The sequence below is a fragment of the Catellatospora chokoriensis genome (assembly GCF_011297315.1).
Lineage (GTDB): Bacteria > Actinomycetota > Actinomycetes > Mycobacteriales > Micromonosporaceae > Catellatospora > Catellatospora citrea.
In genome coordinates this window covers 56,502-114,172 of sequence record NZ_JAAOTI010000010.1, presented here as the reverse complement: position 1 = coordinate 114,172, position 57,671 = coordinate 56,502, and the positions used below count along the sequence as shown (strand labels likewise).

The window sequence follows — 57,671 nt, the reverse complement described above, 5'->3', positions numbered from 1 at the left end:
GGTCGCCGTCCAGCGCGATCAGGGTCGCGGTGAAGGTGCGCGGGCCGGTCTCGCTCGCCTTCTCGACGGCGAGGGTGGCGGTGATGTCCCAGTAGTCGGCGGCGCGGAACGCCATGCGCTGCTTCTCGCGCTCGACGACGATGCGCGTGGCGACCGACTGCACCCGGCCCGCGGACAGGCCGCGCTGCACCTTCTTCCACAGCACGGCGGAGACGTCGTAGCCGTAGAGCCGGTCCAGGATGCGCCGGGTCTCCTGCGCGTCGACCAGGTCGCGGTCGATGTCGCGCGGGTTGGCCACGGCGGCCTGGATGGCCGGCTTGGTGATCTCGTGGAAGACCATGCGCTTGACGGGGACCTTGGGCTTGAGGGTCTCCACCAGGTGCCAGGCGATCGCCTCGCCCTCGCGGTCCTCATCTGTGGCCAGCAGGACTTCGTCGGCGTCCTTCATCAGCGCCTTCAGGCGCGTGACGTGCTTCGCCCGGTCCGGGTTGACGATATATACCGGGGCGAAGCCGTTGTCGACGTCGACGCCGAGGTAGGCCCACGGTTCCTTCTTGTACTTCTCCGGCATCTGCTTCGCGCCGGCTGGCAGGTCGCGGATGTGCCCGAGGCTCGCCTCGACGACGTAACCCGGGCCGAGGTACCCCGAGATCGTCTTCGCCTTCGCCGGAGACTCGACGATGACGAGACGGTTCCTGGAAGCTGTCGGCACGTTTCTTCTCCGCAGTGGTCCGGGTGGCTGGCGCCGCCAGAATGATGGCGGCCGGTCTGAGGTGGCTCGGGTCTGAGGTGGCTCGTTCTGAGGTTACGCAGCGGTCGGTGCGGTGGGCGTCGCGGGAGCGACACGGTCCGCGGATGTCCAAGGTAACGCTCAGTGTGCGCCGAGGGTTGCGCACCCCATCGACGTACGGGCACATTCCTGTGACCGCAGACACCATACTCCCCGCCACAATACGGACAAGGGGGATTCCCGGGTGCAACCGTCCCGACCGGTGTGAGCCGGGCTCAGCGCCCGCTCGCGCGCGTCTCCAGCTCCGCCCGCATCGCGGGGAACTCCGGCCACTCCCCGGCCAGGTCGACACCGAGGTCGGGGAAGAGTTTCGCCAGGTCATCGCTGTACTGCGCGCCATCGCGCGGCATGAACAACTCGGGCTGCCCGGCTAATGTGATCTTGACTGGCACCATCGACATGCCGAGCATCCCGTCCGGCCCGGGCGCGCCGCAGACGGTCTTCGCCCAGATCGTGGTGAGCTGCCCGACATTGCTCGCCCCCTCGGGCGCCGCACCGAACGAGCGCACGCTGCACGTCACGGCGACGCCGTCCGGCGCCGTGCGGTCCTTGAAGTCGATCTCCATGAGCTGCCGGACCAGCCGATCGGCGTCGACCGTCAGCGTCTCGCCCGGCCGCAGCGGCATCGCGTCGTCCCCGTCGCCGCAACCGGCCGCCGACGTCGCCAGCAGTGCGGCAGCGAGCAGGAACAGCAGCGGTCGCTTCAACTCAGGCCCATTCGTGTCGGGCGGCGTGCCAACCCAGCTGCATGCGGGTCTCCACGCCGGCCAGGTCCATCAGGTGGCGCAGCCGGCGCTGCAGGGTGCGCAGCGACAGGTCGAGCTGCGTGGCCACGGCCTGGTCGGTGAGGCCGGACAGCAGCAGCGACAGGATCCGGCGGTCCAGCTCGGTGGGCTCGTCGGCGTCCAGCTCGACGTACGGTAACCCGCCCGAGCCGAAACCGGACAGCTCCAGCGGGTAGGCGCGCTGCCACACCGTCTCGAACAGCGCCTCCAGCGCGGCCAGCAGGCCGCTGCGATGCAGCAGCACCGCGCCCGGTTCGCTGCCCGGCGGGCTCGCGAGCGGGGCCGTGACCGGCACCAGGGCGAGGTCGCCGTCGGCGAGGATGAGCTTCATCGGCAGCTGGTCGGCCACCCGCAGCTGCACGCCGCGCTGCAGCGAGTCGACCACCTCGTCGACGATGCCGGGCTCGGCCAGCACCGACCGCTCCAGGACCACCCGGAAGCGCACCCCGCGCGCGGCCGCGGCGTCCTCCTGGGCGTTGGAGCCCGGCGGCACCGCGATGTAGGGCGAGGTCACGAAGTTGCGGATCTCGTGGCGGGCCGCCTGCTGCACCTGCTGGAACCGGTGCCGGATGGCGTCCACGCCGGAGACCACCTCGATCAGCTCGCTGATGCTGCGCCCGGCGACCGCCGCCCGGTGCTCCTCGGCGAGGCTGATCAGCGCCTGCTCGGCGATGCGCAGGCCGTCGCGGCGCTCGGTGATCAGTGCGCCCAGCGCCATCGCCGGCGGGGCGGCCGCGAACGCCTCGCCGCCGGAGCGGATCGCCAGACCCCACTCCACCAGTCGGGAGAGGACTCGCTCCACCTCGGCCTCGGGGCGCTCCAGCAGGTCGGCCAGCAGCATGGCGGTGGCGCTCGGCCGGGCGAGCAGCGCGCGGTAGACGAACTCCTCGTCGGGTTCGAGTCCCAGCGCACCGAGCATCGGCGACCTGCCCCTCTCCATCAGCAGCGGCGGGGAGAGTATGCGCCATACCGGCAGATCTTGAATAGCCCCTGTTCGCGGGCCAGGTGACGGGAAGGGCCCCGGGGAGTCGCCTCCCCGGGGCCCGACACTGTGCGTCATCGCAGGCCGTAGGCCCGGATGATGTCGTGCTTCACGCTGAACCCGGCGTCGGTCGCCGCGCTGCCGCGGATCGACAGGAAGCCGCCGGCCTTGCCGCTCGCCTTGAACGAACCCGACCAGTAGCCGTCGGCGCCCTTGGCCAGGCTGACCTTCTGCCAGGTCTTGCCGTCGTCGGAGGAGACGTCCAGGGTCACCTTGGTGACCTTGCCGGGCACGGTGCCCAGGTCCATCGACACCGGGTGCAGGCGGATCTGCTGCCGGTCGCCGGCCTTCACGTCACCGTGCAGGTCGGTCTCCAGCAGGTAGTCCATGTTCAGCACCGAGAACGGCTGGAACCAGTCCGAGTCGACGGTGTCGGACATGAACGTCCACTCGCTGTGCGTCCGGGTGGACAGCCGGAACTGGTCGGCGGGCCGCTCCGCGTCGAGCACGGCGCGGTAGGGCAGGTTGCCTGCCGGCACTTCCTTCCACTGCATGTCCGCGCTGAACGCGTTGTCGTGGATCAGCGTGTCGCCCTGGAACACCTGCAGGTGGGTCGGGGACTCGCCCCACGGCAGGTAGCCGCCCAGCCGCATGGTGTCACTCTGCGAGCTCCACGGCTGCACGTTCCAGGTCATGTAGTTCTGCGCGCGCGAGTTGTACACGCCGAACGAGTCGCTGAACCCGGGCCGGGTCGCCGGGGCGAACCAGTCCGTCCGGGTGGTGCTGCCCTTGGCGTACGTGTTGACGCCGGACACCATCTCCCACGGCAGCGGGCTGGCGAGGTACTGCGCGTGCGACTCGACCCAGACCTGGTCCGGGGTGACCCACTCGGTGCGGGTGCCGGGGTGCCACTCACGCTCGTGGAAGCCGAGTGACGGGCTCAGCGTCAGGTCGTAGCGGTAGCCCGAGGCGTCGGCCGGCGCGCCGGCGTTGTACCACCGGGCGTCGATCTTGGCGAGGTCCCGCTGGCTCGGCTGGTAGACCAGCGGCTTGTTCGGCACCTGGCCGCGGTAGTCGCGGGACAGGTCGTAGACGAAGCCGGTGTACTCCACGCGCGTGGCGGTGAAGGTGAACACGCCCAGCTTCGCCATGCCGATCAGCAGCTTGCCCAGGTCCCGGTGCACGGAGGTGACCGGAACGGTGGACTCGCCGACGTACTCCAGCAGGGTGCCGGGGCCGTCGTTGACGATGACGACGGCCTTGGCCCCGTCCGCGATCGCGTTGGCGACGCGCTCGGCCGCGGAGACCTCGTCGCTGCGCTCCACCACGGCGATCTTGCCCTTGGCGTTGACCTTCTTGAAGTCGGCCACGGAGCCCTTGCCGCCGTAGACGGCGTCGAGGCGGTCCGTGCCGGTGTCGAGTTTCGAACCGCCCTGCACGAACGTCGGGATGTCCAGCAGCCCGCCGAGCGCGCTCAGGCTGAACATCGGCTCGCCCTTGCGCCAGCGCGTGGTCAGCACGAACTCGCCCTTGGTCATCGGCTCGGTCGGCGAGACGTAGAGGTCGTCGTACATCGGCGGGACCTGGAACGCGCTGCGGACGTCGTACCACGAGTCCATGCCGGTGAAGTGGACGTTGAAGTCCACCTTGCGCTGCCGGTCCTCGGTGCGCTGCGGCGCGTCGGTCTGCAGCAGGCGCGCCTTGCTGGCGTCCAGCACCACCTCGGCGGGGCCCTGGCCGAGCACGGTCTCCGGGTCGACCAGCGTCGCGACGCCGGTGCGGTCCGGAGACTCACCGGGGACGTCCAGATACGACGAGGTGGTGTACGTGCCGGCGGGCAGCCGCAGCGTGGCGGAGCCCTCGACGTACAGCGAGTACGGCCACTGGTCCCCGGCCATGGCGAGGCCCACGTAGCCGGCGGCCGGCTTGCCGTCGCGTCCGATCAGCATGACGGTGAGGTCGTAACGCTCGTCCTCCTTGATCAGCGCGACCGAGGTGCGGGTCACCGGCCGGCCGGTGGTCGCGTCGGTGCCGATCACGTAGCCGACGTGCCGCTGGCCCGCGGCGGCGGCCTGCGGGTCACCGGTCACCGGGACGGTCGCCTTCGCGCCCGCCGGGATGGTCACCGAGGTGGCGCCCAGGGTGAACGGGCCGCCCGTGTTGGTCAGCGCCAGGTTCAGCGTGACGTCGGCGGAGCCGGTGTTGGTGAAGGTCAGGTCCTTCGTGACCGCGACGTCGCTCGCGTCGTGCGGCCAGGTGTAGTTGCCGAAGAACAGCGAGCCGGTGCCGCGCACGCCGGTCTGCACCGCGGCGGCCACGTCGAGCCGGCCGGTGCCGACCTCGTACGGCGAGTAGTAGTCGGCCAGGCCCTTCGCGCTGCTCATCAGGTGTTCCTTGAGCATCGCGCCGGTCCAGTCGGGGTGCTGCTGGGCCAGGATCGCCGCCGCGCCCGCGACGTGCGGGGTGGCCATCGAGGTGCCGCTGATGGTGCGGTAGAGGCCCTCGCCGCCGTCGGTCATCTGCTGCGAGCGGGCCGCGGTGATGTCCACCCCGGGTGCCGCGATGTCCGGCTTCATGCCGCCGGAGTACGCCAGCGGGCCGGTGCTGGAGAAGTACGCCAGCTGGTCCTGCTTGTCGGTGGCGGCCACGGTCAGCGCCGAGGCGGCCGCACCCGGGGTGGAGATGCTCTCCGGGCCAGCGTTGCCGGCAGCGATGACGAACAGTGCGCCGTACTGCGCGGACAGCGCGTCGACCGCCTGCGACATCGGGTCGCTGCCGTCCGTCGGGTAGGTGTCGCCGAGGCTCATGCTGACGACGTCGGCGCCCTGCTGGACGGCCCACTCCATGCCCGCGATGATCCAGGAGTCCTGGCCGTAGCCCTCCACGCCGCCGAGCACCTTGCCGACGATCATGTCGGCGTCGGGGGCGACGCCCTTCAGCTCACCGCCGGAGGCGGCGCCGGTGCCGACGATCGTCGAGACGACGTGGGTGCCGTGGCCGTTGACGTCGTCGGTGGCCGACTCGCCGGGCACGAAGCTGGCCGTGCCGTCGATGACCCCGGCCAGGTCGGGGTGGCCGGCGTCGACGCCGGTGTCGAGCACGGCGACCTTCGACCCCTTGCCCGTGTAGCCGGCGGCCCAGGCCTCGGGCGCGCCGATCAGCGGCACGCTCTCCTTCAGGTTGACCTCGACGCGGCCGTCGAGCCACAGCTTGGCCACACCCTCGCCCAGCGTGGTGCTGCCCTGAGCCGTCGTGCCGGGCTGCGCCGTCGTGCTGCCCTGTGGCGCGACGGTGGTCCAGAACGAGCGGGTCTGCTTCTTGTCCGCGGTCAGCGCCGCACCGCGGATGCCCTTGAGCTTGCGGGTCAGCTTGCTGCCGCGGGGCGCCTTCGGCTCGACGGCAGCCCGGGCCTGCGCCGCGGTGTACGTCGCGATCAGCGGCACGCCCGACGACTTCGCGTCGTCGTAGCCCATCTCGATCAGGTCGGTGACGTTGAACAGCCGCCGGTCGAGTTTGTTCGCGGCGAGCAGCGACGCCGCCTCGTCCGGGATGACGTACAGGTCACCCTTGATCTTCTGCATTTTCACGCCGCCGACGGCGTTGTCCGGCCGGTCCACGTCGGCGATCTGGTTGCCGTCGGCCATCGTGGTGACCGTGACGACGTCGCCGGTGACCAGGGTGACCTTGTGGGTCGCCGAGGGCTTGGCGGGAACGGAGGGCTTGCCCGGTGCGGCCTGCGCGGGCACCTGCAGCACGGTGATACCCGCTGCCAGCAGCGGCACCGCGGTGGCCGCCGAGAGCAGCCGCCATCGCCTGCGCCAGAAGGCGGAAGACTGTGAGGGGGAGAACATGACAACGGTCTACCGGCCCGCCGTCACGGAGTGAATAGATGGCGATGGCGGGGTTACGCCATGGCGAAGGTCCGCCAACCGCCAGGTCGGAGCAGCTGTGTTCGACAGCGTGTCCGGGCCACCTGGACAAATTGGGCATCTTCTCGTTGCGCTAGCCTCTGACCTGCGAGGCGGCATCGGCCTGTGGTCCTGGGCCACGGTCCGGCCGTACGCTGGAACGATCTAGTTGCGCGGCGGAGGAGTGGCGAGGTGGAGTTCCGGCTGCTCGGGCCCGTCTCGGCCCACGCCGCAGGCGAGGCCGTGCCGCTCGGCGGCACGAAACCGAAGGCGCTGCTGGCGACCCTGCTGCTGGAACACGGCCGCGTCGTCTCGGCCAACCGGCTGGTGGACGTCCTGTGGGGCGAGGACCCGCCGGACACGGCCCGCGCGCTGATCCAGACCTATGTCTCCACGCTGCGCCGCACGTTCGCCCGGTACGGCGCCGGTGACCTCATCGCCACCGTCGCGCCCGGCTACGTCATCCGGATCGACCCGCAGCTGCTCGACGTCGAGGTGTTCACCCGCCTGCTGGCGTCGGGACGGGCGGCGGCGGCCGCGGGCGACCAGTCCGCCGCGGCGGACCTGCTGCGCCAGGCGGACGCCCTCTGGCAGGGCCCCGCGCTGTCCGGCCTGGACGCGACCGAGCTCGCCGTGCAGGCGTCCCGCCTGGACGAGCTGCGGGCCGCGGCCGTCGAGGAGCGCATCGCCGCCGAGATCGCGGCCGGCCAGTGGGGCGACCTGGTCGCCGAGCTGACCGTCCGGGTGGGACGCCAGCCGACCAACGAGCGGCTGCGCGGGCAGCTGATGACGGTGCTGTACCGGCTGGGCCGCCAGGCCGAGGCGCTGGCCTGCTATCGCGAGGGCCGCGACGTGCTCATCGGCGAGCTGGGCGTGGAGCCCGGCCCCGAGCTCAACGCGCTGCACCACGCGATCCTGCGCGGCGAGACCGAGCAGCTGGCCGTCGCCTCGCACTCGCCGGAGCTGGCCGGACCGGGCACGGTGCACCCGGTGCCGGCCCAGTTGCCGCCGGTGCCGGCCGACTTCACCGGCCGCGCCGCCGAGATCGAGTCGCTGGCGCAGGCCCTGCTGCCCGCGGGCGGACCCCCGGCCGTGCAGGTCGTCGCCGGCCCGGGCGGCACCGGCAAGTCCACGCTGGCCACCGCGGTCGCGCACCGGTCGGCCGAGCACTTCCCGGACGGCCAGCTCTACGCGGAACTGCGCGGCATGAGCGACGCCCCGGCCGAGCCGGGCGAGGTGCTGTCCCGGTTCCTGCGCGCGCTCGGCGTCGAGCAGGCCCAGCTGCCCGAGGGCCTCGGCGAGCGGGCCGACCTCTACCGCACGCTGCTCGCGCAGCGCCGCATGCTGGTCGTGCTCGACGACGCCGCGTCCGAGCAGCAGGTGCGGCCGCTGCTGCCGGGCGGGGCCGGCAACGCCGTCGTGATCACCAGCCGCGACCGTCTGGCCGGGCTGTCCGGCACCACGCTGACCGACCTGCGCGTGCTGGAGCCCGACGAGGCGCTGCTGCTGCTGCGACGGCTCGCCGGGGAATCCCGGGTCGACGAGGACGTCGACGCGGCCCGGCGGATCGTCGAGTACTGCGGCAACCTGCCGCTGGCGCTGCGCATCGTCAGCGCGCGGCTGGCCGGGCGGCGGGCGTTGCCGCTCAAGCCGCTGGCCGACCGGCTCGCCGACGAGAGCCGCCGGCTCAACCACCTGTCCGCCGGCGACGTCGGCGTGCGCAGCAGCATCGAGCTGAGCTACCGGGCGCTGGACCCCGACGGGCGCACCACGCTGCGCCGGCTGGGCTGGTTCGGCGTGCCCGACTTCTCGCCCTGGGTGGTGTCCTGGCTGGTCGAGACGTCGCCGGCCGCGGCCGAAGAACTCGTCGAGCAGCTGGTCGACGCGCAGCTGGTGGAGTTCGTCGGGGTGGACCGGATGGGCGGGCTGCGCTACCGCCTGCACGACCTGATCCGGCTGTACGCCCGCGAGTGCGCCGCGCTGGAGGAGCCCGCCGAGGATCTCGCCGCCGCGGTGGCCCGGGCGCTGCGCGGCTGGCTGGCCCTGATCCACCGCGCCGCGGTCGACTCGCCGCCGGCCGAGATCCGGTGGCGGCGGCCGTTCAGCCCGCACGACGTGTCGGAGGAGCTGACCGCGCTGGTCATCGCCGACCCCTGGGACTGGTTCGAGGCCGAACAGTCCGCGCTGGCCTCGGGGGTGGAGCGGGCGCTCGCGCTCGGCCTGTACGACCTGGTCTTCGAGTTCGCCTCGGCGCGCAACGCGTCGGCGTTCATGGGCGCCAACCGGTTCGCGGCGCGCACCCGGGTGATCGAGGCGGCGCTGACCGCGGCCCGCCGCGCGGGCAAGCCGCACGACGAGGCGGTGATCCTCACCGAGCTCGGACAGCTGCGTTACGACCAGGACCACTACACCGAGGCGCGGCGGCAGTTCCGGGCCGCGCTGAGCCTGTTCCGCGAGCTGAACGACGTCCCCGGCCAGGCCACCGCGCTCGCCGGGCTGGGCATCGCCTGCCGCGAGCCGGGCCGCTTCGCCGAGGGCGTGCACTTCCTCGACCAGGCCGCGGCGCTGCTGCACGACGCCCGCGACGACATCGGCATCGGCTACTCCCGGCGCATCGCCGGCTCGGTCCGGCTGGAGCTGGGCGACTACACCGGGGCGCTGACCGACCTGACCGAGTCGCTGGCCGCGTACCGGCGGGCCGGCAGCCGGCTCGGCGAAGGGCACACCCTGCGCACGCTGGGTCTCTACCACCGGGCCCGGGACGAGTGGGCCGCCGCCGAGCGGCGCTGCGCCGAGTCCGCCGAGATCTTCCACGAACTCGGCGACGAGCTGATGGAGGCGTACGCGGTGCGCGCGCTGGCCAAGGCGCGCATGCGCCTCGGGCACCACGGCGAGGCGCTGCCCCGGCTCGAGTGGGCGCTGTCGGTCAGCCACACCATGGGCGACCGCTGGGGCCAGGGTGCGACGCTGCGCGTGCTGGGCCAGCTCCATCTCGCCGCGCACCGGCTCGACCTCGCCGAGGCCTGCTTCGACGCCGCGCGCGACATCTGGCAGTCCATGGACGTGCCGGTCTGGCAGGCCCGCCTGGACCTGGACCGGTCCCGGCTGCTGGCGGCCCGCGGCGACACGGCCGGCGCGCACTCGGCACGGGCGAGTGCCCGTCGGGTGTTCCACGACCACGGCGCCCGCGAGATCCGCGAACTCGACGGCGACCGCTGACCCGGCCGGGCACGACGGCCGTCTATTACAGAAAAGTTCCAGCGCCACCTGCGAGTGTCACTCCCGTCGGAGGTACGGGTGGCTCGGCACGGGGCGAGCCACCCGTCCCGGCGTTCTTTCGCGACCGGGCAGGTGGGGGACCCGTCGGGCGCGCACCGGGGACGGGCCTGCGCGGGGAGGGATGTCATGGCGGAGATGGTGCTCCTGTCGGACACGGCGGTCGTGGAGACGCCGGTGGCCGAGTGCGACGAGTGCCTGGTCGATCTGCGCGGCGTCGGCGCGCTGCGGATCGATCCACGCCTGGCCGACGGCGACGGTGCCTTCGCCCACGTGCGCCTGAGCGTGGTGGACCGGCTGGTCACCGCCCAGACGCTGCTGCCCGCGGGGATGCGGCTGCTGATCGTCGAGTGCTACCGCCCGCTCACGCTGCAGCAGGAGTACTTCGAATCGCACAAGCAGCGGCTGCGCGGCATCCAGCCCGGCCACGACGAGGCCTGGTACCACCGCCGGGCCAGCCGGTACATCTCCCCGCCCGAGGTCGCCCCGCACGTCGCGGGCGCCGCGGTGGACCTGACGCTGTGCACCACCGACGGCAGCGAGCTGTGGATGGGCACCCAGGTCAACGACACCGACAGCGAGGCCTGCCACACCGACTCGGAGAACGTCTCCGCCGAGGCCGCCCGCAACCGGCGCTACCTGTGCGACGCGCTGACCTCGGTCGGCATGGTGAACTACCCGACCGAGTGGTGGCACTGGTCCTACGGCGACCGGTACTGGGCGCACGTCACCGGCGCGCCGACGGCCCGCTACGGCCCGGTGAAGTCGCTGCCCGTCCCGACCGGAGCCGTGCCGGCCTGATCCGGTTCGACCTGGCCGGTGTCCAGCTGGCCCGGGGCCACCGCGGCCGGGCGCATGCGCGGCCCCCGCACCGTGCGCACCGGACGTGGTTCGGCCTGCTCCGAGCTGCCCGCCTCGGCTCCGCTGTCCTCGCCGGCCGACTGGTCGCCCGGCCACGCGCCCAGCGGGGCCATGGCCGGGCGCTCACCGACCAACTCACCGAGGCGGGCCACCCGGCGCCGCCCGGCGATCCGCAGCACCGGCCCCCGGCCCAGCTCGGCCATGCAGGCCAGGGCGGTGAAGGCGCGCAGGGCCGGGGCCGCGCAGTGCTCGTCGTTGCCGCCCAGCCGCAGCACCGCGCCGTCGCCCTCCGGATCGACCGAGCCCGCTGCCGCGAACCACAGCCGCAGCCGTGCGCCGTCCAGCGCGAACCCGGCGGGCGGGCGCTTGCCGGAACCCCGCAGCCACGCCTCGGCCAGCGGCGCCAGCATCCCGGTGTAGGCGGTGCGCACCCCGAAGTGGCCGTCGATCGCGGCCGGCTCCCAGCTGGTCTCCAGCCCGCGCGCGGTGAACTCGGCCGCCAGCGCGTGCACCCGCCAGGCCGCGTCGACCACCACCGACACCCGGGCCGTGCCGCCCATCCGGGTCACCTGGCCCGGCCCGATGAGCAGACCCGCGAGGTCGTACGCCGAGGGGCGGGCAGACTCGGCGGAGAACATGGCGAGCTGGCGGTTCAGAGACACTCCGGCACCTCGCCGAAAGCCTGTTGCAGCTCGGTGGAGCGCAGCTCGCTGGTGTCCAGCGCGCTGGCGTCGTACTCCTGCTGCAGGGTCGTCATGACCGTGCTGACACTCGTGTAGAAGGCGGCGGCGTCGTCGGTGGACAGCCCGCGCAGCGCCTCGCCGGCGCGGCCGTAGGCGTCACGCACCTTCGCCAGTGACGCGGTCACCCCGTCGGCGATGGCGTCCCCGCCGTCCACCTCGGGCACCCCGGCGTCGGCGATGCGGCCGCGGGCCTTCTCGCTGGCGTCCCTGGCCCCCTCCAGCATGCGGACCAGGTTCTCCTTGGCCTGCTGGGGCGTGGTCGAGGTGGGCGTCTGCTGCTGCGCCCGCGTCGTCAACGTGGCGATCTCCTCCCGCCACGGGTTGAGCGCCCCGCACACCGAAGCAGCCCACACCCTCGGCGGTGGCCCGTCGGCCACGCACCCACCCGACACCGCCACCACCACAACCAGCAGCGGCAAGAAACCAGCGCGGGGCCTACGCATGATGTGCAGCCTAGCGCCGCCTACCGCAGCCGCGGCGATCTTGCGTGGATCTAGCTCGCGACACGGGCAAACGGGGCAGCACAGCGGCCGTTCGCGCAAGGTCGCCGCCGCGTGGCGGGTCGCGGGCCGGGCAAAAGGGAGCGGCGCCCTCCCCGGGTGGGGAGGGCGCCGCGGCGGTGCAATGCGTCAGGCGTTGACCTTCTCGCGCTGCGTGGGCGCAGCGTCAGCTTTTCCCTGGTCGTCGCCGCCGACGGTGATCGGCTTCCGCTTGCTGATGACCACGGCCACCACGATGACCGCGGTCGCGCCGAGGGCGATCAGGTTGCGCGCGGTCGCGTTCTCGGTGCTGCCGTACCAGAGCGCCACCACGGCGGGGGCGATCAGCAGCGACACCAGGTTCATGACCTTGAGCAGCGGGTTGATGGCCGGACCGGCGGTGTCCTTGAACGGGTCGCCGACCGTGTCACCGATGATGGTCGCCTCGTGCGACGACGAGCCCTTGCCGCCGTGCGCACCGTCCTCGACCATCTTCTTCGCGTTGTCCCAGGCACCACCGGAGTTGGCCAGGAACACCGCCATCAGGGTGCCCGCGCCGATGGCGCCGGCCAGGTACGCCGCCAGCGCGCCCGCGCCGAGGCCGAAGCCGACGGCGATCGGGGCGAGGACCGCGAGCAGGCCCGGGGTCATCAGCTCACGCTGGGCGTCGCGGGTGCAGATGTCGACGACCTTGCCGTACTCGGGCCGCTGCGTGCCGTCCATGATGCCCGGCAGCTCGCGGAACTGGCGGCGCACCTCGTGCACCACCGCGCCGGCCGAACGCGACACCGCGTTGATGGCCAGACCCGAGAACAGGAAGACGACCGACACACCGATCAGCAGGCCGACCAGGTTGGCCGGGTTCGCCACGTTGAGCATCGAGTTGACGAAGCCCTCCGCGGTCTCGCCCGCCTCGGCCAGCGAGACGCCCAGGGTGTCGGTGTACGACCCGAACAGCGCGGTCGCGGCCAGCACGGCCGTCGCGATCGCGATGCCCTTGGTGATCGCCTTGGTGGTGTTGCCGACCGCGTCGAGCTCGGTCAGGGTGCGCGCACCCTGCTCGTCGATGTCGCCGGACATCTCCGCGATGCCCTGCGCGTTGTCCGAGATCGGGCCGAAGGTGTCCATGGCCACGATGACGCCGACGGTGGTCAGCAGGCCGCAGCCGGCCAGCGCGATGGCGAACAGCGACACGACCAGCGTGCCGCCGCCCAGCAGGAACGCGCCGTACACCGCGCCGCCGATGAGCAGCGCCGAGTAGACGGCCGACTCCAGGCCGACGCTGATGCCCGCGAGCACCACGGTGGCCGGGCCGGTCTCCGACGACTTGCCGATGTCCTGCACCGGGCGGCGCCCGGTCTCGGTGAAGTAGCCGGTCAGCGCCTGGATGGCGGCGGCCAGCACGATACCGATGACGACCGCGCCGATGGCCACGATCTGCGGGTTGCCGCTGATCTCGGGCTTGCCGAGCTCGGCGAAGGTCTTCGGGAGGTAGTACAGCGAGGCGCCGGCCACGACGACCGCGGACAGCGCGGCCGAGATGTAGAAGGCACGGTTGATCGCCTGCAGGCCGTTCTTGTCGGACTTGCGCAGGCGGGTCAGGAACACGCCGACGATCGCGATCAGCACGCCGATGGTGGAGACGATCAGCGGGAAGATCAGGCCTTCCTCGCCGAACGCGGCCCGGCCCAGGATCAGGGCCGCGACCAGGGTCACCGCGTACGACTCGAACAGGTCGGCGGCCATGCCGGCGCAGTCGCCGACGTTGTCGCCCACGTTGTCGGCGATGGTCGCCGCGTTGCGCGGGTCGTCCTCGGGGATGCCCTGCTCGACCTTGCCGACCAGGTCCGCGCCGACGTCGGCGGCCTTGGTGAAGATGCCGCCGCCGACCCGCATGAACATCGCGAGCAGCGCGGCGCCGAAGCCGAAGCCCTCCAGCACGGTCGCGGCGTCGGCGCGGTAGATGAAGACCACCAGCGCCGCGCCGAACAGGCCCAGGCCGACGGTCATGAAGCCGACCACACCACCGGTGCGGAAGGCGATCGCCATGGCGGCCTCGCGGCCACCCTCGGCCTCACGGGCCGCCGCGGCCACGCGCAGGTTGGCGCGGGTCGCCATGGCCATGCCGGCCCCGCCGATGAAGGCGCTGAACAGCGCGCCCACCACGAAGAACGCGGAACGGCCGATCTTCAGCGCGGTGTCGTTGTCACCGTCGCCGTGGACCGGCAGCAGGAAGAGCAGGATGACCGCGAGCACCACGAAGATGCCGAGCGTCTTGAACTGGCGGAACAGGTATGCCGAGGCGCCCTCTTGGACGGCCCCCGCAATCTCCTGCATCTTTTCGGTGCCCTTACCGGTTGCAAGCACGGACTTGACCAGCACGGCGGCAAAACCCAGCGCCACCAGTGCGACCACAGCCGCGACGACCACGTACGAAACGTTTTCGCCGGTAAGGGTCAGCTCGCCGCCAGGAGCGGCGAGAGTGGACCCGGACATCTTTGTCCTCCCAAAGATCACGATCTACTTGTGAGGCAGCCGCGCCGTCGGCCACGAGTGACGTCGGTTACGGCCTGGAAACAACCCGTGAACTGTAAACCGGACACGTGGCCGGGGTCACACCCGCCACCTGCCGTGTCGCGGTGATCTTCGTTGCTGCGCCGTCGCCGGGTTGTGCGGTACGCTCAGCGACTCTATGCCCGCAGTCGGGTTAATCAGCGCCCAAGACGCGAGGCGCGCCGGACCGGCCAGACCATCTGCACCTCGGTGCCCGGGCCGCCCTCCAGCGGGCGGACCTGCAGATCCTTCACGATCGCCTGCAACAGGCTGGCGCTCACGTCGACGGTGAGCTGCTCCTCGTCGGTGATCTGCTCCTCGTCGCCGGCGTGGTCCCACACCTGCACGACATACCGGTCGCCGTCGGTGAACGCGACCGCGACCACGTCGCGCAGACCCACCCGCTGGTGCCGGGCGACCGCCCGCGCGCACGCCTCGCCGATCGCCAGGCGCACCTCGTCCAGCTGGTCGTCGGGCACCCCGGCACGGCGGGCGACGGCCACGCCGACGAGCCGCGCCGTTCGCACGTGCGCGGGTTCAGGGGTGAATTCGAGCCGGACGGTCGCCATGTCCGCGCTGGTCAACTCGCGGTGGCCGCGTCGACGGACGGGTACAGCGGTAGCACCTGGTCCAGCGCGGTGATGCGGAAGATCTTCAGCAGCGACTCCCGCGAACACACCACACCGAAGGTGGCGCCCGCGGCGCGTGCCCGGCGCAGCCCGCCGACCAGCACACCGAGGCCGGTCGAGTCCATGAAGTCGACCCGGGCGAGATCGACCACCACCGCGGTCACCCCGCCGTCCAGCAGCTCGGTGATGCGTTCACGCAGCTTCGGAGCGGTGTAGACGTCCACCTCGCCGCCGACTTCGAGCACGGTGTGCGCGGCGACGACACGCGTTGCCAGCGACAGCTCCATCGGCACCTCCTCTACGACGTCCGGTCACTGCCCGGAATCTCTCCGTGCGGCCGATCCCCATGCATCTAACCACTGGTCTGGTTTCCGGGCTACGCGCCCTTTGCCCTTAACGCGCACTCACGCGGACCGCGGACGACGACCGGACGGCGTGCGGTTTCGGGCAAGATACCGCCCCGACCGGCGCCTCGGCGGGCCATTCGGAGAAACCGCAGGTGGCTTCCTCATGCCGAGGTCACCGCCCGGTGCACCCGCGGGCGGGCGCCGGCGGCTGGCCGCGGCGTGTCCCGCGGTGGCAGAGTGCTGGGGTGGACCTGCTGCCGTACTGGCTCAAACGTGACCAGGTCACGCACGTCGAGCTGCTGCCCGCGCGGGCCGGGCGCGCCGCCGCGTGGCCCGACTGGGTCCCCGCCGAGCTGCTCGGGGCGCTGCACGCGGGCGGCATCACCGCCCCGTGGGAGCACCAGGTCGAGGCCGCCGAGCTGGCCTGGGGCGGCACGGACGTGGTCGTCTCCACCGGCACCGGCTCCGGCAAGTCGCTGGCCTACCAGCTGCCCGCGCTGTCCGCGGTGCTCACCCGCCCCCGGGCCCGGGTCCTCTACCTCGCGCCGACCAAGGCGCTCGCCGCCGACCAGCACCGCGCGCTGACCGGCCTGAACCTGCCCGGCCTGCGCGCCGCGGTCTGCGACGGCGACACCCCGCGCGAGGAGCGCGACTGGATCCGCCAGCACGCCAACGTCATCCTCACCAACCCCGACCTGCTGCACCACAGCCTCCTGCCGGGCCATCAGCGCTGGTCCGGTGTGCTGCGCAACCTGCGCTACGTGATCGTCGACGAGAGCCACAGCTACCGCGGCGTGTTCGGGGCCCACGTCGCCCACATCCTGCGCCGCCTGCGCCGCCTCACCGAACGGCCCGGCAGCGGGCCGGTGTTCCTGCTGGCGTCGGCGACCTCCGGCGACCCGGCGGGCAGCGCCGGCAGGCTCATCGGCCGGCCCGTGCGGGCCGTCACCGAGGACGCCGCACCGCGCGGCTCGATGACCTTCGCCCTGTGGGAGCCGCCGGAGCTGCCCGGCGCGGACGGCAACGGCGACGCCGCCCCCGTCCGCCGCTCCGCGCTGCGCGAGACCGCCGACCTGCTCGCCGACGCGGTCGTGCAGGGCGTACGCACCCTCGCCTTCGTGCCCTCCCGCCGCGGTGCCGAGGTGGTGGCCGGGCACGCGCGCGCCGCGCTGGAGGAGGCGCAGCCCGGCCTCGGCCGCCAAGTCGCCGCCTACCGGGCCGGCTACCTGCGCGAGGAACGGCGCACCCTGGAACAGCAGCTCACCGACGGCACCCTGACCGGCCTGGCCACGACCAACGCCCTGGAGCTGGGCATCGACGTCACCGGCCTGGACGCGGTGCTGCTGGCCGGCTACCCCGGCACCCGTGCCGCGGTCTGGCAGCGGGCGGGCCGCGCGGGCCGGGCCGGGCGCGACGGGCTGTGCGTGCTCGTCGCCCGTGACGACCCGCTCGACACCTACCTGGTGCACCACCCCCAGGCGCTGTTCGGCAAAGCCGTCGAGGCCACCGTGTTCGACCCCGCCAACCCGTACGTGCTCGCCCCACACCTGTGCACCGCCGCCGCCGAGCAGCCGCTCACCGAGGCCGACCTGCCACTGTTCGGCGCGGACCTCGCCCTGCTCGACGAACTCGTCGCCGCGGGCGCCCTGCGCCGCCGCCCCACCGGCTGGTACTGGACCCACCCGCAGCGCCCCGAGATCGACCTGCGCGGCACCGGCGGCCCACCCATCGCCGTCATCGAGGCCGCCACCGGACGCCTCATCGGCACCGCCGACGCCGGGGCCGCCCACCACCACCTGCACCCGGGCGCCGTCTACACCCACCAGGGCCGCACCTACGTGGTCCAGTCGCTGGACCTCGCCGACGGGGTGGCGCTGGTCGAAGCCGACAACCCGCCAGACTCCACGCACGCCCGCGACACCATCGACCTCACCGTGCTGGAGGTCCGCTCCCGGGTGGACGCCGGGCCGGTCCGGCTGTTCCTCGGCGAGGTCGAGGTGACCAGCCAGGTCGTGTCGTTCCAGCGCCGCCGCATGGACAGCGGCGAGGTGCTCGGCACCTGGCCCCTCGACCTGCCCACCCGCACCCTGCGCACGGTCGCGGTCTGGGCCACCATCGAGGAGTCCGCCGTCGCCGGGATCGAGGACCTGCCCGGCTCCCTGCACGCCGCCGAGCACGCCGCGATCGGGCTGCTGCCGCTGGTCGCGAGCTGCGACCGGTGGGACATCGGCGGCCTGTCCACCGCCCGGCACGCCGACACCGACGCGCCGACCATCTTCGTGTACGACGGCCACCCCGGCGGTGCCGGTTTCGCCGAACGCGCCTACGGCATGGCGGCCGAGTGGCTCGGCGCCACCCGCACCGCGGTCGCCGAATGCGCCTGCGAACGCGGCTGCCCCAGCTGCGTCCAGTCCCCCAAGTGCGGCAACGGCAACAACCCCCTGGACAAACCCGGCGCGGTGACCGTCCTCGACATCATCCTCACCCACCTCCCACCCCCGGCTCTCGCTCCCGCGGCATGATCGCTGTTTCGTGTCAGAAGCTGCGGTCCGGCCAGAGGTATCGACACGAGATAGCGATCATGCCGCAGAGCGACAGGCCAGGATCTTGACGCGGGAGTGACGGGCATGGGGGTCAAGGGTGGCGGGCGGTCAGGTGGTGGCGGACTGTTTCGATCTGGTGGAGGACTTCGGGGAGGTCTTCCGTGAGGTCGCGCCAGGTGAAGCGGAGCACCGTCCAACCGGCGCGGACCAGGCGGTTCTGCCGCGTCCGGTCCCGTTGGAAGCGGTCATCGGCGCTGTGCCAGGCGCGGCCGTCCACTTCCACGGCCAGCCGGATCTCCGCGAACCCGAAGTCCACCTCCCCGATCAGCCCCATCTCGTCGTACACCGCCAGGTTCGCCCGCCAGCCGCTGATCCGCCGCCTCCACAGTCCCTGCACCAGCAACCGCTCCGCCACCGACCGTGCCCCGTACGCATGCCGTGACACTGCCCGGACCAACGTCCGCGCACCGTGCCGTCCGACCATCGCCTGAACCTGCGCGACGAAACCCTCGAAGGTGATCAGCCTGCGCTGCAGCGCCCGGTCCAGCACCAGATCGGCCTGATCCGGGCTCAACTCGCGGACACAGTCGACGACGGTGCGCACCGGCGTGGTCAGCAGCACCCCGTCGATCAGATTCAGGTCCTCGGGATTCAACCGCTCCCGGCGGACCACAACACCCGCGAGCCGCACCTGCCGACCCGGTGGCACCGTGAGCCTGGTCCGCGCCTCCGGCACGTCCAAGCCATACCGCCGCGCTGCGGACGGCCCGCTCAGCACGGCGTCAGGCACCACCAGCAGCGGTGCCCGATCCCGCAGCAGCGGCGTGACCGTCCGCCCGGCGCGGGCCAGCACCGGGCCGAGCACCACCTGCCAGTCCCCGCGGCGCAGCCGACGCCGGATCCGGTGGTCGGAGAACCCGCACCCCCGCGCCTCACTCCTGGTGAAGATCCCTCCGCGGGTCGCCGCCAGCGCGTCGAGTCGGAGGTGATCGTCGTTTCCGGTCATGATCTGTGGTCACACCTCACTTCCTGACACCAGACAGCGATCTCCGCCCGAGCCGGGCCCACCGGCCACTCCGGACCGGTCACGGCGACTCCCGGATCGGGCCGGCGACGGCGGTGGCTTCGGCGGCGCCGGCGGCGGTCACGACCTGGACGGAGAGGGTGAGGTCGAGGCCGTCGAGGCGGCAGGCGGCGACGGTCGCGGCGTTGGCGGCGGCGATCACCGCGGCCCGGCCGCAGGCGGCAGCCACCCCGTCGATCGCGTAGGCCGCTCCCGCGAGCGCGCCCAGGTCGGCGGCGGTCTGCGCCTGCTCGCGGGCGATCAACTGCGCGCCGTCGGCGGCCACCACGGTGCCCGCGGCCACGAAGACCAGTCCGACGCCGAGCGCGTACAGCGAGCTCACGGCGCACCCGGTTCCCGGGCGGCGGTCGCGGAGCAGGTCAGCTCGGTCACCCGGATCGAGCGCCGCACCGTCGCGGTGACGGTGTCCCCGGTGACGTTCACGCTGGCCCCGCCCGATGCGCCACCACCACGGGCGGCGGTGAGCGCGGCATCGCGGGCGGCGGCGACGCACCCCAGCTTCACGGTCACCGCGGCGACCGCGCCGATGCCGGTGACCAGCAGCAGCACCACGGCGGGTAGCGCGACCGCCAGCTCGGCGGTCGCGCTACCCCGATCCCTTCGGCTCACCCGAGGGCCCGTTGGATCACACCGGCCAGCGCCGCCTGCACGCTGTCGCTGGTCAGCACCTTGAGCAGCAGTCCCGCGAACGCGACCGCCGCCAGCGTGCCGACCGCGTACTCGGCGGTGTTCATGCCTGCGTCCGGCGCCCCGGCCGGACGCACCGCCGCAGCGGTCTCCGTGCGGGCCATGCGGTGGCCCGGCTCCGCGTCGACCGGGTCCACGACTTCGGCGAGGATCGCGGCGGCGTCGGCGTCGACGTCGCGCAGCAGGGCCGGCGCGGGGACCGGCGGGCGGATGGCGGTGCGCGCCGCGGCGGCCGCGAGTGGGCCCTCCGCTCGCAGGGACCTCTGTCGGGGCATGACGATCTCCTTTCAGGGTTGGTCAGAGCACCTCGCCGAGCACGGCGAGGACCACCGGCACCAGGCCGGCGAGCACGAAGGCGGGCAGGAAGCACAGCCCGAGCGGGAGGACGATCAGGACACCGGCGCGCTGCGCACCGGCCTGGCGGCGTACGGCGGTGTCGGCGCGCAGGTCGTCGGCGCACCGGTGCAGCGCTCCGGCCAGCGCGGAACCGTTCGCGGAGCTGCGTTCCACCGCCGCCACCAGACGGCCCGCGGGTGGCAGGTCGGCCAGGTGCGACCAGGCTTCGGCGGCAGTCGCGCCCAGGCGCAGCGAACGCCCGATCCGCTGCAGCCGGCTGCCCAGTGGCCCGGCCAGCGCCGCGGCCACACTCAGCACGGCGTGGTCGAGCGGGGCTCCGGCCCGCAGCGCGGTGCCGATCAGGTCGACGGCCCACGCCAGGTCGGCGAGCGCCTGCTCCCGTTCGAGGCGAACCGCCGCGGGTTCCATCCGGCGCAGCACCCGCACGGTCGCCGCCGCGACGGCCACGCCCAGCAGGGCACCGGTCACCGACGGCAGCAGCACCCCCACCGCACCGCCCGCGGCCACGCCGAACAGCCATGGCGTACGCCCGCTCGGCCGCGGCGCGGTCCGGCGCAGCGGCAACCGGCGCAACCGCCGCCGGGCCGCGAACCGCCCGCCGACCCGGTCCGCGCCGGAACGGGCACCCGGCCGCTGCAACCGCCGGGTCCACGCGAGCCCCGCCGCCTGGAGCACGGCGGCTCCGCAGGCACAGGCCACTCCGGTCGGCGTGTGCAGCAGGATCCGCAGCGCGTCGACGCCGATCAGGTGGCCGAGTCCGATGCCACCGACCGGCAGCGCAGCGAGCAGCACCGCGGTCAGTTGCGCGCCGGCCGCCTGCGCGTGTGCCGCCGCGTCGGCCCGGTCCGCGACGCGGCACTGCGCCTCCAACCGTTCCAGCAGGTCGGCCAGGGGTGCCCCGGTGCTCGCGACGAGCCGCTGCGCCGCGTGCACCGACCGATCCAGCTCGTCGTCGGGCAGCAGCAGCACCGTGCCCACGCCACCGGCGCGCAGTTCGGCGGCGCAGGCGGCAAGCAGGTCGAGGGCCCGTTCCCGGTGCCCCCGGTCGTGTCGCGCGGTGCGCTGCTCACGCCACATCCGCAGGCCGAGCAGGGTGTATCCGGCCGCGATCAGCCCGCCCACCGGGGAGTCGAGCAGCAGCCACGCACCTCCGCCGGTGACCACCGCAACGACCCGGGTGAGACGCGGCGACCAGGCGTCGACGGTCGGCGGGCCGGGTCGGCGCCGGCCGGCCGCGCGCCCGCCGGGGCGCGACGCTGCGCTCGGCCCAGCCCCACCGGGCCGTCCACCGGTGGCTCGCACGAGACGACGCCGGGCGGCGGACGCGAGCGCCGCGCCCACGATGCCGCGCAGGCCGGTGGCGCCGGCGGCCGTCCTCATCGCGCCTCCAGCCAGGTCGGCGGGGTGACGTCGCGGGCGCGCAACAGGGCCACGAGCTCGTGTGCCGCGGGCCGCACACCGCCGTCCCGCCGCCACACCGGGCGCGTTGCCACCAGGTGTTCAGGCCCCTCCGCGGTGAGCAGGCAGACCTCGTCGAGCACCCGGCCCGACGGCGTACGCCGCAGGTGCAGCAGCACCCGGATCGCCGCGGCGACCTGCGCGTGCAGCGCGGGACGGGGCAGCCCGCCGAGCAGGCCGAGCGCCTCCAGCCGCGCCGGCACGTCCGCCGGGGCGTTGGCGTGCAACGTTCCGGCGCTGCCCTCGTGCCCGGTGTTGAGCGCCGCCAGCAGATCCACCACTTCCGCGCCGCGGCACTCGCCCACCACCAGGCGGTCCGGGCGCATCCGCAGCGCCTGCCGGACCAGCTCGGAGAGCCCGACCACACCCGCGCCCTCCACATTGGAGGTACGGGCCTGCAGCGCCACCACGTGCGGGTGCGCGGGACGCAGCTCGGCCGAGTCCTCCACCAGCACGATGCGTTCCCGGCCCGGCACCGCGGCGAGCATCGCGCCGAGCAGGGTGGTCTTGCCCGATCCGGTGCCGCCGGAGACGAGGAAGGTCAGCCGGGCCGCGACGATCGCCGACAGCAGTGCGACGACCTCCGGCGTGGCGAGCTCGGCCAGCGCCATCGGCCGCTGCCGGAACGTGCGCAGCGACAGGTACGGCCCCGCTGTCGCCACCGGTGGCAGCACCGCGTGCAGGCGGGTGCCGTCGGCCAGCCGCGCGTCCACGAACGGCTGACCGTCGTCGAGCCGCCGGCCGCACGCGCCAGCGAGGCGTTGCGCCAGCCGCCGCACCGCCTCCGCCGACGGCATCGTGAACGGTTCCCGGACCAGCCCGGATCCCCGGTCGGTCCACACCTGCACCCCGTTGACCAGGACGTCGGTAACCTCGGGCAGGGCCAGCAGCGAGCCCAGCGGCCCGGCCCCCACCAGCTCCCCAGGCACGCTCACGCCTTCTCCTCGCCGCGCTCGTCGGCGGCATGAGGGCACCTCGTCATCCGGTTCGCCTCGCTCATGCCATGACCTCGCTGACGAGGCGGCCACACAGGGTGGCCAGCGGGCCGCGGGGCGCGCTGCCGGGCGCTCGGCCGCGTTCGAGTGCGGCGGCCAGGCGCGGCTCCGGGGCGAGTGTTCCGGCCAGTGGCAGGCCCAGCGCACGGGCCAGCTCCTCGGGGCTCAGCCGGCCCGGCGCCGGGCCGCGGACCACCAGGGACAGTTCCCGCCGGTACGCCGAGACGACGTCGACCACCCGTGCGGCCGCCGCAGCCGCACGCAGCTCGGCAGGCACCACGAGCAGCACCCGGTCGGCCGCCTGCAGCACCACGGCTGCCGCGTCGTCGAGGCGGCGGGGCAGGTCGACGACGACGAGATCGCGGCCGCGGCGTCCGGCGTCGAGGGCGGCGGCCATCGCGTCGGGCGGCAGCTCCGGTGAGCTCGGGCTTTCCTCGTCGGGCACGTCGCGAGCACAGGACAGCACCACCAGGTCGCCGCGGCTCGGCAGCGCGTCGACGAACGCCGCCGGGTCGACGGGGCCGCTGGCCCGGGCGAGTTGCGGCCAGCGCAGCCCGCGCAGCTCCTCCCAGCCGAGCAGCAGGTCCGCGCCACCGCCGAGCGGGTCCGCGTCGACGAGCAGGGTGCGCAGCCGGGTCCGGCAGGCGGTGACGGCGAGGCCTGCGGCGAGCACGCTGGCACCGGCTCCGCCGCGGCCGCCGAGCACCGCCAGCACCCGCCCGGTTCCCCGGACCGGCGCGCGACCGATCCCGGCGAGGCGTTCGACCAGCCAGGACTCGGCTGCGGGCAGCAGCGCGACGTGCTCGGCCCCGAGTGGTTGGGCGTATTCCCAGGGCCGTGTGTCAGCGCTGTCGCGGCAGACCACGACGACGCCTGCCCGGTGCGGCAGTCTGGCCCGCAGGCAGCCGGGCACCAGGTCGCCGCCGATCAGCACGAGCGGCGCGGCCCCGTAGCGGGAGCGTGCCGCGGGCAGGTCGTGGGCGACCTCGACCTCGGCGCCCGCGGCGGATCCCAGGCGCAGCATGTCGTCGAGCAGGTCGGCGTCGGCGGTCACCAGCAGGACTCGGACGGACGCGGGTGGGGCGGCGGGCGAGCGGCTCATGCCGGGCACTGTGCGCCGCGACCGGGCCGATCCGACAGCGCCTGCGAGCCGCGCCTGTGGATGGACAGGCGCTTGTGGACAGTGCGCCGATCACCGCATGGATCTGCTATGGCAACAAGCCGCTGCCCGTTGGGAAGGGCACCTTCCTCTACGGAAACCGATCAGAAGGTGCCCTTCCTTCGCTCTGGGCGGGTGCGCTCAGATGACGACGACCCCCGTCCGGGGAGACGGGGGTCGTCTTGGGGTCCGGCTCTCAGGGGGGATGGTGAGCCGGAGCCCGCTCAGCGGCTGCGGGGGGGGTGGCACCCGCTGAGGGCTGTTGGCGAAAGCATGCCTGACTTGACGGCACGCCGTCGAGAGGGATCGGGGCCGACACGCCACGACACGCCGTAGACCAACCCAAGATCCTACGCTACGCAATCACTGATTCGTCGCTCAGTTACCGCCCATTGCACACCTTCACCCGCGCCGGGGTGCGCGCGTGTGCCGGTATCCGACCCACGGGCGGACGCCGCCGGGACGGCGGCCCGGCTACACTTTGCGACCGTGGGCCGCAGCGCCGCGTTTTTCGACCTGGACAAGACCGTCATCGCGACTTCGAGCGCGCTGGCATTCGGCAGACCGTTCTATCGTGACGGCCTGATTACTAAGCGTGACGTCGTTAAGACGGCGTTCGCCCAGTTCATGTTCAAGCGGGGCGGGGCCGACGACCAGGCCATGGTGCGCACCCGTGACTACATGGCGGAGCTGGTCAAGGGCTGGCGGGTGGATCAGGTCCGCCAGATCGTCAACGAGACCCTGCACGAGCTGATCGACCCGTTCATCTACGCCGAGGCGGCGACCCTCATCGAGGAGCACCAGGCGGCCGGGCGCGACATCGTGTTGGTGTCGGCGTCGGGCGAGGAGATGGTGCAGCCCATCGGCGCGCAACTCGGCGTCACCGACGTCATCGCCACCCGGATGAAGGTCGCCGAAGGCCAGTACACCGGTGAGATCGAGTTCTACGCCGCGGGCCCGGCCAAGGTCGAGGCGGTGCGCAAACTCGCCGCCGAGCGTGGATACGACCTGGCCGAGTGCTACGCCTACTCGGACTCCATCTCGGACATCCCGCTGCTGGCCGCCGTGGGGCACCCCAGCGCCGTCAACCCCGACAAGGCGTTGCGCCGCGAGGCCAACGAGCGGCGCTGGCCGGTCCTGGAGTTCCGGCACCCGATCCCACTGGGCCGCCGCCTGCGCAACCGCCCGGCCGTGCCGGTCGCGGCGGCGCTCGGCATCGGGGTGGGCGTCGCCATCGGCATCGCGTGGTACGGGCGCCGCAAGCGTGCGCGTGCTGCGGCTTCTGCCCTCTGACGGGTGATTCCGCCGCCACAACAGCCCCACCTGTCACACATTCCGCCCGAAGCCTGGCCATCACCCTCAAACGGGCGTAGAAAAGTGGTTACGAAAGCATTCTGCAGCTGGAAGTAGCTGGCAGAAGCCGGCTTTCGGGCACGGCCTCCGGGCACCCACGCGCGATCTAGCCGTCGTGAAGGCAAAGTTCCGGTGTGACCCTCGGGTCCACCGTGGGCGGTTGTCCGCAGGTGCACGCCTGGTAACCCGGCGGGACGTGCGCGATGGCACCGCGAACGTGCGGTGCCATCCATATTTTCAGCCCACCGAGGCCAGCACGGCGTCTCCGACGACCGCGACCTCGGCACAGCCCTGCTCGACCGCCGTGGCGTAGTGGCGCAGCCAGGAACGCAGGCCGTCCGGGGTGCCGGTCGCGAACGCGCCGGCGGCGCCGATGTACTCGGGTTCCCGGGCCAGTTGAGCCACTTCCACCGCGATCAGCCCGCGCGGGTCGAAGCCGCTGGCGACCAGGGTGAGCCGGGCGGCGGCCCGGGCCACGATCCCGTTCACACCGGGAAAGGGCTGTGCCGCCAGCAGTTCGCCGTGCACCACCGCCGCGCGGATCAGCGGGTTGCCCGCCTCGGCCGACACGATCTCCAGCAGGGTGTCCAGCCGGGCCGCGCTGTCCGGAGCGGGCCGGCCGAGCGTGTCGGCGGGCAGCACCCCGGTGCCGGCCAGCAGGTGCAGTTTCGCCAGCACCTGGCGGGGGGCCTGATGCCACTGCCGGTGCAGGCCGGGCAGCGCCTCGGCGACCCGCAGCGCCCCCTGCAGCACCGCGTCCAGCACGGTGCCCCCGCGCACGTCGCTCAGCTCGTACCGGTGGCCCTCCAGCGCCGCGCTGGCCACCGCACAGCGCAGGCTGATCTCCGCGGCGACCGCGCCGCCCTGGCGCCGCAGGGCGCGGTGCTTGTAGGCACCGTCCACCGCAGCGCGTGCGCCACTCACCGCAGATTCGACGTCGGCCAGTTTCAACAGCGGTGCCAGCGGATCCATAGTCACAGCCAGAGCGTAACGAAGCCGGCTGAGGCAGCCGGAGGAAAATAGTTAGGGGCCCTTACTGTAAAGCCGGGTCACCGGCCCGTAACATCACCCGGAGACCCAGGTCACATGGCATGACCATCACCCCTAGGGAGGCGCTGTAGTGAGCGAGACCCTCGAAAACCTGCTGCACGAGTCGCGCCGGTTCCCACCCCCGGCGGAGCTCGCCGCGCAGGCGAACGTCACCGCCGAGGCTTACGCGCAGGCCGAAGCCGACCGGCTGGCGTTCTGGGAGACCCAGGCCAAGCGGCTGGACTGGGCCCGGCCGTGGGACGAGGTACTGGACTGGTCCAACCCGCCGTTCGCGAAGTGGTTCGTCGGCGGGCAGCTCAACATCGCGTACAACTGCCTGGACCGGCACCTGGCCAACGGGCTGGGCGACCGGGTCGCCATCCACTGGGAGGGCGAGCCGGGCGACACCCGCACCATCACGTACGCCGACCTGCACGCCGAGGTGTGCCGGGCGGCCAACGCGCTGACCGACCTCGGGGTCGACGCCGGTGACCGGGTCGCGATCTACCTGCCGATGATCCCCGAGGCGGCCGTCGCGATGCTGGCCTGCGCCCGCATCGGCGCGACCCACTCGGTGGTGTTCGGCGGCTTCAGCAAGGACGCGCTGGGCGGCCGGATCCAGGACGCCAGTGCCAAGGTCGTCATCACCGCCGACGGCGGTTACCGCCGGGGCGCGCCGAGCGCGCTCAAGCCGACCGTCGACGAGTCCGTGGCCGAGTGTCCGACCGTCGAGAAGGTCCTCGTGGTGCGCCGCACCGGGCAGGACGTCGCCTGGGACGACAGCCGTGACGTGTGGTGGCACGACGTGGTCGGCAACGCCAGCTCCGAGCACGAGGCGCAGCCGTTCGACGCCGAGCACCCGCTCTTCATCCTCTACACCTCCGGCACGACGGCGAAGCCCAAGGGCATCCTGCACACGACCGGCGGCTACCTGACCCAGGCCTCGTACACCCACCACGCGGTGTTCGACCTGAAGCCGGAGACCGACGTCTACTGGTGCACCGCCGACATCGGCTGGGTCACCGGGCACAGCTACATCGTGTACGGCCCGCTCTCCAACGGCGCGACCCAGGTCATGTACGAGGGCACCCCGGACACCCCGCACCGCGGCCGGTTCTGGGAGCTGATCGAGAAGTACCGCGTCACGATCCTCTACACCGCGCCCACCGCGATTCGGACGTTCGCCAAGTGGGGCGACGACATCCCGGCCCAGTTCGACCTCAGCTCGCTGCGGATCCTCGGCTCGGTCGGCGAGCCGATCAACCCCGAGGCCTGGATGTGGTACCGCGAGCACATCGGCGGCAACCGGTGCCCCGTCGTGGACACCTGGTGGCAGACCGAGACCGGCGCGATCATGATCTCCCCGCTGCCGGGCGTGACCGACTGCAAGCCGGGTTCGGCGATGGGCCCGCTGCCGGGCATCAAGGCCGAGGTCGTCGCGGACGACGGCTCGATCGTGGGCAACGGCGGCGGCGGTTACCTGGCACTGACCGGCCCGTGGCCGTCCATGCTGCGCACCATCTGGGGCGACGACAAGCGCTTCCTGGAGACGTACTGGTCGCGCTTCGCCGAGCAGGGCTTCTACTTCGCCGGCGACGGCGCGAAGCGCGACGAGGACGGGGCGATCTGGCTGCTCGGCCGGGTCGACGACGTGATGCTGGTGTCCGGCCACAACATCTCCACCACCGAGGTCGAGTCGGCGTTGGTCGCCCACCCGGCGGTGGCGGAGGCGGCGGTCGTCGGGGCCACCGACCCGACCACCGGCCAGGCCATCGTCGCGTTCGTCATCCTCAAGGGCGGGGCGGAGGTCGGCGTGGCGGAACTGCGCGAGCACGTCTCCAAGACGCTCGGCCCGATCTGCAAGCCGCGCCAGATCATGCTGGTGACCGAGCTGCCGAAGACCCGGTCCGGCAAGATCATGCGGCGGTTGCTGCGCGACGTGGCGGAGAACCGCTCACTCGGCGACGTCACCACCCTGCAGGACTCCGCGGTGATGAACCTGATCGCCGCCGGGATGACGTCCGGTAAGTCCGACGAGGACTGATCCGCCGGCCAGAGGGGCGGTTCCGGCTGTGGCTGGGGCCGCCCTTCCCGTGCGCGCCGAAGGGGCGTCCACCGGCCGATGGCCGGTGGACGCCCCTGTCGCTGCCGCCAGGCACGCGGTCCCCCGTACCCCGCCGGGCGATGAACCGCCCTGCGTGCACGCACGTACGCTGCGACACCGGTCGCGGCCCGGTGGAGTCACCCACCCGCCCCGACCCTGTCCTGGCCGACCCCTGTCCGGAGGTCGTGCCATTGAACTTAGGCGGCACACCGCAGCCGCCCAAGGTCTCTGTCCACCGTTGCAGAGACATGCAATCGGCCCGCGAAACCGCCTCGCTTCGGCCCACCTGAGCGCGTCGTCCCTGGCGAGGAATACGCCGAGAACTCCGGGGCCGGGGACCGGCTCCCCTTGCACAAAGGTGCAATCTGCCGCAACTGAGGTTGTTCGGCACGGGGGAGCTAACTAGGTTCCTCATGTCCGGCAGGGGCACCCATGCCGGAGCAGCCGTCACGGAGGCGACCCGTGCGCCGCTCGCGACCCATGGCCTCGGTGTGCCCGCTGCCGCGGGATCCCGCGGCGACCGCGGGGTTCGGGGCGCCCCTGACGACGCTGTTGTTCGCCGACGACTGGGCCGTGATTGGACATGAAGAATGGACCTGACACCACGAGAGCGCATGATCGTGGTGCTGCTGACGAAGGGCTACACCGATGCCGCCATCGCGGCGGAGCTCGACCTCAGCGTGCGCACGATCGCCTATACCCTGTCCTCACTCCTGGAGAGGTACGGTGTGAGCACGCGCTTCCAGCTGGGCCTGAGGCTGGGGGCCGAAGCGGCGAAGGACACGGAGCTCGAGGAGCCGGGCGAGGACAAGCCCGAGGACGAGTCCCGGTGAGCATGCTGCCGGCTCATGCCCTGGCCGCCGCTGTGCTCCGGCCGTGACCTCGTGGGCGCCGGTTCACCGACACCGCAATCATGATCGTAATTGCTGGTTGCAGAAACGTGCAATCGGACGGACGGGGCCTGTTCCGCCTTGATCCCACTGTCTAGGTTTCTCTTGTCCGGCCGGGACGTCCCGCGCCGACATGGCTGACACGGGGAGGCCGTCATGCTCCACGCACAGGTCGTGCCCTCACTGATGAAATGGGGAGTCTCACCGCACGCGGACCTCGTCTACCGGACCCTCATCGCCTTCGGGCCGTGGTCCGTGGACAGCATCAGCCGCTCGCTCGAGATGCGAGCACGGCAGGTTCGCAGTGCGCTCGACGAGCTGACCGCGCTCGGCGCGGCCGTGCCGGACCGAGCTCTGTCCGAGATCGGCCGCGACGAACGGGTGTGGTCCAGCCGGGCGCCCGCGCACGTGGTGTCTCTGCTGCGGGATCGGCACCGCCACCATGCGCAGGCCCGGCACCGGCTGGAACGGCGGCAGTCGCGGATGGCGTCTCCCGACCTCGTCACCGACCCGCTGCGCATCGTCGCCAGCGGGGCCCGTCCCGTTTCTTCGGGACCCCAGGTCCGGGCGCGGATTGCCGAGCTCAACGATGCGGGACGGCACGAAGTGCTGTCCATGAATCCGGAGTCGGCATACAGCGCGACGGCGGTCAAGGCGGCCGCGCCGACCGATCGCAAGATCGCCGCTAGCGGGATCACGACGCTCAATCTCGGCGTGCCGGCATCCGAGGACGACGAGTCGGGCTGGCACGGCGAGGAGATGCGCTGCTACGGCATGCAGTACCGGGAACTTCCCGAGCTCCCGGGCAGGCTCGTCGTCGTCGACCGCACCACTGCTCTCGTCCGGAAGAAGCGCTTCGAGCCCGCGCACGGCATGTGGGAGGTCACCGCGCCGGAACTGGTCGCCGAGCTCACGGCCCTTTTCCTGCAGGACTGGGCTCTCGCAACGGATCCGGGCCGCGACTGGACGCCGCCGGCGAGCCTGACTCCCCGTGAGAGCACGGTCGTGGCCCTGCTGGCCTGGGGTTTCACCGACGCCGCGATCGCGTCGAAGCTTGACATCAGCGTGCGCACCATCGCCTACACCCTGTCCTCGCTCATGGACAGGTACGACGTGACCAACCGGTTCCAGCTGGGCCTCAGGCTGGGCGCCGAGGCGGCACAGCAGGCGGCCGGCGAGACCCCGACGCGGCACGGACCCGAAGGGCAGCAGAACCGGTGAAGGGATGCGGAGCCGCGGCCGGAGCAGTCATCACGATGCCCGCGCCGACCTCCGCGCCCGCCGTCGGCCGGCCGAGCGGGCCTGGCTGCACAGGCTGCGGCTGACCCGTCCGAGCCCGCGCCCCGCTCCGCCGCTGCCAGTGTTCCTCGCACCTGCGGGTGTGCACCCTCATCGTCGAGACCACCCGGCCCTCCACCCGTCTGTGAGTTCAACCATGCACCCGAGGAGGAATGTGACATGAGAACGCTGATCCGCACCGCTGCCATGGCCGCCGTCGCTGTCGTCCTGGCCACCTGGTCGTCCCCGGTCGCCACCGCGGACGATCAACCGCCGAAGACGAGGCCCTCGTACTACGTGTGGCTGCGCGACTGTTTCACGGCCGCTCCCAGCACCGGAACGATCGACACGGTCCGCGTGCTGCAGAGCGCCACCGGCAGCGAGATCGAGCTGACCGGCACGATCACGCCCTGTCTGCGTCCCGAGCCCACGCACGCTTACGGCGTGGCGACCTACAGCCCCACGGAGGCGGTCGGCGACGCGTCGCCATACCAGCTCAACACCCAGGCCGCCCAGGCGTACCAGAAGAGCGTCCCGGTCAAGCCCGGCGTCCACGCGGCGTGCCTGCTCACCAGCGAGACGATCCGCCTCGCCTGCGTGTCCATCGGTTGGGACACCGTCGACGGCGTCACCCGGCCCGTGGCCGAAGGCCCGCTGCCGGTGGACTCGCCGCTGGTGACGGCGCCCGCGGTCGTGGACATGTTCAGGAGCTGGGTGCCGATCGGGCCCATCTGCCCCAGCTGCGACTGACGCGCACCGCCGCACCGCCGCACCGTCAGGGGCGGCCCGCTGATGCGGGCCGCCCCTGCTTCGATCCAGCACTGTCACCGCACGTACAGCATCGCCGTCTCGTTGACGTTGACGACGCACTTGTACTCCTCGTACTGCCCCTGCAGCACCAGGTCTGCCCCGGTGCCGGTGCAGGCGCCGAGGTCGCTGTAGAGGCCGTACTGCTGCCACCGGGTGAGCTCGTGCCCGTAGACGTGGGCCGCCACGCTCGCACCGGTCGCCAGGCCCTGGTCGGCGTCCATCCGGTAGTGCACGCCCAGGTAGATCCGGCTCAGCGCGTTCTCGGTGGCAGCCGCCGAGATGCTGGTGAACGTGCGGGTCACCCCGAGCGCGTGGGGGTCCTCGGTGGTGGCGGTCCAGGTCACCGTGTCCGTGCCGAGGTAGGCCTGCATCACGCCGGCCCAGGCGCCGGCGAAGGTGGCGTGGCCCGAGATGTAGGCCGGGAACGGCGGGCTGAAGTGCACTCCGGCGGCGGTCGCCGACAGCGGCTGCCACGCCGGGTCGGCCTCGGTCGCGGCGTTGCCGTCGGTGTCGGCCAGCCGCACCGCCGACTCGGGCCGCCACAGGTCGACCGCCGTGCGGTACTTCGCGTCCCAGGAGGCGACGCCCGCGTCGGCCATGGCGATCGCCACCAGGGCGAACAGCCGCACGTTCGCGGCCGTCGACAGCCCTCGGAGCTGGGCCAGGATGGCCGTGTGGGCGAAGAGCTGACCCGGCGGCTTGTACGTGCCGTCGAGATCGTTCGCCCAGAACCAGGCCAGCTGGGTCTGGTCCGCGGTCCGCGTGGTCGAGGTGGCCGAGCCGTAGCTCTTGACCTCGTTCACCTGCGCCGCGTAGCCGGGGCTGGCGAGCAGGCCGGCGTAGTCCGGGTGGCCCAGGGGCAGCTGCGGGCGGAACTGCGCGCCGGAGGTCAGGCTGAAGGGGGCGACCCCACCCCAGTGGGGCGTCGCGGCCGCACCGGAGCCGGTGCTGCGCCACGCTCCGGGCACGGTGCCGTCGGGGTACGGCGTGGTGTCGGCAGATCCGTCGGCGGCCCGTGCCGTCTTCATCGCCGCGGCGGCCTGCTGCCCGATGTAGACGGCTTCCTTCTGGTTGTTGTCGGCGCCGACGCCCTGCTGGGCGGTGGCCAGGTCGGCGTCGAAACTCCTCGCCGGGTAGAGGGCGCGCAGCACCGTGACCGCCGCGTAGTCGATCGCGGTGTCCATCACCGGTGCGGGCGCGCCGGCGTACTTCACCGTGGTGACGTTGACCAGGTATTTCTTGCCGAGGCAGGTGTCCAGCGGCGGATTGGCGGTGGCACCCGGGCGGCACCGGGCCGAGTTGGCCGCGTCCCACATGGCGGCGTGCATCATCGCCCCCGCCCTGGCCAGCGGGCCGGGTGCGCCACCGACCTCGCGGTAGGTGCGCAGGAGCACCTGGTTCCAGTAGATCGTGTGGTCCGCGGGCGGTGCCGCGTATGCCGCCCGGCCCGGGCCGATTCCGGCGCCGACCGCCGCGGTGACCAGTGTGAGGGCAGCAAGCAGCCCCCGGCTTCGCAGCCGTTTCACGTCGTACCTCCCCGTTGTGCGCGCCATGGAAGAGCACGCATTTCCATTGATGCCCGTACCCTAGGGACCCTTTCCGGGGATTTCCGACCGCTTCGGTAACCACTCCATAACGGACCGCAACTCAGCCGCGTACGAGAAAGGGCCTGCCCTCGCGGGTAGGCCCTTGCCCGAGCAGCGCTGCGGCGGGTCAGCCGACGGGCTGGACCTTGACGATGCTGACGTTGACACCCGGGCCGCAGTCGATCTTCGGGGTGATGCGGGCGAACTGCACCCGCACCAGGTCGCCCTCTTTCAGAACGGTGCCCGCGGTGCTGTGGAGCGCGAACCGCCGCTCGTCGTCGGTGACCAGGCCGTAGCAGGGTCCGGTGCCGCCGCGGGTGATCCGGCCGACGACCCAGTCGGCCGGCTGCGGGTCGGTAGGGGACTTCGGCGGGGCGAGCGTCCTGGGTGCCGCGGTCGGCGTCAGCCCCGGCGTGCGCGAGGGGCTCTGGCTCGGTGCTGCGGTGCCGGTCGGCGTGGGCCACGGGGTCGGCGGACCCTCCGCCGCGGGAACCGGCGACGGTGCCGGTGCGGCACTGTCGCCGCAGCCCGCCACGAGCGTGGCGGCGGCGAGGCAGGCGAGCAGGGCGGCGGTTCGGAACATCGTTGTTCTCCTCACGACGGCTCCGGCCGCCGCGGGGTGCGCACGGAGCGGAAGAAAATGGTGCCCGGGGAGGACCGTCTCCCCGGGCACCACTCGTTTACCGATCAACGGCTAGCCGGTCAGTAGACCAGCACCGCCATCGACGTGCCGTTCTGCAGCAGAACCCGCATCTGGACACCGACCGCCGGCAGCTTCACGCCGTGGTTCTCCTGGTCCGCGAACCAGTAGGTCTTGGTGTCGTCGAAGAGCGGCTGCGCCTTCTGGCCCTTGATGGTGTACTGGACACCCTCGTGGTGCAGCTTGATCGTGTCAGCCTTGTTGAGGCTGAACGTCGCGTCGTAGACCTGGACGCGCGAGCGCCACGGCGTGCCGGGCACGCGGTACAGGGTCTCCGGGTGGGCGTCGATGATCAGGTTACGGCCGCTGCCCGGGTGGTCGAACGTGTCGTTGTCCGCGTACGACGTGTCCCAGTAGGAGATGAGCAGACCCTCCTGGTACGCGTAGTGGTCGACCTTGTCCGGGAGCGCCGGGGTGCCCGGCGGGTTCCACCCGAAGTAGTACGGACCGGTCTTCAGGTACTTGTCGTACGAGGTGTACGACCGGTAACCCGCGATGTAGAAGTGGTCGTACTGCTTCTCGCTGGTCGCACCGACGACCTGGAAGCCGTTGAGCGTCCAGCCGGCGTCGGCCTCGGCACCATCGGCGAAGATCTCGGCGCCGTCGGCCGTCACCGTGATCGCGTCGCCGAAGAAGCCGCCCTCGGACACACCACCGTCGGTGACGTAGTGGAACCGCACCTGGACGGGGGCACCGGCGTACGCGGTGAGCGGAACGTTGACGTCCACCCAGGCGTTGTTGCTGGTGCCCTCGATCGCCGGAATGCCGGCGCCGTCGAGGGTGAAGTTCGCACCGTTGACGGTGCCGTTGAGCGCCGTCCAGTCGGTGCCGTTCGTGGAGGCCTCGATGTAGAGGTAGTCGAAGCCCGCCTCGATGGCGTACCGGCCCTTCAGCGACAGCGCCGCGGACGACCGTCCGGTCAGGTCGAACTGGCGGGTCATGGCCACGTTCAGGTCGTCGACGTTGCCGGAGAAGTACTGCTTCTGGCCCGCGAACGGCGCGCCGAGCTGCGTGACGACCGTCTTCTTCGGCAGGTTCACGACGATGGCCTGCTTCTTGGCCGTGTTGTACTCCTGCGGACCGAGGTTGACCAGCTTGGTCTGACCGGCGTTGACGGACTGGTAGTCGAGCCAGCCGAGCTGCAGCTTGTTCCACGCACCGAGGTCACCCGCCCGGTCGCCGATCCACTGCTCGCCCTTGGCGCCCAGACGGCTCTGCGCCATCAGGGTCCAGTGCTCGTTGTTGTTGTCGCCGCCGCTCACGACGTTGTAGTCATCCGGCAGGCCGAGGTCGTGGCCGTACTCGTGGAAGAAGACACTCCGTCCGCCGTTCTCGGGCTGGATGGTGTAGTCGCCGATCCACAGGCCACTCGTGCCGATCTGCGTGCCGCCGAGCATGTTGTTCGCCGGGCCGGTGGTGCAGTTGCCGCACTGGAACGCGTACCAGCGGTGGCTCCAGATGGCGTCCTCACCCTGGAACGGGTCACCGTCGGCCTGGTCGCCGCCGGCGTGGACGATCTGGAAGTGGTCGATGTAGCCGTCCGACTCGTTGAAGTTGCCGTCGCCGTCGAAGTCGTACCGGTCCCACACGTCGAACGTGGCGAGCTCCGCCGCGATCTGCGCGTCGGTGCGACCGGCCGCCTTCTGGTCGGCAACCCACTGGTTGGCGGCGTCGCGGACCAGCAGCCACGTGTTGTTGCAGACGTTGCCGGTGCACGGGAAGCCGTTGGAACGGCCGTAGCGAGCCTCGTTGTACGGAACCTTCACCCAGTCGGTGACGGTGCCGTCGACGCTGTACCGACCCGAGGACTGGGCCTCGTAGTAGGTCTTGAGCGACTCGACGCCGTTGCCGGTCCCGAAGTACATGTCGCGGAAGTAGTCCGCGTTGAAGTCGGGCTGCCACTTGGTCGAGTTGTCGACGGCCCGGTTCGGCTCGTCGATCTGGTTCACGAGCGGGCCGTTGAACCGGGACGGACCCGGCGTGCCCGGGTCGGTGTCCTGGTCGGGGTAGCTCGGGTGACGCTGGTCGCCGAACTCGGCGAGGATGACGAACACGCGGTCCGTCGTCTCACGGGCGAGCTCGACATACTGGTTCCGCTTGCCGAACAGCTTTCCGTTGACCTTGCCGCCGAGCGCGGTCGCCCCGTTGGTCTGACCGACCTTGGCAACGGTGCTCGCGCCACGCTGTTCGGCCGAGATCTGCCCGGTGAGCACACCGGTGAGCGCCTGCTCGCGGAGCTCACGCCGCTTGTCTTCCAGCGGGTTGGGCAGTTCGTCGGACGGGATCGCAGTGTTGGCTGTGGCAGTGGGCGCGGTAGCCACCGGAGCCGCGATGGCACTGGGGCTGAGCGCGACGCTCAGACCCATTCCCAGCGGCACGGTGAGCAGGCCCACCATGAGTTTTCGCACCAATAACCTCCGGGTTGGGGGAAACCGAATGCCCTCCTGTGGATGGGGAGGGTCAACAGCACCGCGAACGGTCTCGCGATGTGCCGGTATTGCCGCAGACGACGCCGGCGGTGCTTGACAGAGTGGACCGAGCTGCCGGGTCGTCGATTGTGAAAGCAGCCTTGCATAACTCGGCATCGCTGTCATCACCTTGACTGCAATCAGATTTCCCGACTGTCCATCACAGAGTGACGAGACCATCCCGACCCGTACGTACTGGGCGGCCGGGCTTAAGCCGGACCGATCGCCCATCCAGGTCGATCAAGGTGACCCGAATGGCCTGCACCTACGACAGCAGGGAGTAAGTCGTTCCTTCCCCACCCGTACAAGGCGGTCCAGGCACGAGACGGATGAATCGCTCCTCCAGCTCCATGACCACTGTCCAAATCGTCTCCGAGCGATCCTCCTCCGCATCACGCTCATCGGCATGACGGCAGATGGAGACCGGATGGCTGTGATGGTCCTGCAGCACCGCCCGCAGGTCGGCGGGAGTGAGCGGCGACGGCACCGCGTCCAGCAGCCGGCGTGCCCGCGCGGACCGGAACAGCGACGAGCCGCCCCAGTCCTTGATGGTGTCGTACACCGGCAGGCCCGTCTCGAAGTGGTTGGCGTGCACCAGCACCCCGTCCACCGGGTGCAGCCAGCCCGCGTCGCCGGGCACCAGCTCCAGGTCGATCAGCTCGCCACCGGCCGGATCCGCCTGCCCGATGAGCAGGTTGATCGAGGCCGAACGCGGCACGCGCATCGCGTTGCGGATCGCCCAGGACAGCGAGTCCGCCTCCAGCACCGAGCGCAGCAGCACGTGGTACGGCACCCCGCCGGGCCGGCCGTCGCGGTCGCAGCCGAGCAGGTTGACGCAGACCCCGACCCCTGCCGAGTTGAGCCCGGTCTTGGCGAGCATGCCCGCCTCGGTCAGCGTGAGCACCTCGTGACCGCGCTCGTCCCGGGTGATCAGCAGTACGTTGTAGTCGCGGTGGTCGGGGTGCCAGTCCCAGTTCTGCGCGAGCAGGGTGCGACCGCCGTCGCTGCGCGGACCGAGCACGCCCAGGCTGGTGCACTCGCCCCGGTCACCGGCGTCACCGGGTGAGCCGCAGGCGGGCGCGCCGTAGAGCAGCTCGGAGCGGGCGTTGATCGCGTAGATCAGCTCGGTCGCGACGGACGCGCCCCGGGCGACCCCGTCGAGCATCGCCGCCAGCCGGGGCAGGTGGGTCCGCGTCGCCTCGCGGAACGCCGCGCCCCGCTCACTCACCGCCGCCCGGTCGAGCCCGGCGGCGCGGGCGAACCGGCCCAGGTAGGCGGTCACGTTGAGGTTGATCAGTTCGGCGGCGGCGCGGCCGTATGCCGTGCCCATCTCCTCGGGGGCGCCGTGCACGTCGACCACGGTCAAGGGGGTGTTCATGCCCGGCCACTCTGCCGCACCCACCCGCGGCACGCCAGCGGGTAAACCCGCCGACAAGGTCCGCTTCACGGCGAACCTTCCGGTACGTGCCCGGCCGGAACCGTAGTATCCGGATCATGGGAGACAGCCGGACCCGGCCGAAGGCCAGCCCGCGCCAGAAGCGGATGCAGCGCCGTCGTGCCCAGGCCGCCCGCAGCGCCGCCGCCGAGGTGGTGCGCTTCCTGCGTACGGAGCAGATCGGCGGCCTGGTGCTGCTGGGCGCCACCGCGCTGGCGCTGATCATCGCGAACTCGCCGCTGGCCGACGCGTACCAGCGGCTCAGCGCGTACACCTTCGGACCGCAGTCGCTGCACCTCAACCTGTCGGTGGCGCAATGGGCCCAGGACGGCCTGCTCACCGTCTTCTTCGTGGTCGCCGGGCTGGAACTCAAACGCGAACTGGTCGTCGGCGAGCTGCGCAACCCCCGCCAGGCCGCGCTGCCCATCGCCGGCGCGATCGGCGGCATGGTCGTCCCGGCCCTGCTGTGCTTCCTCATCGCGTTCGGCGCACCCGGCGGTGCGGAGGCGTGGGCCGTGCCGGTCGCCACCGACATCGCGTTCGCGCTGGCCGTGCTCGCGATCTGCGCCCGGGACCTGCCCCCCAGCCTGCGGGTCTTCCTGCTGTCCCTGGCCATCGTCGACGACCTCGGTGCGATCCTGCTGATCGCTCTGGTCTTCACCGCGCACGTGGCGTTCCTGCCGCTGCTCGGCGCGGCCGCCGTGCTGGTGGTGTACGGCCTGCTCCAGCAGTTCCGCTTCCGCGGCTGGTGGCTCTACCTGGCGCTGGCGCTCACCGCCTGGGCCCTGGTGCACGCCTCGGGCGTGCACGCCACCATCGCGGGCGTCGCCGTCGGCCTGCTCACCCGGGTCAAACCCGATCCCGGCGAGCACGAGTCACCGGCCGAGGCGCTGGAGCACCGCATCCAGCCGATCTCCGCCGGGATCTGCGTACCGCTGTTCGCGTTCTTCTCCGCGGGCATCGCGATCAGCGCCGGCGCGCTGGGCGCGATCTTCACCGACCGGGCTTCGCTCGGCGTGCTGCTCGGCCTGGTCGTCGGCAAGACCGTCGGCGTGCTGCTCGGTGCGGCCGTGGCGGTGCGGTCGAAGCTGGCGCAGCTGCCCGAGGCGCTGGAATGGCGCGACCTCGTCGCGGTCGCGGTGGTCACCGGATGCGGTTTCACGGTCAGCCTGCTCATCGCGGAGCTGGCCTTCGACTACGGAGAGCAACGGTCTCGGATCAAGGGCGCGGTGCTGCTCGGCTCCTTGATCGCATCCCTGCTGGCCGCGGCCCTGCTGCGCAGACAGGTCCGGGTGCGCGCACGCTAGCCTGCAGTCATGAGCGAGCGGAGCGAGCGAATCAACTGGCTCAGTAGCCATGCCTGCGACGAGCGCAGCGAGGAGAAGGCATGAGCGAGCGGAGCGAGCGAATCAACTGGCTCAGTAGCCATGCCTGCGACGAGCGCAGCGAGGAGAAGGCATGAGCGAGCGGGCCGGAAACACCTCGGTGGACGAGTCATGCGTCCTGGACGAGGGGCCGTGGACGCACCGGTTCGTCAACGCCAACGGCAGCCGGTTCCACGTCGTGGAGCAGGGCACCGGGCCGCTGGTGGTGCTCCTGCACGGCTTCCCCGAATTCTGGTGGGCGTGGCACCGGCAGCTGCCCCTGCTCGCGGGCGCGGGCCTGCGGGCGGTGGCGGTGGACCTGCGCGGTTACGGCGCGACCGACAAGCCCCCGCGGGGGTACGACGGATTCACGCTCGCCGCGGACGTGGTGGGCCTGATCCGCGCGCTCGGCGAGCGCAATGCCACGGTCGTGGGCGCGGGCGCCGGCGGCCTGGTCGGCTGGTCCGCGGCGGCGCTGCACCCGCGCCTGGTGAACCGGCTGGTGGTGCTTGGCGCGGCGCACCCGCTGCGGCTGCGCTCGGCGCTCGTCGCCAACGCCGCGCAGCGCAGCGCCGGGCGCACCCTGCTGCGCTTCCAGCTGCCCCGTTACGAGCACGTGCTGACCCGCGACAACGCCGCGCTGGCCGGAGGCCTGATGCGGGCCTGGTCGTCCCCGGCGTTCCGGGAGACCGCCGACTACGCCGAGTACGAGCGGCGGTACCGCGAGGCGATCCGCATCCCGCAGGCCGCGTTCTGCGCCATGGAGGCCTACCGCTGGGCGTTCCGGTCCACGCTGCGGCTGCACGGCTACCGCTTCCTGCGGGCGATCCGCCAGCCGATCGTCTCGCCGACCCTGCAGCTGCAGGGCGCCCTCGACCCGATCACCCTGCCCGCGACCGCCCAGGGCTCCGGCCGCTACGTCCTGGCCGACTACGAATGGCGGCTGCTCGAGGACACCGGCCACTTCCCGCATCTCGAACGCCCCGACCTGGTGGCCGGAGAGATCATCCGCTGGACCAAGTGACCGGCCGGGTGGGTCAGAGGCGGGTCTCGCGGAGGTCGGTGACCTCCTGCTTGGGTGCCCAGCCCTGGTAGACCCCGTAGTCGAACTCCTCAAGGCCGAGTTCGGCGGCGACGGGGGCCTTGCCCCCGGTGTACTCGACGCGCAGCCAGGCCTCGTGCTCGGCGAGCACGATGAAGGGCTGGCCGCGCCAGTTGCAGACGCTGCGCACGTACGCCAGCTCGTCGACCTCGGCCACGGGCACCACGCGCACGTGCCGCCCGGGCCGGACCTCCTCGAAGCCCTCGGCGGGCTCGGGACGGTAGAGGCGCACGGTGTCGCCGTCGGGGCTGGCCTCGTACTCCCGGCCGAGGTAGCGGGCGATGTAGCCGTCGCGCATTACTCTTCGCCCCCGTCGGTGCGCAGCCAGCGCGGCCCGTCGGCGTCGAGCACCGCGACCATCTCCTCTTTGCCGTCGGCGTCCACCCGGAGCAGGCGTGCGCCGTGCGGCAGCCGGGCGCTGTCCACCTTGAACTCGGCGATGATCTCGGTGCTGTCGCCGGGCGCGAAGCCGTTGCCGCGGAAGGGGGCACGCTCGATGACCCAGCCCTCCATGGCCTTCATCGCCACCTCGTGCTGCCCGCCGTACGGGATCCGGTACAGGCTGGGCCGGTAGGCCGGCCAGCGCAGCACGTAGATCTCCTTGTCGTCCGCCGTGAACGGGGAACCCGTCCAGCTGAGCCCGAGCGCGCTGCGCAGCGCCTGGGGGCCGCGCAGGTGGCCCACCTCCCGGGCGCGGTGCACGAACCCGGAGACCCGGTCGTAACCCCGGTCGAGGTAGTAGCCGATCTGGCTGGGCGCGATCACCTTCTGCATCTCGGTGATCTCCGGATCGCGGCGGGCCGGCGGCGGCGCGGCGCCCGCCGTCGGCGCGGTCACGGCAGATTCGCCCTCGTCGCCGCCGAGGCCCATCTCGGTCGCCCAGCGGGCCAGCTCCAGCAGCTGGTCACCGGGCAGGCTGGCGCCGACCGCGGTGCCCGGGTTGACCGCGAACGACCAGGCCGGGTCGGGCCACGCCGCGATGAGCTTGACGAAGCGCACCGGCACCGCCTCGACCGGCTCGGGCATCGTCTGTGTGGACGTGTAGCACACGATGTGCGGCTCGCCGTCGATGTCGCGCGGCTGCCAGGTGTATCCGGGCTCGCCGGGCCTGGGCGCGCTCGATCCGCCCGGCACCGGCACCAGCACCGTCGCGAGCAGCAACGTGGACAGGAAGGCGTCGGTATTGCCCGCGTCGGCCGCTTCGAGCAGCTGCTCCTCGACGGAGTTCGACGGGGTGAAGTCGTCCTCGGGCCCGCTCGGCCGCTCGTGCCGCGGCCCCGGCTCCCGGACCGGCGGCACGGGCACGTCAGGCATCGTCACCGCCGCGGACACGGGCTCGAACAGCGACCCCTCGCCGGACCGGGCGACCGGGGCGGGCTCAGCGGCGGGCGGGACCGCGGCGGTCGACGGCGTGGAGACCGGCTCGAACAGCGACCCCTCGGCCGGGATTCCGGCAGGCCCGGCGGACGCCGGGGACACCGGCTCGAACAGCGACCCCTCGGTCGGCACGGTCCAGCCGGCAGGCGGGGTCGGGGCAGGCACGGCGACCGGCGGGGACGCGGAGACCGGCTCGAACAGCGATCCCTCACCGGGCCGCGCAGCGGGCGCGGGCTCGGCCGGCGGCGGCACGGCGGCCGGCGGGGTGGGCTGGTGTGCCGCGGCAGCCGGCGAGTTCGACTCGGCGGAGAACGCCGGGTCTGCCGGGAAGAACCGGCCGCCGGGCTGCATGGTCGGCACCGGCGACACGGCGGGCGACTCGAGCGCCAGCGGGGTGTACACCTGCGGCGCGGCCACCGGCCGCACCTCCTCGACGTCGATCACCTCGGCGTCGAGGATCAGGTCCTCGTCGGCGTGCGCGTCGTATGCGGGCGGCTGCGGGCCGCGTGGCTGCACCGGCGGCGCGGTCCTGGCCGCCTTGGCGCGCTCGAGCGCTTCGAGCCGTTCGAGCCTGCCGCGGGCGACCGCGGGCGGACCGGGCATGCGCACGTCGCCGCGGACCAGCTGGGTGACGAACCAGGCCGGCAGGTATCCCTCGATCGGCAGGCCCGGGTCCACCGCCAGCCACCACTCGTGGTTGGGCCACGAGGAGGCCAGCTCCTGGAACGGCACGCGTCGGGCGGGACCGGCGTGCTCGGCCAGGCAGGCGCGCAGCGCCGCGGACGAGGTGAAGGCCAGCACGTGGGTGCGGTTCTCCGCGGTCCAGGTGCCCCAGCCCGCTGGACCGCGCGCCGCTGCCGCGTCGCCGGCGACCGGCAACAGCAACTCCGAACGGCCGAGGATGCGGAAGTAGAGTTCCTGGTCCGCTGCGCGCAGGGCGTCACGCAGCGCGATCTCGGTATCGGTGGCCGGCTCCCAACCCATCACGCGCTCACCTCCTGCTGCCGCGAGAGTACTGGGACACAACTTACCTTGCGCCCCGTAGGCGTGTCGCAACCAGCAGTCTAGGTCGGCACCTTCCAGTAGCATCTGCGCCGGGGCTCAGCCACGCGGGAAACCGCGCAGCGGCGGCACGGCGGTCACCCGCCCGTGCGTGACGTGGCCGACCCGCACGAGCCTGGGGAGGCGACATGCACCGCAGCCGGCCGACGGTCGCCTTCGCGGCCCGCACGGTGACGTTCAGCGTGGTGTTCGGCTTCGGTGTCGTCGGGATCGCGACAGCGCCCGCCGCCGCGGCGGCCCCGTGCCCGAGCGTCGACCGCACGGTGAAGGACGTGATCGCCGCCAAGCCGTGGCCGCAGCAGCGCTGGGACCTGTCCGCACTGCCCCGCGGCATCGACGGGTCGGGCGTGGTCGTGGCGGTGCTCGACTCGGGGGTCGACAGGGAACACCCGCAACTGCGCGGGCAGGTGCTGGCGGGGCGAGACATGCTGCCCGGCGGCGGCACCGACGGGCGGCAGGACTGCGTCGGCCACGGCACCGGCGTGGCCAGCGTCATCGCCGCGAAGCCGGTGGCCGGGGTGGAGTTCCGCGGCATCGCCCCGGGCGTGCAGATCCTGCCGATCCGGGTGAGCGAGCAGCTCGGCGGTCAGGAGAACTCGACCAGCGCCCGCCAGGCCGACGTGAAGGACATGGCCACCGCGGTGCGATACGCGGTGGACAAGGGCGCCGACGTGATCAACCTGTCGCTGAGCTACGGCGACACCGCCCCGAACAAGCTGAACGAGTTCCGCGACGCGATCCGCGACGCCATCGCGCACGACGTGGTCGTGATCGCGGCGGTCGGCAACGCCAAGCAGAAGGGCAACCCGACGCCGTATCCCGCCTCCTGGGACAACGTGTTCGGGGTCGGCGCGATCGACGAGGCGGGACAGCGGCTGCAGGCCTCGCAGACCGGCCCGTACGTGGACCTCGTCGCCCCCGGCGACCAGGTGACCGTGGCGCGGCCCGGGCACGGGCACGGCAAGGAGAGCGGCACCAGCTTCGCCGCCCCGATGGTGGCCGCCACGGCGGCGCTGGTCCGCCAGGCGTATCCGGCGCTGACCGAGTCGCAGGTGCGGCAGCGGCTGCAGGCCACGGCCGACCCGGCGCCGGGCGGCCGTCGCAGCGACGACTACGGCGTGGGCATCCTCAACCCGGTGCGCGCGGTGACCGACGTGCTCGACGGCACCGCCCGGGTCACCCCGGCCGTGCTCGCGCCGCGGGCGGCCGACCCGGCCGCCGAGGCCGCCGCCGACCGGGCCGCGCAGCAGCGCTCGCAGGCGCGGTGGCTGGCGGGCGTCGGAGTGATCCTGGCCGGCCTGGTGCTCGCGCTGGCCGTGGCGCTGCCCAACGGCATCCGCCGCCGCTGGCGGGCGGCCGGGAGCTGACGGGCTGCCGGGGGCTGAAAGGCTGCCGGGGGCTGAAAGGCTGCCGGGGGCTGAAAGGCTGCCGGGGGCTGAAAGGCACCGGTCACGAGCACCGGTGCGGTCGTGGCCCACTGCCGGGACAGCGGCCTGATCGCCAACACGCGCGCAGCCCGGGGCAGCGGCTGTCAGCTGCCCCGGGCCACGGCGACGTGGGTCAGTGGAACAGCCGGGTGTTGCGGTCCTCGGCGTCCTTGAACTGGACGGCGGCCTCGTCGACCGCGCCCTTGATGTCGCGCAGCATGACGGACAGCTCGTCCGCGGCCTTACGCCACTTGGCCTGGCGCTCGTGGTACGCCGTCTGCGCGGCGCCGCTCCACGTGGACACCATCGGTCCGGCGTCGCTCTCCAGCTGGCTCAGCGTGGTCTCCAGCTTGCCCAGCGCCGTCTGAATGTGCCCGCTCGCCTCGTGCAGCGAGGCGAAATTGACGACGAGCCTCTCGCCGTTGCTCATATCGGTCCTCCCCCTTTCGGTCCGTGGTCTGCCGCGCTCACAGGTTCAGCGAGACGCCGCCGGTGTTCTTGGAGGCCACCCGGCCTGCCTGCTCCTCGTCGGCGCGGCTGTACTCCTGGCCTGCCGTGCGGATCGCTTTCGACGTCTCAGCGAGCGCCTGGTGCAGGGCCTTCTGGTCCTGCGACCAGGCGATCTTGACCTGCTCGAAGGAGCTGCCCGCGCGACCCACCCAACTGGTCTGCAGCATCTCCAGTTCGCTCAGCAAGCGGCTGAGCATGGTCTGCAGGTCGTCGTTGGCCGAGTCGAACTTGCCTGCGGTCGCGGCCATGATCGCGGCTTCGGAGGCGGTTTCCGCCATTGTCGTACGTCACCCCATTCCCTTTGTGCAGTTACACATCCACCGTCCTATGCGGAGCATTGGTGGTGGTGCGCCTGTCTCGGTGACGGTAGCGTCCCGCGTCGACTCGTGCCAGCCCGGAGCCGCTGCCTGTGGATAACCCGGGTCGTGGCGGATCAGCCGAGAGCCAGCTGCGCGGACGCCGTCTGCGGGTCGAGGCCGGGTCCCGGAGGCACCAGGTCGACCAGCGACGAGGGCAGCCGCAGCGGCACCGGGTCCTGGTAGCCGAGCATCGGCAGCACGTCGGGCCGGGCCGCGTCGTAGCGCACGCCCTGGTCGGTGACCAGGCTCAACGTGGTGCCCGCGGCCACGATCGCGCCCCGGCCGGAGGGCACCAGCACGTAGTCGGCGTACGCGCCGCCCTCGGCGCTGCGGCCCACTGTCGCGATGCGCCCGGCCAGGTCCAGCGGCACCTCGGCGCGCACCTCGGTGGTGCCCGCGTCGTCGCGGACCACCGCGCAGAGCGCGCCCTGGCCGTAGGTGGCGATGGTCGGCATGTTCGCCGGTGGCTGACGCGGGTCGCCGGCGTCGGGGACGAGGCTGTCGGGCGAGTTGTCGTACTCGGCCAGCTCGGTCTGGTCGATCTCGATCTCCCGGCCGATGCCGTGCTGCTGGCGGTAGCGTCCGAGCAGCAGCGCGGCCTGCACCGGTGTGATCATCGCCAGGCCGTCCGCGCGGACCACCGCGTACTGCAGCGACTTGCCGTCCAGTCCCTTGATCTTGATGACCTGGCCGTTCTTGAGCTCCTTGACCGACGAGGTCGCGCCCGGGTCGCCGATCCGCGGCTCGTCCAGCGGCTGCCCCTGCGGCATGCCATTGACGAACGCGGCCGGCACGGCCACCGGCTGCGCACCGCCGGCCAGGTCGGCGTACTCGTCGGCGTCGGCGTTGTAGAGCCGGCCGTGCCAGAGCAGGTAGATCGCCTCACCGGCGCGCACGAACAGCGCCTCGTCGCCGCCCATCACCCGGCCCTTGCCGGCGAGCACGGTGTCGCCCACCACCAGCACCGAGGCCGGCTTGTCCGACGCGGTCGCCGAGCAGACCGACCACGGCAGCCCGAGCAGGGCGTCCGGGTCCGGCAGCGAGTCCGGCAGGTCCACCACCCCGACGGTGAGCCCGCGCGGCACGTCCACAAGCGACTTGCGGGCCACCGTCGTCACCTTCGGCTGCGCCGCGCCGGAGGCCAGCAGCGCCGAGGTCAGGTTCAGCGCCGGGTGCAGCTTTCCGTCGCGGTACACGAAATGCGCGCCCGAGCCCTCCTCGATGATGACCGCGCCGTCGGCCTGCCAGCCGGTGTCGCCGCGGTTGCTGAACACCCCGTACACCCCGTATCCGGCCGCGATGACCACGGCCAGCAGGATGCTGGCGAGGGTGGCGCCGGCGGCGCGGCGAAACGGCGCCTGCGCCGGATCGGTGTCGCGCATCACCAGCGCCGAGACCACACGCTGCACCGTGAACTGGTACGAGTGCAGTTGGTCCTGTCTCGACGGCATGGGCCCTCCCCACGGGTCAGCCTGCGGCTCTACCATGAGCCGGGCGAAGTGCGGCGGTTCAGCTGTTGGGTTGTCCTCGGCGATCCGCCGCCGGGCGGGCCGCGGGGCCGCCACTAGCTGGAGCCTAGGGGAGGCTATCGCGATGACGGTCGACACGGTTACCGGGCCGACGGCGCACACCGCCGACGCAGCGGCCGCACCGGCGGCGCACCCGCGTCCGGCCAGGCGTTTCCTCGGCCTCGGCAGCGGCCAGATCGTCGCGGTGCAACTGGCACTGGTGCTGCTGGTGGCCGCCACGCAGGCGGGGGTCGGCTACCTGCTGCCCGCCGTGCCGGTGGCGGCCGCGCTCATCGTGCTGGCCTGGGGCCGCTGGCGGGGCCGCTGGCTGTCCGAGTGGACCGCCGTCTACCTGCGCTACCGCGGCCGACGCCGCCGGATCGAGCCCACCGGGGACGCCGCCGAACTGCTGGCCGCGGCCGCACCGGGCAGCCGTCTGTCCACGCTGGACATCGAGGGCGTCTCCTGCGCCGCGGTCACCGATGCCGAGGGCATGTGCGTGCTGCTGGAACTCGGCGACCAGGCGGTGATGCCGGCCCGCGCCTGGCACCCGCTGCCGTCGCCGGCCGCGCTGCTGCCCGCGCCCGGCGCGGACACCCCGCCGGTGCGACTGCAGTTGCTGCTGCACGCGAACGCCGCCAACGGCTCGTCGCCCGCGGCGTCGTCCTACCGCCAGCTGTCCGGCGGGCGCCTGCTGGCCAACGAGCGTGCCGTGCTCGCGGTGCGGGTGCGCCGGGCCGAGGGCTGGCAGGAGGCCGACCTGCAGCGCGCGCTGACCGGCGCGGTGCGCAAGGTCCGCGCGAAGCTGGGCGACGTGCCGCACCGGCTGCTCGGCGACGTCGCGGCGCTGCGGGCGCTGGCCGAGGCCGCCGGACACAACGGCGCGGCCCCCGCCCAGGAGGGCTGGTCCGCGCTGCACATCGGCGGGCTCTACGCCAGCTCGTACGCGGTGGAGCGCTGGCCGACGCCGCACCCCGACCCGGCCCACGCGCTGCTGCCGCGCCTGCTCCGGCTGCCCGCCACCACGGTGTCGGTGTCGCTCGCCGCGGGCCCCTGGGCCGACGGCGGCGCGACCGTGCAGGCCGAGCTGACCGTGCGGCTCACCGCACCCGACCACAATTCGCTCGGCAACGCGGGCACGGCGCTGCGCCAGCTGCTGGCCACCGAGCACGCCCACGCCCGCCGCCTGGACGGGCAGCAGTTCGACGGCCTGATCGCCACCCTGCCCCTGGCCGGACCCGGCCCCGTCGAACTCGGCGCGGGCGGGGGCGGCGGCGTGAACCGGCGACCGGCCGCGGTCGCCGCGCTGGCCACGCCGTACGGCGGCAGCGGGCTCATGATCGGGGTCAACCGGCACAGCGAGCCGGTCTCCTTCCGGCTGTTCCGCCCGGAGGCCACCCGGGCCGTCCTGATCGGCGGCGTCGCGGTGGCCCAGATCGTGGCCGTGCGGGCCATGGCCCTCGGGGCGTACGTGCTGGTCCAGACGACCCGCCCGTGGGCGTGGGAGCCGTTCAGCCGCGGGCTGGGCTCCGGCGCGCCGCTGGCCGTGATGGCGCCCGGCCCGGTCAACGTGCCGCCCGGCACGCCGCTGCGTCCGCTGCTCAGCATCGTCGACGCGGGCCCGGTCGCCGCCGACCGCACGCCGGGCACGCCCTGGCACAGCACCCTGGTGGTGCGCGACGACCTGTCCCCGGTGGACGTCGACGTGCTCGGCCGCGCCGACCTCGCGCTGCTGCAACCGCTGCAGCCGGCCGAGGCCGCCGTCGCGGTGTCCGTGCTGGGGCTGAGCCGCGACCAGGAGGCGTGGCTGTCCCGCGCCCAGCCCGGCATGATCGGCGTGGTGCACCGCCGCTCGGTGCGCTGGGCGGCGCTGAGCACCACCGGCTACGAGCAGCAGCTGATCAACGCGACCCAGCAGAACGGACGCTGACCGGCTAGGCTGGGGGGTGCGCACCGGGGCGAATCGTGGCACGATGCCGCACCATGGGAATTCTCCTCCGTCTGGCCGCCAGCGCCGCCGCCGTCTGGGTGGCGACCATGCTCGTTCCGGGCATCAGCGTGACGGCCGAGACCGTCCTCGGCACCATCGGCACGTTCGTCGCGATCGCCGTCATCTTCGGACTCTGCAACGCCTTCATCCGCCCCATCGTCAAGATGGTCGGCTGCGGGCTGTACATCTTCACCCTCGGCCTGATCGCGCTGGTCGTCAACGGCGCGCTGTTCATGCTGACCAGCTTCATCGCCGGCCTGCTGGACGTGCCGTTCCACGTCGACAACTTCTGGCCGGCCGCCATCCTCGGCGCGCTTGTCGTCGGTCTCACCAGCTGGGCGCTGAACTGGTTCATCGAGGACTGAGTTCTCCCACCGGCTGAGCGACCTGGCTCACATGTCAGGAGCCGAGGCGGAGCGTCCCCTTACCATTGATCGGTGAGTCAGCTTCGCCTCGGCTACCTGTACGGGTTCGGCGCCTACGCTCTGTGGGGCTTCTTCCCGGCGTACTTCAAGCTGCTCAAACCCGCCGGCCCGGTCGAGGTGCTCGCGCACCGGATCGCGTGGTCGGCGCTGTTCATGGTCCTCGTGCTCACCGCGGTGCGCCGCTGGCGGCAGATCGCGGCACTGCTGCGCAAGCCCGCCACCGTCGGCGGCATCGCGCTGGCCGCCGTCTTCATCGGCGTCAACTGGGGCACCTACATCTACGGCGTGAACGTGGACCGGGTGGTGGAGACGTCCCTCGGCTACTTCATCAACCCGCTGGTCGTCATCGTGCTCGGCGTGCTCGTGCTGGGCGAGCGGCTGCGCCCCGCGCAGTGGGCCGCCGTGGGGGTCGGCACGTTCGCGGTGCTGGTGCTGGCCGTCGACTACGGCCACCCGCCGTGGATCGCGCTGATCCTCGCGATCAGCTTCGCGCTGTACGGGCTGACCAAGAAGCGCCTGGCCCTGCCGCCCGCCGACGGCCTGTTCGTCGAGTCCGCGGTGCTGACCCTGCCCGCGCTGGCGGTGCTCGGCTGGCTCGCCAACTCCCGCGACCTGAGCTTCGGCCACGTCAGCACCGGCCACACCCTGCTGCTGGCCGCGTCGGGCGTGATCACGGCGATCCCGCTGCTGATGTTCGCCGGCGCCGCCAACCGCATCCCGCTGACCGGCCTCGGCATGCTGCAGTACGTCGCCCCGACCCTGCAGCTGGCGCTGGGCGTCTTCGCCTTCCACGAGCCGATGCCACCGGCCCGCCTGTTCGGCTTCGGCCTGGTCTGGCTCGCCCTGGCCGTGTTCACCTGGGACGGCCTGCGCAACGCCCGCCGCAACCGCCTCGCCCTCGCCACCGGTGACGCCACCCCCCTCGCGGCCACCACCCGCGCCTGACCGCCCCTACCCGGCGGCCCGGTGGGGCGGCCCCGCCAAACCGGTCCAAGGTCGTCCGACTTGCCGGGCAACCGGGCGAAATCGTGCCCAAGATGCGCACATGTGCCAGGCAAGTCAGGTGACCTTGAAACGGGCGGCCCGCGGCCTGGTGGTGTTCATACGGGGTTCATCGGCGGGATGAACGCGGCTCACCTGCCCTCCCTACGTTCCGGACGACGGCACAACCTGTCGACCCGACGTATGGAGGCAACTCCCATGAACGAATCCCGCCGCCGGCTCCCCCTGCTCGGCGGGGACGGCCACAGCGGAGGCAGCCGGTCGTCCATGACCTGCCTTTACCGCTGCGGCAACGCCTGTGACCACCCGGCCCCGAACACGTCGCCCAACGCGTACTTCGGCGACGTCGTGCAGGCCGAGGTCTCCCGGCGCGGCATGCTCAAGGCCGGCTCGGCCGGCGCCATCGCGCTCGGCTTCGCCGGTGCGGTGGCCGGCGCCACCGCTGCCACGCCGGCGTTCGCCGAGGGCGGCGAGGCGGGCACGGCCGAGGAGTTCTCCGTGGACGCGCTGACCCGCACCGGGAAGCCGACCGCGCTGACCTTCTCGCCGATCCCCCCGAACACCCTGGACAACCTGGTGGTGCCCAACGGGTACGACCACAACGTGATCATCCGCTGGGGCGACGAGGTCGTGCCGGGCGCGGCCGACTTCCACCCGGCCAAGCAGACCGCGGCCACCCAGTCCAAGCAGTTCGGCTACAACAACGACTTCGTCGCGGTGCTGCCGCTGGGCCGCGGCGGCGACCGCGCCCTGCTGGTCTGCAACCACGAGTACACCAACGAGGAGCTGATGTTCCCCGGCTTCGCCGGGCTCGACGCGCTCACCACCGACCAGATCCAGGCCACCATCGCCGCGCACGGCATGTCGGTCGTCGAGCTGGAGCGGGTCGGGCGCACCGGGCAGTGGGTCGTCGTCGGCAAGGGGCGGCGGCCGTACAACCGGCGCATCACCGGCCTGTCCACGGTCTTCGCGATGACCGGTCCCGCAGCGGGTTCGGCGCTGCTGAAGACCGCGGCCGACCCGAGCGGCCGCAAGGTCGTCGGCACGTTCAACAACTGCGCGGGCGGCGTCACCCCGTGGGGCACCGTGCTGTCCGGCGAGGAGAACTGGAACCAGTACTTCGTCGGCGGCGACGGCGCGCCGGAGGCGAACAAGGCGTCGCTGAACCGCTACGGCGTCTCCACCACGGCCCGCTATCCCAGCGGCTCGCGCAAGTGGGACCGGGTCGACGCCCGGTTCGACCTGACCGCGACCCCGAACGAGATCCACCGCCACGGCTGGATCGTCGAGGTGGACCCGTTCGACCCAGGCTCGACCCCGCGCAAGCACACCGCGCTGGGCCGGTTCAAGCACGAGGGCGCGAACGTGATCGTGGCCGACAACGGGCACGTCGTGGCCTACATGGGCGACGACGAGCGGCACGACTACATGTACAAGTTCGTGTCGCACAAGAAGTTCACCCGCGGCAACTCGTACTGGGCCCGCAAGCAGAACATGTCCCTGCTGGAGTCCGGCGACCTGTACGTGGCACGGCTCGGCTACACCAGCGCCGCCGAGATCGACGGCACCGGCAAGCTGCCCAGCGACGGCGCGTTCAACGGCACCGGCGTCTGGATCCCGCTCGTCAAGGACAACAAGTCGATGGTGCCGGGCTGGACCGTCGAGCAGATCCTGGTGCACACCCGGCTCGCGGCCGACGCGGTCAACCCGACCAAGATGGACCGCCCCGAGGACGTCGAGCCGAACCCGGTCACCGGCAAGATCTACGCCGCGCTGACCAACAACACGGCCCGCGGCACCACCGGCGGCCGCAACGCGCCCGCCGACGAGGCCAACCCGCGCAACGCCAACAAGCACGGGCACATCTTCGAGATCACCGAAGACGGCGGCAACCACGCGGGCACCACGTTCACCTGGGCGGTCCCGATCGTCTGCGGCGACCCGGCGGACCCGTCGACCTACTTCATGGGATACGACAAGACCAAGGTCTCGCCGATCTCCTGCCCGGACAACCTGGCGTTCGACGGCGCGGGCAATCTGTGGATCTCCACGGACGGCAACGCGCTGCTGTCCAACGACGGCCTCTTCGCGACCGCGCTGAGCGGCCCCGAGGCCGGGCACCTCAAGCAGTTCCTCACCGTGCCCCGCGGGGCCGAGGCCTGCGGCCCGTTCATCAGCGTGGACAACAAGACGGTGTTCGTCGCCCCGCAGCACCCGGGCGAGATCAGCGGCGCGTCCATGGAGAAGCCGGCCAGCACCTGGCCCGACGGCGACTACGCCAAGCCGGGCATCGTCGGCGTGTGGCGGCTCGACGGCCGGCCCGTGGGCAGCTGACCCACCTGCACCAGCGGCGTCTGCGGCCTCCGGGCCGCAGACGCCGTTCCTGTCCTGGCACCCGCCACGCGGGCGGCCGGGCCGCGCCCGCCTCCCTGCCGCCCGCCTGACGGGACGGCGGGCCGTCGGGTGGGTCAGGCCGCCGCCGCGCCCGGAGCGGCGACCAGCGGCGCGTTGAGAGCCGACTGCAGCGCCCGGGCGGTGGCGTGCAGCCGTTCCCGGATCACCGGCGCCTGCTTCACGAGGTCGACCGCCGGCAGCGCGCAGGCCACCACGTAACGCTGGCCGAGGTCGCCGGCCGTCTGCACGGAGACCGACGCGCAGGCCACGCCCTGGCGGAACTGCCCGATCTCGACCTGCATGCCGCGCCGCATGCCCGCCGCGATGTCGGCGTCGAGCGCGGTGTGCGAGCGCAGCGTGGCCTGGGTGAAGGCGCGCATGCCGTGCTCCTTGAGGTAGCGCTCGCGCTGCACCTGGTCGAGGGTGGCCAGCAGGTTCTTGCCCAGCGCGGTCGCGTGCGCGCCCTCGTCGAACCCGGGCACCAGGTCCTCGACGTGCGGCGAGCGGAAGCCCTCGGCCACCGCGGTGATCGCGATCCGGCCGTCGACGAAGCTGCCCAGGTAGTGGCTGTAGCCGATCTCGGCACTGGCCCGGCGCAGCACGGAGCCGACCTCGGCCGGCCCGCGCATCGCGCTGACCAGTTCCCGGAAGCGGTCGGCCACCGCCAGCCCCAGCGTGTACGCCCCGTCGGCGCGGCGCATCACGTAGCCCTGGTGGGCCAGCGTGCGCAGCATCCGGTACGCGGCGGCGATGGTGATGTCGCACCGGCGGGCGATCTGCTTGGGGGACAGCCCCGCGGGCGATTCGCCCACGACCTCCAGCACCCGCAGCGCCCGCGCCACGCTGCTGACCATGTCCGATGGCGGAACCGCTGAATCTCGCACCGTCACCTCCATGCAGTCGCACCTACGATATGCAAATGCACGCCCGACGTGAAGGGCCCCGACGTAACGAAATCCCTCGATCCATTTGGGACGGTCCCCACCCCCACCCGTCAGCCCCGAAACCCACCCCACCAACCCCATGCGCCCCATCCACCACTTCTCGCACCGCGCCCCTTGCATAGACGCTGGCCTATTACATCGAATATTCGAAGATCGAACTCGATGTAATAGGCCAGCGTCTATGTCAAACCGGTCGTCCGGCAGCGCCGGACCGGCTCCGGAGCGCCTGCCGCACCGATGCCGACGCGGCGAGCGGGCCGGATCAGGCGATGCGGTCGGCGATGACGTCGCAGAGCGACTCCAGCGCGTCCCGGGCCGCGTTGCGGGGCAGCCCCTGCAGCTGGGCGCGAGCCTGCTCGGCGTAGCCGCGCACGGTCTCCCGGGCGCGCTTGAGCGCCACGCTGTCCCGCAGCAGCTCCAGCGCCTCGGCGTGCAGCGCGTCGTCGGTGACCGGGCCGTCGGCCAGGATCTGCCGCAGCCGCACCGCGGCCGGGTCGCTGTCGTCCGAGGCCAGCGCGTACAGCACGGGCAGGGTGGGCACGCCCTCGCGCAGGTCGGTGCCGGGCGTCTTGCCCGAGTCCGTCGAGTCGCTGGAGATGTCGAGCAGGTCGTCGGAGAGCTGGAAGGCCAGCCCCAGCGTCTCGCAGTACGTGGTGAGGGCCGCGGTGGTCGCGGGCGACGCGCCGGAGAACATGCCGCCGAAGGTGCCGCAGGTCGCCATCAGCGAGGCGGTCTTGCCGTCGAGCACCTTGAGGTGGTGCTCGACCGGATCGGCGTCGCGCGGGCCCACGGTCTCGGCGATCTGGCCGTGCACCAGCTGGGCGAACGTCTGCGCCTGGATGCGCACCGCGTCGGGGCCGAGGCCCGCGGCGAGCTCGGCGGCCCGGGAGAAGAGGAAGTCGCCGACGAGGATGGCGAGCGAGTTGCCCCAGCGGGCGTTGGCGCTGGGGGTGCCGCGCCGCACCAGCGCCTCGTCCATGACGTCGTCGTGGTAGAGCGTGGCGACGTGGGTCAGCTCCAGCACGGTCGACGCGTCCACGAGTTCGGGCGCGTCCGGGTCGCCGAAGTGCGCGCAGACCGCGACGAGCATCGGCCGGAACCGCTTGCCGCCGGCGTCCATCAGGTGCTTGGCGGCTTCGGTGACGAAGGGGTCCGCGGATTCGACGCTCTCGCGCAGGCGGTCCTCCACCGACGCCAGGTGCGCCATCACCGAGGCCTCCAGGGCAGGGTCCTCGAACCGGACTCCGGTGCTCCGGGCAGTACGACCGTTCACGCTGCTCACCACGTCCTCACGATGCCACATGGCTGTCACATGATCGAAGCTCCCCCCATGTCCAAGGATCGGTCGCGGGGGGAGCTTCGGATTTACGACTACCTACCGGATGAAGTTGGACACGTTGGTCGTCAGGTCCAGCAGCGGGCTCGGCCAGACCCCCAGCACCAGCGTGACCAGCACGCCGATCATGAGGGCGGTCGAGGTCAGCGCACCCGGGATGGAGACGCTCGGGGTGGTCTCGCCCGGCTCGTTCAGCCACATCAGCACCACGACCCGGATGTACGGGAAGGCCAGGATGATGCTGCTGAGCACACCGAAGAGCACCAGCCAGGTCTGGTTGCCGGCGATACCGGCCCCGAACACCGCGAACTTCGCCACGAAACCGCTGGTGAGCGGGATACCCGCGAAGGCCAGCAGCAGGAAGCTGAAGACGCCCGCGAACAGCGGCGACCGCTTGCCCAGCCCCGCCCAGCGGGACAGGTGGGTGGCCTCCCCGTCGGCGTCGCGGACCAGCGTGAGCATGCCGAAGGCCGCGATCACGAGGAAGCCGTACGCCACGAGGTAGAACAGCATGCTGCCCAGGCCTTCCTTGCCGCCGCCGAGCAGGCCGACCAGCAGGTAGCCGGCGTTGGCGATCGACGAGTAGGCCAGCAGCCGCTTGAGGTCGGTCTGGGTGACCGCGAGGATCGCGCCGACCAGCATGGTCAGCACCGCGATGACGCCGAGGACCGGCGTGAACTCCCAGCCGAGCCCGTCGAAGCCGACGTAGAGCACCCGGGCCAGCGCGCCGAACGCGGCGACCTTCGTGCAGGCCGCCATGAACGCGGTGACCGCGGTCGGCGCGCCCTGGTAGACATCCGGCGTCCACACGTGGAACGGCGCCGCGGCGGCCTTGAACAGCAGGCCGATGGACAGCATCGCCAGGCCGGCGATCAGCAGGATCACGTTGTTCGGCGAGTTGTTCACCGAGGCGTGGATCGCCCGGAAGTCGACCGCGCCGGCGAAGCCGTACACCAGCGCCAGGCCGAACAGGAAGAACGCCGAGGCGTACGCGCCGAGCAGGAAGTACTTGAGCGCGGCTTCCTGCGACAGCAGCCGCTTGCGGCGGGCCAGCGCGCAGAGCAGGTACAGCGGGAGCGAGAAGACCTCCAGCGCCACGAACATGACCAGCAGGTCGTTCGCGGTCACGAAGAGCATCATGCCGCCGACGGCGAACAGCGCCAGCGGGTAGACCTCGGTCGCGCCGGACTCCTTGGCCGCCTGCTTGCGGTCCAGGTCCGAGCCGACCGTGATCGCCGCCTGGGCCACGAACGGGCCGCCGTTCTCCAGCGTCCGCTCACCGAACAGCAGCAGCGAGACGATGGCCAGCACCAGGATCGCGCCCTGCAGGAACAGGCCCGCCTGGTCGATCGAGATCGCCCGCTCCGCGGTCTGCGCGTTGGCATCGGTCACGTGCGGTGCGCGCAGCACCACGGCGACCAGCGAGCCGACCAGGGCCAGCAGACCCAGCACCAGCTGCACGGCGTTGCGGGCCACCCGCGGCACGAACGCCTCCACGAGCACCCCGACGCACGCCGCGGCGAGCAGGATCAGCATCGGCGCCAGTGCGGCGTAGTTCAGCTCCGGCAGCTTGAGGACAAAATCTTCGCCCATGGTCACTTTCCTGCTTCCACAGTGGAGGTGGCGGGCGCCGGGTCGGCCCGCTCCGGGGTGACCACGTCCGACAGGGTGTACTCCACCGCCGGGTTGATCACGTCGAGCACCGGCTTGGGGTAGAAGCCCAGCACGATCAGCAGCACGATCAGGGGCGCCACCACGATGCCCTCACGCAGCGACAGGTCGCGCTTCATCGGCGCGAGGTCGTGCAGCACGGGGTTGGTGTTGCCCTGGGTGGTGCGCTGGATCATCCACAGCACGTACGCCGCGGCGAGGATGATGCCGACCGTCGCGATGACCGCCACCGTCTTGTTCACCGTGAACGTCCCGATGAGCACCAGGAACTCGCTGACGAACGGGGCCAGGCCCGGCAGCGCCAGCGAGGCCATGCCCGCGATGAAGAAGACGCCCGCCAGCAGCGGCAGCAGCTTGCCCGCACCGCCGAAGTCGGTCACCAGGGTGCTGCCGCGGCGCGCCACGAACATGCCCACGACCAGGAACAGCAGGCCGGTGGCGAGACCGTGGTTGACCATGTACAGCACCGCGCCGGAGCCGGCCTGGTAGGTGAAGGCGAAGATGCCGACGCCGATGAAGCCGAAGTGCGCGATGGAGGTGTAGCTGACCAGGCGCTTGAGGTCCTTCTGGCCGATCGCCACGAGCGCCGCGTAGATGATGCCGATCAGCGACAGCCCGATCGCCCACGGCGCGAACCAGCGCGACGCCTCCGGGAACAGCGGGAGGCAGTAGCGCAGGATGCCGAAGGTGCCGACCTTGTCCATCACGCCGACCAGCAGCGCGGCGGCGCCGGCCGGAGCCGCCCCACCAGCGTCGGGCAGCCAGGTGTGGAACGGGAAGAACGGCGCCTTGATGGCGAACGCGACGAAGAAGCCGAGGAACAGCCACCGCTGCACGGTGGTGGTGAACTCGACGTTGGTCAGCGTCTGCCAGTCGAAGGTGTGGCCGCCGTACACCCACATGCCGATGACCGCGGCCAGCATCAGCAGACCGCCGACCAGCGAGTAGAGGAAGAACTTCACCGCGGCGTACTGGCGCTGCTTGGCCGGCACGTCGGTGCCGAACGAGCCGATGATGAAGTACATCGGCACCAGCATGACCTCGAAGAAGAGGTAGAACAGCAGCACGTCGGCGGAGGTGAAGGTGCCGATCATGGTGCCTTCGAGCGCCAGCAGCAGGGCGAAGTACGCCGGGACGCTGCGCTTGCTCTTCTCCGCGTCGTGCCAGCTGGCCAGGATCACCAGCGGCACCAGCAGCGCGATCAGCGCGATCATCACCAGCGCGATGCCGTCGACGGCGAAGCTGAACTTCGCGCCCCACGCCGGAATCCAGGTGTAGGACTCCTGCAGCTGCATCCGCGGGCCGTTGGGCTTGTACGCGACCCAGGCCGCGACGCCCACCGCCAGCACCACGATCGACCAGATCAGCGCCAGCCGCTTGGCCAGCTCCGGCTTGGCGCGCGGGACGAACGCGACCGTCAGCGCGCCGACGAGCGGCACGAGGGTCAGGAGTGACAGGTATTTCATCGTTATCCCATCCAGCCGAGCTGCACCGCGACGAAGGCGCCGAGCACCAGCACCCCGCCGAGAAGCATCGAGAGCGCGTACGACCGCACGAAGCCGGTCTGGAGTCGGCGCAGCCTGCCCGAGCCCCCGCCGACCAGCGCGGCGAGCCCGTTGACGAGTCCGTCGACGCCCTTGTTGTCGACGAAGACCAGCGCCCGGGTCAGCCACTTGCCCGGCTTCTCGAACACGGCCTCGTTGAAGGCGTCGGTGTAGAGGTTGTTGCGGGCGGCGGTGACCACCGGTCCGGCCGGCTGCGGCGCGAGCGCCGTGCCCTTGTTGAACAGCGCGTACGCCAGGCCCGCACCGGCCACCGTCAGCGCCAGGCTGAGCACGGTGATGGTGGTGTGACTGAGCGTCGTCGGGTGCTCCTCGACCCGCGCGCCCAGCACGGGGGTGAGCCACTCCG

At 72.1% G+C, this 57,671-nt stretch carries 46 protein-coding genes (2 of these 46 cut by a window edge); 15 read left to right on the top strand and 31 right to left on the bottom strand.

Going from position 1 to position 57,671, the window contains the following annotated elements; all coding sequences use genetic code 11:
- The 4 genes from topA to HAV39_RS16680 all read right to left on the bottom strand — a co-directional run.
- Positions 1-712: the 5' portion of a type I DNA topoisomerase gene (gene topA / locus HAV39_RS16695; protein WP_191840134.1), read on the bottom strand. Its footprint begins 2,141 nt before the window's first position; only the first 712 of its 2,853 coding nucleotides appear in the window; the start codon lies at positions 710-712; the stop codon falls past the left edge of the window.
- Between the two features lie 293 nt (positions 713-1,005).
- Positions 1,006-1,497 carry a hypothetical protein gene (locus tag HAV39_RS16690; RefSeq protein ID WP_191840133.1) on the bottom strand — a complete coding sequence of 164 codons (492 nt, stop codon included), beginning with the start codon at positions 1,495-1,497 and terminating at the stop codon, positions 1,006-1,008.
- 1 nt (position 1,498) lies between these two features.
- Positions 1,499-2,515, bottom strand: coding sequence for a helix-turn-helix domain-containing protein (locus HAV39_RS16685; protein ID WP_239120661.1), 1,017 nt, complete (start codon positions 2,513-2,515; stop codon positions 1,499-1,501).
- 116 nt (positions 2,516-2,631) lie between these two features.
- Positions 2,632-6,408: a S8 family serine peptidase gene (locus HAV39_RS16680; protein WP_191840132.1), complete on the bottom strand. Its 3,777-nt coding sequence runs from the start codon at positions 6,406-6,408 to the stop codon at positions 2,632-2,634.
- A gap of 249 nt (positions 6,409-6,657) precedes the next feature.
- Between HAV39_RS16680 and HAV39_RS16675 the strand changes: the two genes are divergently transcribed.
- Both HAV39_RS16675 and HAV39_RS16670 read left to right on the top strand, forming a co-directional pair.
- On the top strand, positions 6,658-9,684 hold the full coding sequence (locus HAV39_RS16675; RefSeq protein ID WP_191840131.1) for an AfsR/SARP family transcriptional regulator: 3,027 nt from the start codon (positions 6,658-6,660) through the stop codon (positions 9,682-9,684).
- A gap of 186 nt (positions 9,685-9,870) precedes the next feature.
- Positions 9,871-10,542, top strand: a complete 672-nt coding sequence (locus tag HAV39_RS16670; RefSeq protein ID WP_120317885.1) for a M15 family metallopeptidase — start codon at positions 9,871-9,873, stop codon at positions 10,540-10,542.
- On the opposite strand, the gene HAV39_RS16665 is transcribed toward HAV39_RS16670, so the two are convergent.
- From HAV39_RS16665 to HAV39_RS16645, 5 genes are all read right to left on the bottom strand, one after another.
- Positions 10,491-11,264, bottom strand: a complete 774-nt coding sequence (locus HAV39_RS16665; protein WP_239120660.1) for a hypothetical protein — start codon at positions 11,262-11,264, stop codon at positions 10,491-10,493. The genes HAV39_RS16670 and HAV39_RS16665 overlap by 52 nt on opposite strands.
- Positions 11,255-11,788 (bottom strand): hypothetical protein, encoded by a 534-nt coding sequence (locus tag HAV39_RS16660; protein WP_191840130.1) that lies wholly within the window; start codon positions 11,786-11,788, stop codon positions 11,255-11,257. Before HAV39_RS16660 ends, HAV39_RS16665 begins: the two co-directional genes overlap by 10 nt.
- Before the next feature lie 186 nt (positions 11,789-11,974).
- Positions 11,975-14,320, bottom strand: coding sequence for a sodium-translocating pyrophosphatase (locus HAV39_RS16655; RefSeq protein ID WP_120317883.1), 2,346 nt, complete (start codon positions 14,318-14,320; stop codon positions 11,975-11,977).
- Positions 14,321-14,535: 215 nt separating this feature from the next.
- Positions 14,536-14,946, bottom strand: a complete 411-nt coding sequence (locus tag HAV39_RS16650; RefSeq protein WP_191840129.1) for an ATP-binding protein — start codon at positions 14,944-14,946, stop codon at positions 14,536-14,538.
- An 11-nt stretch (positions 14,947-14,957) separates the two neighbouring features.
- A complete protein-coding gene (locus tag HAV39_RS16645) occupies positions 14,958-15,293 on the bottom strand; it encodes an STAS domain-containing protein (RefSeq protein WP_120317881.1) in 336 nt (111 codons plus the stop codon).
- Between the two features lie 212 nt (positions 15,294-15,505).
- On the opposite strand from HAV39_RS16645, the gene HAV39_RS16640 reads away from it, so the two are divergent.
- Complete coding sequence (locus tag HAV39_RS16640) at positions 15,506-17,875, top strand: DEAD/DEAH box helicase (protein WP_203736315.1); 2,370 nt, start codon at positions 15,506-15,508, stop codon at positions 17,873-17,875.
- 112 nt (positions 17,876-17,987) lie between these two features.
- On the opposite strand, the gene HAV39_RS16635 is transcribed toward HAV39_RS16640, so the two are convergent.
- From HAV39_RS16635 to ssd, 7 genes are all read right to left on the bottom strand, one after another.
- A complete protein-coding gene (locus tag HAV39_RS16635) occupies positions 17,988-18,902 on the bottom strand; it encodes an endonuclease domain-containing protein (RefSeq protein ID WP_191840127.1) in 915 nt (304 codons plus the stop codon).
- A gap of 79 nt (positions 18,903-18,981) precedes the next feature.
- Positions 18,982-19,302: an Rv3654c family TadE-like protein gene (locus tag HAV39_RS16630; protein ID WP_191840126.1), complete on the bottom strand. Its 321-nt coding sequence runs from the start codon at positions 19,300-19,302 to the stop codon at positions 18,982-18,984.
- Entirely contained in the window at positions 19,299-19,589 is a 291-nt protein-coding gene (locus tag HAV39_RS16625; protein ID WP_191840125.1) for a hypothetical protein, read from the bottom strand. Before HAV39_RS16625 ends, HAV39_RS16630 begins: the two co-directional genes overlap by 4 nt.
- Positions 19,586-19,714: a DUF4244 domain-containing protein gene (locus HAV39_RS16620; RefSeq protein WP_120321631.1), complete on the bottom strand. Its 129-nt coding sequence runs from the start codon at positions 19,712-19,714 to the stop codon at positions 19,586-19,588. The genes HAV39_RS16625 and HAV39_RS16620 overlap by 4 nt, the downstream gene beginning before the upstream one ends.
- Positions 19,715-19,964: 250 nt before the next feature.
- Positions 19,965-20,663 carry a type II secretion system F family protein gene (locus HAV39_RS42690; RefSeq protein WP_239120665.1) on the bottom strand — a complete coding sequence of 233 codons (699 nt, stop codon included), beginning with the start codon at positions 20,661-20,663 and terminating at the stop codon, positions 19,965-19,967.
- Between the two features lie 737 nt (positions 20,664-21,400).
- Positions 21,401-22,510, bottom strand: a complete 1,110-nt coding sequence (locus HAV39_RS16610; protein WP_191840124.1) for a TadA family conjugal transfer-associated ATPase — start codon at positions 22,508-22,510, stop codon at positions 21,401-21,403.
- Positions 22,479-23,579: a septum site-determining protein Ssd gene (gene ssd / locus HAV39_RS16605; RefSeq protein ID WP_373311792.1), complete on the bottom strand. Its 1,101-nt coding sequence runs from the start codon at positions 23,577-23,579 to the stop codon at positions 22,479-22,481. Before ssd ends, HAV39_RS16610 begins: the two co-directional genes overlap by 32 nt.
- Positions 23,580-24,125: 546 nt before the next feature.
- On the opposite strand from ssd, the gene HAV39_RS16600 reads away from it, so the two are divergent.
- Entirely contained in the window at positions 24,126-24,929 is an 804-nt protein-coding gene (locus HAV39_RS16600) for an HAD family hydrolase (protein WP_191840123.1), read from the top strand.
- Positions 24,930-25,226: 297 nt separating this feature from the next.
- Here HAV39_RS16600 and HAV39_RS16595 read toward each other — a convergent pair whose 3' ends face one another.
- Entirely contained in the window at positions 25,227-25,967 is a 741-nt protein-coding gene (locus HAV39_RS16595; RefSeq protein WP_191840122.1) for a Fic family protein, read from the bottom strand.
- Positions 25,968-26,109: 142 nt separating this feature from the next.
- Here HAV39_RS16595 and acs point away from each other — a divergent pair, with 142 nt between their 5' ends.
- The 4 genes from acs (at position 26,110) to HAV39_RS16575 (ending at position 31,040) form a co-directional block, all read left to right on the top strand.
- Complete coding sequence (acs, locus tag HAV39_RS16590) at positions 26,110-28,062, top strand: acetate--CoA ligase (RefSeq protein WP_191840121.1); 1,953 nt, start codon at positions 26,110-26,112, stop codon at positions 28,060-28,062.
- Between the two features lie 650 nt (positions 28,063-28,712).
- Positions 28,713-28,955 (top strand): helix-turn-helix domain-containing protein, encoded by a 243-nt coding sequence (locus tag HAV39_RS16585; RefSeq protein WP_191840120.1) that lies wholly within the window; start codon positions 28,713-28,715, stop codon positions 28,953-28,955.
- 213 nt (positions 28,956-29,168) lie between these two features.
- Complete coding sequence (locus HAV39_RS42685) at positions 29,169-30,233, top strand: helix-turn-helix transcriptional regulator (RefSeq protein WP_191840119.1); 1,065 nt, start codon at positions 29,169-29,171, stop codon at positions 30,231-30,233.
- 237 nt (positions 30,234-30,470) lie between these two features.
- On the top strand, positions 30,471-31,040 hold the full coding sequence (locus HAV39_RS16575) for a hypothetical protein (protein WP_191840118.1): 570 nt from the start codon (positions 30,471-30,473) through the stop codon (positions 31,038-31,040).
- Between the two features lie 74 nt (positions 31,041-31,114).
- On the opposite strand, the gene HAV39_RS16570 is transcribed toward HAV39_RS16575, so the two are convergent.
- From HAV39_RS16570 to HAV39_RS16555, 4 genes are all read right to left on the bottom strand, one after another.
- The gene (locus HAV39_RS16570) at positions 31,115-32,626 is read right to left on the bottom strand and encodes a vanadium-dependent haloperoxidase (RefSeq protein ID WP_203736314.1); all 1,512 of its coding nucleotides are present in this window, start codon (positions 32,624-32,626) and stop codon (positions 31,115-31,117) included.
- 187 nt (positions 32,627-32,813) lie between these two features.
- On the bottom strand, positions 32,814-33,269 hold the full coding sequence (locus HAV39_RS16565) for a hypothetical protein (RefSeq protein WP_191840116.1): 456 nt from the start codon (positions 33,267-33,269) through the stop codon (positions 32,814-32,816).
- A 119-nt stretch (positions 33,270-33,388) separates the two neighbouring features.
- On the bottom strand, positions 33,389-35,779 hold the full coding sequence (locus tag HAV39_RS16560) for an immune inhibitor A domain-containing protein (RefSeq protein ID WP_373311796.1): 2,391 nt from the start codon (positions 35,777-35,779) through the stop codon (positions 33,389-33,391).
- A gap of 340 nt (positions 35,780-36,119) precedes the next feature.
- Positions 36,120-37,232, bottom strand: coding sequence for a C45 family autoproteolytic acyltransferase/hydrolase (locus HAV39_RS16555; RefSeq protein ID WP_191840115.1), 1,113 nt, complete (start codon positions 37,230-37,232; stop codon positions 36,120-36,122).
- 116 nt (positions 37,233-37,348) lie between these two features.
- Here HAV39_RS16555 and nhaA point away from each other — a divergent pair, with 116 nt between their 5' ends.
- Complete coding sequence (nhaA, locus tag HAV39_RS16550; protein WP_203736313.1) at positions 37,349-38,596, top strand: Na+/H+ antiporter NhaA; 1,248 nt, start codon at positions 37,349-37,351, stop codon at positions 38,594-38,596.
- Between the two features lie 151 nt (positions 38,597-38,747).
- On the top strand, positions 38,748-39,677 hold the full coding sequence (locus HAV39_RS16545) for an alpha/beta fold hydrolase (RefSeq protein ID WP_191840114.1): 930 nt from the start codon (positions 38,748-38,750) through the stop codon (positions 39,675-39,677).
- Positions 39,678-39,690: 13 nt separating this feature from the next.
- On the opposite strand, the gene HAV39_RS16540 is transcribed toward HAV39_RS16545, so the two are convergent.
- Positions 39,691-40,053: a hypothetical protein gene (locus HAV39_RS16540; protein ID WP_191840113.1), complete on the bottom strand. Its 363-nt coding sequence runs from the start codon at positions 40,051-40,053 to the stop codon at positions 39,691-39,693.
- Complete coding sequence (locus HAV39_RS16535) at positions 40,053-42,116, bottom strand: SseB family protein (RefSeq protein ID WP_373311791.1); 2,064 nt, start codon at positions 42,114-42,116, stop codon at positions 40,053-40,055. The genes HAV39_RS16540 and HAV39_RS16535 overlap by 1 nt, the downstream gene beginning before the upstream one ends.
- A gap of 206 nt (positions 42,117-42,322) precedes the next feature.
- Here HAV39_RS16535 and mycP point away from each other — a divergent pair, with 206 nt between their 5' ends.
- Entirely contained in the window at positions 42,323-43,561 is a 1,239-nt protein-coding gene (gene mycP, locus HAV39_RS16530; protein ID WP_191840111.1) for a type VII secretion-associated serine protease mycosin, read from the top strand.
- 193 nt (positions 43,562-43,754) lie between these two features.
- Here mycP and HAV39_RS16525 read toward each other — a convergent pair whose 3' ends face one another.
- The 3 genes from HAV39_RS16525 to eccB all read right to left on the bottom strand — a co-directional run bounded on the left by HAV39_RS16525 (position 43,755) and on the right by eccB (position 45,941).
- Positions 43,755-44,051, bottom strand: a complete 297-nt coding sequence (locus HAV39_RS16525) for a WXG100 family type VII secretion target (RefSeq protein ID WP_120317863.1) — start codon at positions 44,049-44,051, stop codon at positions 43,755-43,757.
- Positions 44,052-44,088: 37 nt separating this feature from the next.
- Positions 44,089-44,409, bottom strand: a complete 321-nt coding sequence (locus HAV39_RS16520) for a WXG100 family type VII secretion target (RefSeq protein ID WP_191840110.1) — start codon at positions 44,407-44,409, stop codon at positions 44,089-44,091.
- A gap of 155 nt (positions 44,410-44,564) precedes the next feature.
- Entirely contained in the window at positions 44,565-45,941 is a 1,377-nt protein-coding gene (gene eccB, locus HAV39_RS16515; protein ID WP_191840109.1) for a type VII secretion protein EccB, read from the bottom strand.
- Between the two features lie 142 nt (positions 45,942-46,083).
- Here eccB and eccE point away from each other — a divergent pair, with 142 nt between their 5' ends.
- The 4 genes from eccE to HAV39_RS16495 all read left to right on the top strand — a co-directional run bounded on the left by eccE (position 46,084) and on the right by HAV39_RS16495 (position 51,749).
- A complete protein-coding gene (eccE, locus tag HAV39_RS16510; protein WP_191840108.1) occupies positions 46,084-47,928 on the top strand; it encodes a type VII secretion protein EccE in 1,845 nt (614 codons plus the stop codon).
- A gap of 53 nt (positions 47,929-47,981) precedes the next feature.
- The gene (locus HAV39_RS16505) at positions 47,982-48,353 is read left to right on the top strand and encodes a phage holin family protein (RefSeq protein WP_120317859.1); all 372 of its coding nucleotides are present in this window, start codon (positions 47,982-47,984) and stop codon (positions 48,351-48,353) included.
- A gap of 72 nt (positions 48,354-48,425) precedes the next feature.
- The gene (gene rarD / locus HAV39_RS16500) at positions 48,426-49,358 is read left to right on the top strand and encodes an EamA family transporter RarD (RefSeq protein WP_191840107.1); all 933 of its coding nucleotides are present in this window, start codon (positions 48,426-48,428) and stop codon (positions 49,356-49,358) included.
- A gap of 255 nt (positions 49,359-49,613) precedes the next feature.
- Positions 49,614-51,749, top strand: coding sequence for a PhoX family protein (locus HAV39_RS16495; protein WP_191840106.1), 2,136 nt, complete (start codon positions 49,614-49,616; stop codon positions 51,747-51,749).
- Between the two features lie 134 nt (positions 51,750-51,883).
- Here HAV39_RS16495 and HAV39_RS16490 read toward each other — a convergent pair whose 3' ends face one another.
- From HAV39_RS16490 to nuoL, 5 genes are all read right to left on the bottom strand, one after another.
- Positions 51,884-52,693: an IclR family transcriptional regulator gene (locus tag HAV39_RS16490; RefSeq protein ID WP_373311790.1), complete on the bottom strand. Its 810-nt coding sequence runs from the start codon at positions 52,691-52,693 to the stop codon at positions 51,884-51,886.
- A gap of 322 nt (positions 52,694-53,015) precedes the next feature.
- Positions 53,016-54,056, bottom strand: coding sequence for a polyprenyl synthetase family protein (locus HAV39_RS16485; protein WP_191840104.1), 1,041 nt, complete (start codon positions 54,054-54,056; stop codon positions 53,016-53,018).
- Positions 54,057-54,128: 72 nt separating this feature from the next.
- The gene (gene nuoN, locus HAV39_RS16480) at positions 54,129-55,682 is read right to left on the bottom strand and encodes an NADH-quinone oxidoreductase subunit NuoN (protein WP_191840103.1); all 1,554 of its coding nucleotides are present in this window, start codon (positions 55,680-55,682) and stop codon (positions 54,129-54,131) included.
- A 2-nt stretch (positions 55,683-55,684) separates the two neighbouring features.
- Positions 55,685-57,226, bottom strand: a complete 1,542-nt coding sequence (locus tag HAV39_RS16475) for an NADH-quinone oxidoreductase subunit M (protein ID WP_120317853.1) — start codon at positions 57,224-57,226, stop codon at positions 55,685-55,687.
- A 2-nt stretch (positions 57,227-57,228) separates the two neighbouring features.
- Positions 57,229-57,671, bottom strand: the 3' end of a protein-coding gene (gene nuoL / locus HAV39_RS16470; protein WP_191840102.1) for an NADH-quinone oxidoreductase subunit L. It continues 1,522 nt past the right edge of the window; the window shows 443 of its 1,965 coding nt (coding positions 1,523-1,965); the start codon falls outside the window, past its right edge; the stop codon is at positions 57,229-57,231.

Coding starts and splice junctions, on each gene's coding strand:
- HAV39_RS16495 (WP_191840106.1), top strand. CDS start 49,614: ATGAACGAATCCCGCCGCCGGCTCCCCCTGCTCGGCGGGGACGGCCAC.
- ssd (WP_373311792.1), bottom strand. CDS start 23,579: ATGAGCCGCTCGCCCGCCGCCCCACCCGCGTCCGTCCGAGTCCTGCTG.
- HAV39_RS16505 (WP_120317859.1), top strand. CDS start 47,982: ATGGGAATTCTCCTCCGTCTGGCCGCCAGCGCCGCCGCCGTCTGGGTG.
- mycP (WP_191840111.1), top strand. CDS start 42,323: ATGCACCGCAGCCGGCCGACGGTCGCCTTCGCGGCCCGCACGGTGACG.
- HAV39_RS16565 (WP_191840116.1), bottom strand. CDS start 33,269: ATGTTCCGAACCGCCGCCCTGCTCGCCTGCCTCGCCGCCGCCACGCTC.
- HAV39_RS16520 (WP_191840110.1), bottom strand. CDS start 44,409: ATGGCGGAAACCGCCTCCGAAGCCGCGATCATGGCCGCGACCGCAGGC.
- HAV39_RS16655 (WP_120317883.1), bottom strand. CDS start 14,320: ATGTCCGGGTCCACTCTCGCCGCTCCTGGCGGCGAGCTGACCCTTACC.
- HAV39_RS16525 (WP_120317863.1), bottom strand. CDS start 44,051: ATGAGCAACGGCGAGAGGCTCGTCGTCAATTTCGCCTCGCTGCACGAG.
- HAV39_RS16540 (WP_191840113.1), bottom strand. CDS start 40,053: ATGCGCGACGGCTACATCGCCCGCTACCTCGGCCGGGAGTACGAGGCC.
- nhaA (WP_203736313.1), top strand. CDS start 37,349: ATGGGAGACAGCCGGACCCGGCCGAAGGCCAGCCCGCGCCAGAAGCGG.
- HAV39_RS16680 (WP_191840132.1), bottom strand. CDS start 6,408: ATGTTCTCCCCCTCACAGTCTTCCGCCTTCTGGCGCAGGCGATGGCGG.
- eccE (WP_191840108.1), top strand. CDS start 46,084: ATGACGGTCGACACGGTTACCGGGCCGACGGCGCACACCGCCGACGCA.
- HAV39_RS16645 (WP_120317881.1), bottom strand. CDS start 15,293: ATGGAGCTGTCGCTGGCAACGCGTGTCGTCGCCGCGCACACCGTGCTC.
- HAV39_RS16535 (WP_373311791.1), bottom strand. CDS start 42,116: ATGGGTTGGGAGCCGGCCACCGATACCGAGATCGCGCTGCGTGACGCC.
- HAV39_RS16485 (WP_191840104.1), bottom strand. CDS start 54,056: ATGTGGCATCGTGAGGACGTGGTGAGCAGCGTGAACGGTCGTACTGCC.
- nuoN (WP_191840103.1), bottom strand. CDS start 55,682: ATGGGCGAAGATTTTGTCCTCAAGCTGCCGGAGCTGAACTACGCCGCA.
- HAV39_RS16575 (WP_191840118.1), top strand. CDS start 30,471: ATGAGAACGCTGATCCGCACCGCTGCCATGGCCGCCGTCGCTGTCGTC.
- HAV39_RS16475 (WP_120317853.1), bottom strand. CDS start 57,226: ATGAAATACCTGTCACTCCTGACCCTCGTGCCGCTCGTCGGCGCGCTG.
- HAV39_RS16585 (WP_191840120.1), top strand. CDS start 28,713: ATGGACCTGACACCACGAGAGCGCATGATCGTGGTGCTGCTGACGAAG.
- HAV39_RS16545 (WP_191840114.1), top strand. CDS start 38,748: ATGAGCGAGCGGGCCGGAAACACCTCGGTGGACGAGTCATGCGTCCTG.
- eccB (WP_191840109.1), bottom strand. CDS start 45,941: ATGCCGTCGAGACAGGACCAACTGCACTCGTACCAGTTCACGGTGCAG.
- HAV39_RS16620 (WP_120321631.1), bottom strand. CDS start 19,714: ATGAACACCGCCGAGTACGCGGTCGGCACGCTGGCGGCGGTCGCGTTC.
- HAV39_RS16650 (WP_191840129.1), bottom strand. CDS start 14,946: ATGGCGACCGTCCGGCTCGAATTCACCCCTGAACCCGCGCACGTGCGA.
- HAV39_RS16660 (WP_191840130.1), bottom strand. CDS start 11,788: ATGCGTAGGCCCCGCGCTGGTTTCTTGCCGCTGCTGGTTGTGGTGGTG.
- HAV39_RS16685 (WP_239120661.1), bottom strand. CDS start 2,515: ATGGAGAGGGGCAGGTCGCCGATGCTCGGTGCGCTGGGACTCGAACCC.
- HAV39_RS42685 (WP_191840119.1), top strand. CDS start 29,169: ATGCTCCACGCACAGGTCGTGCCCTCACTGATGAAATGGGGAGTCTCA.
- HAV39_RS16635 (WP_191840127.1), bottom strand. CDS start 18,902: ATGACCGGAAACGACGATCACCTCCGACTCGACGCGCTGGCGGCGACC.
- HAV39_RS16555 (WP_191840115.1), bottom strand. CDS start 37,232: ATGAACACCCCCTTGACCGTGGTCGACGTGCACGGCGCCCCCGAGGAG.
- HAV39_RS16670 (WP_120317885.1), top strand. CDS start 9,871: ATGGCGGAGATGGTGCTCCTGTCGGACACGGCGGTCGTGGAGACGCCG.